A 56,980-nucleotide genomic window follows, 5' to 3' on the forward strand; every position below is an offset into this window, starting at 1 on the left:
GTGCTGACTTGTGGCTAATGATTGATGCACATATGGGTAATAGCCCTGATGTTACCTGGGGGTTGGAAACGGCAACTGCTGTCGCAAAAGTTCTTGAGCCTTTTAACCTGTTTTTTCTGGAAGAACCATTGCATTATACGAGGCCAGATCTTTACGGCGAATTGTGCAAGAATACAACAACTACAATAGCCGGAGGAGAATGCCTCACCGCAGTTTGTGAATGGCAATCTTTTATTGAACAGGATAGTTTTGAAATAGGTCAGCCCGATGCGTCATTCACCAGCGGACTGGACCAGTTTATGCAAGTGGCGGCAATGCTCGCTAAACGGGGTCGGCATATCGCAACTCATTCTTGGGGTGCTGGCGCCTCGCTTATGCAGAACGTCCATTGTGGTTTCGCCTGCCCAAATACCACAATGCTTGAAATTGCTCCTGCTTATGGACCACTTCATGATGAAATAATAGGAGATAGTCTTGAGATAAGAAATGGCTTTGTCTTACCACCACAAAAACCCGGATTGGGAATTACTTTGACAGAGGACACAATACGCCGTTTCCCATTTATTCCTGGAACGGGAGAATTTAACAGTGTTCCCGGCAAAATTTTACTTACTTAACAAGAACAATATGATTAATGTGTTAATTGATATGCCAGTTCATGATTCTCTATTAAACTCTTTGAATAGCTTGCCTGGAATAAGAACACAAATAATTAAAACACCAGCAGAAGAGCTACGTTCATTACCAGTGGAGCAAATTATGAACTGCGAAGTTTTATTTTGTACTACCCCACCTGTAAATCATGCATGTATGTTGAAGCTGAAAATGATTCAAATCAGTTCGGCTGGTTATACTCAGCTTGTAGGTCAGAATTTTGAGGAGCGAGGAATAAGGGCATGCAATGCACTTGGAGTCTTCGATGTACCTATTGCAGAATGGAACATTGCAATGATGATTAATTTAATGCGAAACATGCGCAGTTTGATGCATAATCAAGATTCACAAATATGGGATCGTTCACCATGTTTTCAGCGTGAATTAAGGGGGGCTGTAGTGGGGATTTGGGGATATGGAGGAATTGGCCGCGAAACTGCACGACTTGCGAAATCCTTAGGTATGAAGGTTCATGTTTTGTGTAGAAGTGAGATTAAGCAGCGTACAAACTTCTATTCTGTAGAAGGAACAGGTGATATAGAAGGAAAATTGCCAGACCGTATATTTTTGATGGATAAGAAAAAAGAGTTTTTGGAAGGACTGGATTTTCTTATCATGGCTATTCCCCATACAAACAGCACGGAAGGGATTGTAGGCGAAGCAGAACTTAGAATGCTACCTCCACAAGCTTTTCTGTTGAACCCTGCACGTGGTCTTTTAATTCAGGAACAACCTTTGCTAAACGCGTTACAAAAAGGATGGATTGCAGGAGCTGCATTGGATACCCATTATCATTACCCTATGCCGGCTAACCATCCTTTGTGGGCAATGCCGAATGTTATTATGACACCGCACATATCTGGCTCAAGTGCCGGTACAAGGTTTCTTGACAGGGTATGGGATATTTTTATCCAAAATGTAAAAAAGCTACAGAATAGTGAAACACTTTTAAATGAATTAACATTTGCTCAATTGAGTGGTAGAGCTTAACTCTAATGGGTCACCTTTTAAATGACTTCGTTTGCAAGATATCCGGGTATTCATCCATTAACCTTTATTGTTATATTCCTTCGGGTAGCACACATTCTTAAGCGTATACAGGGTTTACAGCTAAATGGAGAAGCCGTACATAGAGATGCCTACTGTTCGCTTATCATTTCAATATGAATAGTGGAACGTGACTATTGGTTAGAATTATTTTGCAGAGTTAATAAAAAAAATAAACAGGATTGGTAAGAAAACAATATGAAGTATATCAAAACATTAAGCGAAAAATGATATCCACATTTCAGAGTGCATGTTGAAAACATTTGTAACAGACGGAGTCTACGATATTTATACTCATTCTTATAATCCCGCATTTTCCTGAAGCTGAAAGGACCTTTTGGAAGAAGTAGATCTATTTGGTTGTGAAGAACACTGTAATGCATGGCTTTATTTTTTGGGATGTATGCAAAACAGCAGATCGCATTACAATCAATGCATGGGTGATAAATGAAATATGATAAAATAGCACAAACCTGAGCTGGTCGTTGATGGTGGTTTCGTTCGGAGATGATTCCGTTCAGATTGCGTGGCAGTTGAAACGTGGTTTGTTGTGCATACTTAAAGTATATAATTGCTACGCTTGCATATGAATGTCATTGGTAACAAAATAGTGTTTCGCAGCTTGGCGTTACCTATTTGCAGGTTGCAAAGAAAATTAAGAAAACATTTTTTTGAAAAATAGTATTAAGTATGTATATAAAAGTAGCAGAATTTAATATTTATTAAAATTAAATTTGAAAATTAAATTATTATTAACGATTCTGCTTGCGTGATGAGTGAAGAATATTTTAATGATCAATCTGTTTTTTTTTAAAAATTTCTCAAACATGTAAATCCATTTATTACCGGTAGTACATCCGGTAAGGTATTTTCACTGCTGTTGTTTGTATGCCGAATCTTGCCATCGCACATTCAAATATAAAAGCTACTGGGAAAGTAACGGAGGATGCAGGAGAAGGATTATCATGAGCTAATGTTAAAATCAATGGTAGTACTTCTGCTAAAAAAACAAAGGATGACGATAGTTGGGGTGATGACGGAACTACTGATATCGGGTATACCCGGTCGGTACAATTAGATAAAGATCGTTTGTTGATGGCATATTACTTTAATAATTAAAATGGACTGCGTTATATCGCCGGAACTATTCTTGAATTGAAAGCTAAATAATATTTTGTGAGTAGTTATTTCAGAAATGTGGTGTGTTACTTAAGTTTGGTATTGCCCGGTTTATTGGTGTTGGGCAATATCCATTTATCTGCGCAAGATTCCAAGCCATTACAAATTGGAAGTAACAGGGAGCTTTTTGTAGATCAGTATCTGATTGATAAACTGAATAATGTTACGCAGGAGCTTCATGCTCCCAGGAACGAAGCTGCTGTTTTAAAATTTGACAATTCATGGGAAGGGAATTTCAGTGGTTATAGTACAATTATTAAAGATGGTACGCAATACAAACTCTATTACAGGGGAGTAAGGGAGGCGAAAGCTGATGGCAACGAAAATGAAGTGACCTGTTATGCAGAGTCCGCTGATGGTATTAATTGGGTAAAACCCAATCTTGGAATTTATACAATTGATGGTACAAAGAACAATAATGTCGTATTAGCTCAAGCGGCACCGGCTACACATAATTTCACGCCTTTCCTTGATACAAATCCCAAAGCAAAAGCATCCGAACGATATAAGGCATTAGGCGGGGTAGACAAAACCGGCTTGTTCGCTTTTGTATCTCCCGATGGAATTCACTGGAAGAAAGTTCAGGATTCTGCTGTTTATAAAACAGGTGTTTTCGATTCTCAGAATGTAGCTTTTTGGTCTGAAAGCGAGCAACAATATGTTTGCTATTTCAGAACATGGAGCGATGGAGGTTTTACACAATACAAAGGATACAGGTCTGTAAGCAGAACCACTTCCAAAGATTTTATCAACTGGTCGGCACCTGTTAAAATGACTTTTGGTGATACACCGTTGGATCATTTGTACACCAATCAAACCAGCCCTTATTTCCGTGCCCCGCATATTTACCTTGCCATAGGCGCCAGGTTTATGCCTAAAAGACAAGTGCTGACGGACGAGCAGGCGAAAGCGTTGAATGTAAATCCTAATTATTTTAAAGATTGTTCTGATGCTATTTTAATGGCCACCCGCGGCGGAAATAATTATGACAGAACTTTTATGGAATCATTCATTCGGCCGGGTATAGGTTTAGAAAACTGGGTTTCACGGTCTAATTATCCCGTACTGAATGTAGTGCAAACCAGTCCAGCAGAAATATCGGTATATGTAAATGAAAGCTATGCACAGCCAACCGCGCACATTAAAAGGTATTCATTGCGCTTAGACGGTTTTGCATCGTTAAACGCCGGTTTGAAAGGAGGTGAAGTGATAACAAAACCTTTCAAATTTAAAGGAAAGGAACTGGAAATTAATTATTCAACATCCGCTGCAGGGTCCGTTCGCATAGAAATACTGGACGAAAAAAACAAACCTCTCCCGGGTTATACATTGAACGATTCGCAGGAAATTATTGGAAATGAAATTAAAAGAATAGTATCATGGAATGGGAAAGAAGATGTATCTGCGTTGTCCGGGAAAATAATCAGGCTGAAAATATATCTTAAAGATGCCGACCTGTATGCGCTTAAATTCAATTAAAGAATAAATAGAGGAAGTGGTAATTTCAGTAATCCGGGGAGGCTATTTAACAGAAATGGTTTTTGGTCTTATTTATATCAGGTTAAATCATTTAAAAATGATGAACAAATACAAATCATTTGGGTGTATTTCAAATCGTTGCATTGCTTTGCTTCATGTGGGCGGTGAAGACACCACCCGCGGCGGGCCGCCCTGGCTGGTGTCCCCACCAGCCGGCGACAATTTGGAATGCACCCAATCATTTAACCGGGAAAAAGTCAGCTCTTCTTTTATGATCTTAGCACTGGGGATGATCCTGATATTATCAGTGTCTGCATATAGTGGCATATCCCAGGTGTCGTCAAATGTAAAAGGTGTTCGTAAAATAAAAGATATTTTAATTTACAGCGATACCGCATTCTATTCTTCGTTTCCGTCAGTTGTAAAAAAAACTAACGGCGAATTGCTTGTTGCATTCCGGCGTGCACCCGACCGTAAAATATTTGGCGAAAAAGGAACGAATCATACAGACCCGAACAGCTATCTCGTAATACTGCGTTCAAAGAATGGTGAAACATGGACCAAAGGGCCCGAATTGATTTATGCGCATCCCTACGGTGGTTCACAGGATCCCTGTTTACTGCAGTTGCGCGATGGAACCCTGCTTTGTGCAAGCTATGGGTGGGCTTTTGTGCGTCCGGACGGAATACCCAATTTAAAGCAACCTTATTTTGAAACCAGCGGCGCTGTTTTTCTGGGCGGCTACCTGGTACGCTCAACCGATGGCGCTAAAACATGGCAGGATGCTGAGTATCCTATACATATAAAACCAGAAAGAAATTATACACCCTATGGTACACCTGTACCTGCTTATAACAGAGGCGCATTGTATGAAGCCAAAGATGGCCGGGTTTTATGGATTGTAGCGGCTCACGACAGCATAAATAAAACATCCAACCATTTAATTGTTTCAAAAGATAAAGGCCATACATGGGCGTATATCGCTCCTGTAGCAGTTGATGCTAAAATATCTTTTAATGAAGCATCTGTAATTGAAACGCCTGAAGGAGATATTGTTGGATTTTTAAGAACCGCTAATTACGGCGACCAGGCAGTGATTGCCCGCTCAACAGATGGAGGGAAAACCTTTAAATGGCAATCTATGGGTTTCCAGGGTCACCCTATGAATGCACTGCGTTTGCCGGATAACCGGGTACTGATCACTTATGGTTATCGCCATAAGCCCTTTGGAATCCGTGCACGTATTCTTAATGCCGAGTGTACAGATTTTACAACGGCGCCCGAAATAGTGCTTCGCGATGATGGTGGCAATGGCGATATCGGGTATACATGGCCAGTACAATTGGATAAAGATCGTGTACTGGTAGTTTATTATTTCAATAAGGATAATGAAACCCGCCATATTGCAGGTACTATTTTACAGATCAAATAAAACTGCTTTCAAATACAAACATCATGGAACCAGCAAATGCCGCATCACTCAAAAAATCTTTCAATGAGAACGGTTATGTTTTTATCCCTGGTTTTTTACCAGAAGTAGAGATTGATGCGCTCAACAGCAGGATAGAAAATTTTATCAGGGATACAGTGCCAGCTATGGCGCGGAATCATGTTTTTTATGAAGATCAAAACGATTCTTCCACGCTTAAACAAATGCAGGACATGGAAAAATATGATGCATATTTTAAAACACTTGCTGTGGGAAGTAAGTATGAGCAACTGGCAAAAGCGTTGCTTGGAGAAGATGTGATCTGCAAAACAGTTGAATATTTTAATAAACCTCCCCGAATAGGCAAACCTACACCGCCCCACCAGGATGGATATTATTTTATGCTGGACCCGCAACAGGCGGTTACCATGTGGCTGGCGCTGGAAAAGGTGGATGAAGAAAACGGGTGTGTGAAATATATAAAGGGGTCACATAAAAAAGGAATGCGCACACACGGTCGTACCACAACGCTTGGCTTTTCGCAGGGCATTGTTGATTTTGGAACCGAAGAAGATATAAAAAAAGAAATTGCTTTCCCTGCAAATCCGGGCGACCTGCTGGTGCATCATTCCCTTACCATTCACAGGGCAGGCGCCAATACAACTGCCAGCAGAACAAGAAAGGCAATGGGGCTGATTTATTGGGGAGAATCGGCAAAAGAAGATGTGGAAGCAAAGCAAAGATATATGAAGCAATTACAGGAAGAAAGAAGGGGGTGAGGATATGAGGTATCAGGTATGAGGTATAAGGTGTTGAGGGAAGGATGTAAATGAGAAGAACCAAATCACAAGAACCAAATAAAATTCAAACCTGTCCGCCGTGGCGGATATGAAATTCAAGCCGAGTTCCCATACGTGTGAGACCAAATTCGGAGGGAATACAGATCGAATATAAAGAATACCAAAAGACAAATAACAAGAAACAAATAAAGTGCGGATGGGTAATGCCTGCCAAAGACAAACTGTAGAAATGGAATTCGGATCTTGTACTACAGTTCAGCCACATACTATTGCTTGTCATGCTGACGCAGCTTGCCTACCGGCAAGGCAGCACCTATCTTCGCTATGATCAAACGATAAACAATAGATGGTTCGTGCTGCCAATGACAGATAAAATTAAATCCGAAACCGGGAATACGAAATCCGAATAGAATTCCCAACAAACTATAAATAGCAAATTTTAATCGAACATCTTAAACCACATATTCGTTGATCAGGCTATCTTTTCTAATCCTTTTTATATTTTACTTTATGACGGATTGTGATAATGCTTCAAAAAAAACATCAGTCGTAAACCCTGAACTTAAAGAAGAATCTATTGAAGCACTTCGAACGGTTATACGAACACAATCCGAATGGGTAAAAGTGCATGCTGCGGAATTTTTATTATGGAGCGGGTATCCCGAAGGGGTGCGTGAAATTTATATAGAAGAAGAAAAACAATTTGGGGGCAAATCTCCCTATCGTATTGGTATCTGGCGGGTGCTTGCACAGGAAACAGAAAAGCCGGAAGAGAAAAAAAAGTGGACGAACAAAATCATGTATGCATTCCTGGATACGAATGGTGCAGACAGGATTCATGCAGCAGAAACATTGGCGAAGCTTCATATCTCTACACTTAAAGAACATCCCGATGCAACAGCGCAGGCATTGAAAAGTCCGGTTAAAAGCTTATCGTTGTATACCCGGTGGAGTATTGCATTTACTTCAGCCGACTCTTTATTAAGTGTTCGAGATTCATTTTTGAGTATGGCTACCTCAGGTGAAGAAGAAGTCTCCTCAAGACGGCTGGCTGCCTATGTGGTACGTAATTCGGGAGAATTACCGGATGCGCAATGGGAGCCGTTTGCCAAAGCCGCTTTGGCCGAGTCCGGAACTTCCGGATTGAGCAGTAGCCTTTTAACTGCGGCTGTAATAACAGTACCCGGAAATATTACTTCATCAGGTTTGTACCGGCAGGTGTATGAAGCATTCCTGCATTATAAGGATGTGCCGGATAAGGGAACCCGCATGGATATAGCCGCAGGACTGGCCGAGAAAGGCAATGCTGGTGAGCTGCCGGTCTTGGTTGCTTTATTAAAAAATGAAAGCCCTTTAGGCATCGAAGCGGATGACGCAGATGTTCGCGCCTCCGCGGCCTATGCTATTTTAAAAATGGAAAAAAGATTATCGGCGAAATGAAGCTGAAGACACAGTAATAAAAAATAATCAAACCTATGTGTACCTATGTGCCTATGCCTCTATGTGTTAAAACAAACAAATACAGCACACACATAGACACATAGGAGCACAATAGAAGAATGAAAACCCATGTGCATCTATGTACCTATGATCCTATGGGTTTTTATAAAAATGAAAGAACCTCTGCTATGAAGTATATCAAAACATTAAGCGAAAATGATCTTCACCTTTCGGCATCCCTACTGAAAGCGTTCGTACCCGATGAAATCTATGATATGCATACCCACCCCTATCATCCGGCTCATTTTCCCGCAGGAGAATGGCCTTTTTTAGAAGGGGCGGGCATATTGGGTTGTGCGCAGCACCGCAATGCCCTGCAGCGCTACATGCCTGCCAGAAAAATTCATGGACTCTATTTTGGAATGCCCCGAAAAACCGCTGATCGCGATGCGATGAATGCATGGGTGGCAAAGGAAGTCCTGCAAAAAGGCACAGGACTTAGCCGGTCACTGATGGTGGTTTCGCCCGGAGATGACCCGGTTCAGGTTGCAGAGCAATTGCGAAGTGGTTTGTTTTGTGGCCTTAAAGTATATCATTGTTACGCTTCCCGCCAGGATACCATGAGTGCTTCCATAACCGAATACGCCCCGGAATGGATGTGGGAGATATTGCACGAAACGAAAGGAGTGATGTTGCTGCATATCGTTCGGGATGGAGCAATAGATGATAAGAACAACCAGGAAGAAATACGCAGGTTATGCCGTGCCTATCCCCGGGCGCAACTGGTGCTGGCCCATATTGCGCGAAGCTTCAATTACCGCAATGCCCGTAATGGTTTGCGTACGATTGCTGACCTGGATAATGTAGTAGTAGACACATCGGCCATTTGCGAAGCGGAATCTTTTAAAGCAGCCATCAAAGCATTAGGTCCAAAACGTATACTCTGGGGATCTGATTTTGCGGTAAGCGAAATGCGGGGAAGGTGTATTACGACCGGCAACCATTTCTTCTGGCTTCACCAGGAACTTATTCAAAAAAATTACCAGCCACCAACCGCCAATGATATGACGTTGATTGGAATAGAATCTCTCCTGTCGCTTCGCGAAGCCTGTGAAGACGAAGGCTTAACGAAAACGGATGTGGAAGATATTTTTCTGAACAATGCGCTACGCTTGCTCAGGCCTCATCTGCCGCAGCAATCAGCACCGGAAGATATATCCGGGCCGGGTTTATGGAAACAGGCACGTACTGTTATTTCCGGCGGAACAGGTTTGTTATCCAAGCGGGCCGAAATGTTTGATCCGCGGCAATGGCCATCTTATTTTTCCCGTTGTTCGGGTTGCGAAGTGTGGGATATGGCTGGCCGGCGTTATATTGATTTTGCAGGAGGGATTGGGGCTGTACTATTAGGTTATGCCGATGAGGATGTTAATGCCGCTGTACAGCGCCGGTTAGCATCAGGTACTTACTGCTCTCTTGTCAATCCGCAGGAAGTGGAATTAGCAGACAAGCTACTGCAACTGCATCCCTGGGCGGGTAAAGTACGTTATGCGCGTGGCGGCGGGGAAGCAATGGCAATGGCGGTGCGCATAGCCCGGGCCTCAACCGGTAAAAGCGGCATCGCCTTCTGCGGGTACCATGGCTGGCACGACTGGTATCTTGCTGCCAACCTGGGTGCTACCGGTGCATTGGACGGGCATTTGTTACCGGGCTTACAACCAAAAGGCGTACCACGGGAGCTGGCAGGAACCTCAGTACCTTTTCGATATAATGACTGGAATTCTTTTGAAGCGGCGATAGATGCATTGGGTGATAATTTTGCCGCAGTTGTGATGGAACCCATGCGATCGCAGTTTCCCCAGGATGATTTTTTGAAAAGGATCCGGGAAAAGTGTAAACAAAAAAATGCTGTGTTTGTGGTGGATGAAATTACCAGCGGATTGCGATATGGATTTCCGGGTGCACTGTCAAAAACAGGAGTGGAACCCGATATGGTTGTGTATGCAAAAGCCATGAGCAATGGTTTTCCTTTTGCGGCTATTATTGGCCGTAAGGAGGTGATGGATGAGGCCGATACCAGCTTTATTTCATCCAGCTACTGGACAGATGGCGTGGGCACCGCGGCGGCCTTGGCTGTGCTCAAAAAAATGCAGGACTTAAATGTGCAGCAGGTGGTGTGGGAGAAAGGTATAAAACTGCAAGCCGCATTAAAGGAACTTGCGGCCCAGTATCCTGCATGTAAACTTTTGGTGGGGGGCATGACTTCAACACCTACATTGGCGTTTCAGCTTGGAGAAAATGCTTCCGCGGCCAAAGCCCTGTATATTCGAAAAATGCTTGACAAAGGTTTTCTGGTTTCATCCATCTTTTATTTAATGTTTGCGCATGAAGAGCGGCATATCTCGCAGTTGCTTCAGGCATTAGAGATCACATTTAAAGAAATGCAACAAACTATCATTGCCGGGGGGCTTGCCAATGAAGCAGCCGGTGATGGAAGCCAGAATGGTTTCGCCCGCTTAGCCTGAATTTGAAGTTGAAAGTGTTGATGAAACTTAAAAAATAGTATTATATATGTGAATGAAAGTAACAGCGTCTTGATTACACTGCATGTATATTTGGAAAAGCTTTTCTTAAAAAGGCTGGCGGTTATAATTAATAAAATATAAACCAACTTATCTAACATGATGTTTACCCTCATCAGGATCCCCGATGTTGAAATACAACTTGCGCTGCTGGATTGGATTGTTCTTGTTGCTTATGGTTTGGGGATGCTATTTATCGGTTGGTTTTACTCCCGGAAAAATAAAACAAAAGAAGATTATCTGCTCGGAGGACGAAAAATGAACCCTACGGCGGTAGGTATCTCCCTGTTTGCTGCGCTCATTAGCACGTTGAGCTATTTAACCTATCCTGCCGAGATGATCCAGCATGGCCCGATAATTTTTGCGGGGGCGCTGGCTTTTCCTTTAGTATATTATGTGGCGGGGTGGTGGTTGATTCCCCGGATTATGCAAATGAAAGTAACAAGTGCTTATGAAATCCTGGAACAGAAGTTGGGACTGAGTGTACGCATGCTGGCTACTTTTATGTTTCTTTCGCTGCGGCTGTTATGGATGGCCACCATTGTGTATGTAACAGTTGATGTGGCGCTGCTTTCCGTAGTGCAATTTGATCGGGCATACGTGCCCTTTATTGGCGCACTGCTTATGGTTATTACTATCGTTTATACGTCAATGGGAGGATTGAAAGCGGTGGTGGTTACCGATGTGGTACAGTCATTTATTTTTTTGGGCGGGGCCTTGTTGAGCATTGTGGTGGTATGTTATCAACTGGGTTCATTTACCGCCATATTTCCAGCTAATTGGCCCACACACTGGGATAGCCTTCGTTTAGGTTTTGATCCGCAGGAGCGTACTACATTAGGCAACGCCATGCTGGTTCTTTTTGTTTGGTATATCTGCACCACAGGTTCCGATCAAATGGCGATACAACGTTATTTATCTACTAAAGATGTTAAAACCGCCCGCAAATCTTTTAGGGTGTCATTATCTACCGACATCATTGCTTATATCCTTCTGGCTTTGGTAGGACTGGCCATGTTAGCTTTTTTTACTAAAAATGAAGGTTTCCTTATTGCTGAAAAAACGCTTAATGAGCAGGCAGATACACTTTTCCCCCGGTTTATCATGATAGGGCTGCCACCCGGCGTATCAGGACTGGTAATAGCGGGCTTACTGGCGGCAGCCATGTCGAGCATGTCTTCCGGTCTGAATAGTGTTTCCTCGGTTATAGCGGAAGATATCGTTAAAAGATTCCGGAAAAAAACGGCTCCTGCTTCGGATCCGCTGAAGCAGGTAAAAAAACTTTCTTACCTCACGGGGCTTATTGTAATGGCCCTTAGTTTTTTCGTAGGCGAAGTGCCTGGTAATTTATTAGACGTGATTATGAAGGTGGTTAATCTTTTCGTTGCTCCTTTGTTTGTGCTTTTTTTCATGGCGCTTTTTGTACCTTTTGCAACCGGAAGAGCAACTTTTTGGGCGGGTATTATAGGGGTAGCCGTAGCTATTGCTGTTGCGTTCTGGGGCGTTTTTGGAATAACGGTATTATGGATCATGCCCGTATCGCTGGTAACCGGTATTGTTGCGGGTATTGTATTAAGTTATGCAGACCGGTTATTGCTTAAACCTGAACCGGAGCGTTCCTGAAAACAATTGTCAGATATTTGTTTTAGAGGAATATCTGGTGTAGAAATTGAAAATCACTATTGCCTATGAAAAAAGTTTGGAAATAGATGAAGGCCACTCCGTGAGAATACTATAGCCCCTCTCCGGGCGGAGAGGGGTTGGGGTGAGGCAGTGGCATAAAACATTATTCATTATGATGCAAATGAGAAAAAGCAGGGTACTAAAAAAACTTCGTGCAGGCGAAACAGTCAGTTGTATTAAAATCAATCTCACTGACCCTAAGGTTTGTGAAATAGCAGCCCTGGCGGGATTTGATTGCGTGTGGGTAGACCAGGAGCATATTGGCCAGGACTGGTCGGTACTTGCGGCTTCCGTTTGGGCTACCAAAGCGCATGATACGGATATACTTGTTCGTGTGCCACGTGGTGCGTATAACAACTATATAAAACCCTTAGAGTTAGATGCTACAGGCATTATGGTGCCGCATATTATGAGCCTGGCGGATGCTAAGGAAATTGTTCATCATACGCGTTTTCATCCCGTTGGCAGAAGAGCGATTGATGGTGGCAATGCCGATGGTGGTTATACAGGTGTTGATTTTAATGTGTATTTAAAAGAAGCCAACCAGCAAAGGTTTACCATTCTGCAAATAGAAGATCCGGAACCATTGGAAGAACTCGAAGCTATTGCCGCGTTGCCGGGGTATGATATGTTGTTTTTTGGTCCGGGCGATTTCAGCCAGGGCATCGGATCACCCGGTGTATGGGATCACCCCAGGTTAATAGAAACGAGAACACGGATTGCAAGCCTTGCAAAAAAACATGGAAAATTTGCAGGCACCGTAGGCGGCCCGGGTAATGTAAAAGAACTGAATGAAACTGGCTACCAGTTCGTAAGTATCGGAGCCGATGTGGTAGGGTTAAAAAATTATTACAACTCATTGATCCAGTCTTTTAACGGGTCAAATCAAACAAACAATAGTTCCTATTTAGAAAAACAATAGACGATGCAGCGTAGATTTTTAGGAAATACCGGCATAGCAGTTTCGGAGATAGCCTTTGGTGGGGTAGAAATTGGATTGCCCTATGGCATTGGAGTAAAGTGGGAAGAAGATATGCTGCCGGAAAAAGATGCAATGCAGCTATTACTAACGGCGTTGGATAGTGGCTTTAATTTTTTTGATACGGCAAGATTGTATGGTGTAAGTGAAAATATTATGGGAAAGGCATTTGCAGGGCGAAGAGATGAAATTGTACTATGTACCAAATGCCGGCATTTCAGGGATGACAAAGGAAATCTGCCGGACGATGAGACGTTAAGAAAAATCATTCATCAATCGCTTGAGGAAAGTTTAAAGGCGCTGCAAACGGATTATATTGATCTGTACATGTTGCACCAGGGTGATATGGAGATACTGGAGCGGGATGTGATTGCTGAGGAAATGCAAAAGCTGAAAGCAAAAGGTATAGTACGGTGTATTGGCGCATCCACATATGCAGCCGAAGAGTCAAAAAGAGTAATAGCGCATGGTGTATGGAATGTAGTGCAGTTGCCTTTTAACCTCATGGATCAACGGCAGCAATCCTTGTTTGACCTTGCAGAAGAGAAGGGGGTAGGCATAGTAGTAAGGTCGGTTTTATTAAAGGGTTTGTTGAGCAACAGGGGCACGGGTTTGCATCCCATGCTGGCGCCGGTGGAAAAACATATCCAACAATACCAGGGACTGTTAAATGGCAATTTTACGAACCTGCCTGAGCTGGCGGTAAAATTTGCGCTGTCTTTTCCACAGGTGTCATCGGTATTGGTTGGTATGGATAAGCTTGACTATTTAAAACAATCGCTTGCAGCGGCCAATGGCCGTTATCTTAAAAATGACCAACTGGCTGTTGCACAATCACTGGCTTATCCCGATCCGGCTTTTCTTAACCTGCCCTATTGGGATAAAATGGGGTGGTTGAGATAAGGAGATTTAAAATTTTAAATTTTAGATTTGAAATGATGGCGAGGGGTATTCTATAGCAAGTTTAGAATATGGCTAATGTTTTTCTAAATGGAAAAAAATCAGAAATCAGAAATAAAAAATCAGAAATAATAAACCACCCTGTGCATCTCCGTGTCCTCGTGCCTTGGTGGCTCAAATCTCGAATCTCAAATGATCAAAATCGGAATAATAGGAATGAGTGCCGGTAATGCGCACCCTTATTCCTGGGCTTCTATAATAAATGGAAAATATGATGGCGAAGAAATAAGCAGTCTGGGGTACCCCGCGGTTGCAGCCTATCTTAATGCCAACGAGGATACCCTGGGTATGCCGGATGCGCGGGTAACGCATGTGTGGACGCAGGATGACGGCATCTCTAAAAGCATTGCAGCTTCCTCTGGTGTTGATCATATAGCAGGAAGCGCAGCTGATATGACAGGACAGGTGGATGCGGTTATACTTGCCCGTGATGATGCGGAATTTCATCGGGAAATGGCAGAGCCTTTTATCGAAGCAGGTATCCCGATATTTATTGATAAGCCCTTAGCCATTACACAGGCAGACTTACACTGGTTTGAAGAACAGCATGAGGCAGGAAAATTTATCATGTCATGTTCTTCTATGCGGTATGCCAATGAGTGCCGGGCAGTGAAACAGGAATTATCGTCTATTGGTAAACTGGAACTAGTAACCGCTGTGGGCAAAAAGGATTGGTTAAAATATGGCGTTCATATGATTGAAGCTATGTTTGCTACGCTGGATGATCCCAAAGCAGCAACTGTTCAGCATGTAGGTGAAAAAGGTAAAGATGTTGTACATATTGTTTTTGAAAACGGATTGCCGGCAACCATCCACTTGTTTATGGACATCTCCGGCACATTCCAGCTAACATTTTTTGGACAACAGGCCTGGCGGATGGCAGATATCAAAAACTCCTATTCCATGTTCAGAGATAATATTATAGAATTCGTACGAAGCGTACAGGAAGGGAAACCAAGACTGGATTTCTATAGAACAAAAAATATCATTCAAACTGTAATCGCTGCAGAAGAAAGCAGGCTGGCAGGCGGGAAAATTATTCATCTAAAATAATGCGCATGAACGTAACGGAGTTGTTCAGTTTAAAGAACAAAGTGGCGTTGGTCACTGGAGGTGCAGGTAACTATGGCCGTTCCATAACAGAAGGATTGGGCGAAGCCGGCGCTACTGTTGTTATAGCCTCACGCAACCTGGATGCTATTGAAAAAACGGCCGCAGATTTCCGGACGAAAGGATTGGATGTACACGGTATGCAGGTAAACCAGGCAGATACAGCTTCTGTATTGTCCTTAAAAGAAGATATTCAAAAACAATTTGGTAAGCTTGATGTATTTGTCAATAACGCGGTAAGTCGCCCGATGAAGGGATATGCTGCTCCTATTGAACAGTTTGATGAATCAATGAAAGTGAATGCCACAGGAATGATGTTCATTTTGAGAGAGATGACGGATATGATCATCCGGTCAGGCGGTGGGAGTGTGATTAATATAAGTTCGATGATGGGTATGTATGCACCCATTTATGCTAATTATGAAGGCATACCAGGCATGGGAGATATCGCGCCGGACTATTGCTTTCATAATGCAGGATTGATAATGCTTACGCGATTTATGGCGAAAGCACATGCAGGCAAAAACATTCGCTTTAATTGCATCAGCCCCGGTGGATTGTTCAACAATCAACCCGAAAAATTTGTTGAGAATTATTGCAAAAAAGTGCCAATGGGCAGGATGGCCAATAATGATGATATAAAAGGATTGATCGTATTACTGTCTTCCGGGGCCGGGGCATATATCAATGGTGACAACATTTTAATTGACGGCGGATTGAATGCATAAGTGAGTGGTGAGTGGCAAGTAGTAAGTGGTGAGTAAGAGAGGTGAGTGGTGAGAGGTGAAAAAGTGAATGGTGAATAGTGAATATTACATCAATGAGTTATCTGCCCATCGTTAGTACGGTTGAGCTGAAAGCTGATAGCTGACAGCTCAAAGCTCACACCTCAATTATATTCAAAGCATATGAAAATAAAAGCTGCGGTATTATACGAGATGGGAAAATCCCGTCCGTATGATGAAAGCAATCCCTTGCAAATAGAAGCGGTTGATTTGAGCACTCCGGGGTATGACGAAGTGCTGGTAAAAATTCATGCAGCAGGATTGTGTCATTCCGATTTGTCTGTTATTGACGGAAGCCGTGCAAGACCATTGCCCATGGTGTTGGGACACGAAGCATCCGGGGAAGTTATGGAATGCGGGGCGGGAGTAAACGATTTAAAGCAGGGAGATCATGTTGTTTTTTCTTTCGTTCCCATGTGCGGTCATTGCATACCCTGTACAACGGGCCGGCCTGCACTATGCGAACCCGGAGCAGTGGCTAATACAAAAGGAACTTTATTAGAGGGTGGCATTAGGTTAAAGGATCATAGCCATCATGATCTTCGCCATCACCTGGGAGTTTCTGCTTTTGCCGAATACGTTGTTGCATCAAGACATTCGCTCGTGAAAATTAACACCGCGATTCCGTATGAAATATCGGCTCTCTTCGGCTGTGCTGTTTTAACCGGTGTTGGCGCAGTAATAAATACGGCAAGGCTTACTGCGGGGCGAACCATTGTAATTGCAGGGTTGGGAGGAGTAGGATTGGCAGCAGTGTTGGGGGCTTTATCAGGAGGAGCCGCATCGGTAATTGCTGCGGATATCAATCCATACAAAAGAACAATTGCATTACAGTTGGGTGCTCATCATGTAATAGATCCTGCAGATTCAAATGCTATACAGCAAGTAAAAGACCTTACCTGTGGCGGCGTGGATATTGCCGTTGAATTTGCTGGTGCTATTAAAGCGCTTGAGTTTGCGTATGCCGTTACCAAACGTGGAGGTACAACGGTTACCGCCGGGCTGCCGCATCCTTCTCACACTTTTTCTTTATCACCTGCTATATTAGTGGGAGAGGAGCGAACACTGAAAGGCTCGTACCTCGGCAGTTGTATTCCCTCACGCGATATACCGGCTTTTATTTCGTTATATCAAACAGGACGTTTACCCGTTAATAAGCTTTTGTCTCATACCATCGCCCTGGAACAAATAAATGAGGGCTTTGAGCGGTTGGCCAATGGCGATGCACTAAGACAGGTTGTTTCTTTTGCATAGCAATGCAGGAATAACGATCGTCACATTACATCATAAATCAAATCATATGAGTAAAGAAATTACCCCCATTTTTCATCTGCGCAATAAATTAATATGGGTGGTTGGAGGTGCGGGCTATCTTGGGCAGGCAACTGTGATTGTACTAAAGAATGCAGGCGCAAAAATAATTTGTATTGACCTGGAGGATCGTGCTGCTGCATTTGTAAAATCTTCAGATTTAGGTGCAACAGTTATTCCTGCCACATTAGATGTCAGGGATGGAGCCGCCATACAGCGGTTTGTAACGGAGCAAATTAAACAGCACGGAGTGCCCGATGGAATGGTAAACCTTACCTTTGGCTCTACCTCAAAAAAACTGGAAGAACTGAGTGAAAAAGAATTTGATGAGGTTAATCATACAGGTTTAACGGCTACCTTTTTATTAGCAAGGGAAGTGGGTACGCAAATGGCTGAACGCGGCAGAGGAAGCATCGTATTATTCTCCAGCATGTATGGTTCGGTGTCGCCATACCCGGAGGTATATGAAGTTCCCATGAACAAAAACCCCATTGAATATGGTGTGGGAAAAGCAGGCATTATACAAATGACAAAGTACCTGGCGGTTCACTGGGGAAAAAGGAATGTACGGTGTAATTGCATTTCACCCGGACCATTTCCAAACCTGTCTGTACAAAAGCATAATCCGGCCTTCGTGGAAAGGCTGGCGCAACGATCGCCCATGGGGCGCGTAGGGAAGGTGGAAGAAGTTGCAGGGTCAGTGGCATTTTTGTTGTCTGAATCCGCTTCTTATATCACAGGTCATAATTTATGCGTTGACGGCGGATGGACAAGCTGGTGAGTTGTACGCTGTGAGCGATCGGCCATCAGCGAAGCTCTTGAATAGCGATGGTTACAGAGACTGGTATGTGAAATCTGCTGTATGAAAGGCTGCTGTATATTGGGAGTTCTTTCATCTCTAATTGAAAAGGTATGTGAAATCTGCTGTATGAAAGGCTGCTGTATGAGGCGTTATCGCCTCATACTCATACACAATTTACTGTCGCCCCGGGCGACCATGAGTAATCATATATTTGATAATATCTTACACAAATTAAACCATTTCTCCTCATGCATTCCAGCGTAGTAATAATAACCGGGGCAGCGGGTGGTATTGGCCTGGCTATCGCAAAAACCTTTTTGTATGCCGGTTACACCGTAGTTATTTTGGATATTGAACAGGATAGTGTTGACGCTGCTGTAGCAGCATTAGGCGGCAGCCGGGTTACCGGTTATGCCTGTGATGTTACCCATGAAGAAAATATGCAAAAAATAATAGGTACTGTCTATGACCTGTATGGAAGCATTGATGTGCTGGTAAATAATGCCGGGCTGCAGTATGTAGCGCCTGTTGAGCATTTTCCTACAGAAAAGTTCAGGCAGATGCTGGATGTGATGTTAACCGCACCTTTCATTGCCATCAAACATGTGCTGCCCTATATGAAAAAAAAGGGTTTTGGAAGGATCATTAACATGGCTTCCATTAACGGGTTGGTTGGTTTTGCAGGAAAAGCAGCCTATAATAGCGCGAAGCACGGGCTGATCGGGTTAACAAAAGTTGCTGCATTGGAAAGCGCCGGTCATGGCATTACCGTTAATGCCGTATGTCCCGGTTATGTTGATACCGCGCTGGTCAGAAACCAGTTTACCGATATAGCCAGGATGCGGAACATACCGTTTGAAAAAGTATTGGAAGAAGTGATCTATCCCCTTGTTCCTCAAAAGCGGTTGCTTTCCGTAGAAGAAATAGCGCATTATGTACAATTCCTGGCGGGTGATAACGCGAAAGGTATAACCGGGCAGGCGGTTGTTATTGATGGCGGATATACCGTGCAGTAGCACTCCTCCGGCAGTAATGCCGGTGCATTCATACAATTGAATGTAGCCTGATATAATCGGAAGGCGTGATTCTTTTGATAGATTTGAATTGCCTGTTGAAATTAGATATATTATTAAACCCGGATTCGTAACAGGCTCCTGCAACATGACCGTCCCGGATCAATAGCTTACAGGCGCTGCCTACCCTTATTTCATTCAGAAACCGTGTGAAGGTTTTCCGGTGTAAGCTTGTAAAGTAACGGCTGAAGGAGGACGCGTTCATATTAGCCAGGGCAGCCACCTTATCGAGTGTAATATCATGCTTAAAGTTATTGATCACGTATTCATACACCGGCAGCAGCCTGTCTTTATCAATCCCGGTAACTGATTCTGTATACCCTAAACTGGAAAGTGTCTTAAATTTTTTGTGCGCGGATAATAGTTTTAACACTTCGATAAATGTTATGATCCGTTCGTAACCTGAGCAATCAATCAATGTTGAAATTTTTTCGGCGATCGCCGCGTTTCCCGCGCCACTGAATTTGATCCCTAACTTCGCCCGTTTTATCAGCTTATTAATTTCCGCCATTTCAGGAATATTGAATAAACCTCCCGCAAAATTATCCAGGAAATGGATAATGTGGGCTTTTGTTGTAAGGTTGGAATCCTTTTCAAAATATATTTCGTCATTTAACCACAGATGGGGCAGGTTTTTGCCAACCAGAACCACATCGCCCGGCTCAAATCGTTCAATGCTGTCTCCAACAAAAGCTGTGCCGGTGCTTTCATGAATTACGTTCAACTCCAGTTCGGGATGATAATGCCAGACCTTCAAAAAATAATCTGCGGAATAATTTTGTAATGCCAGGGAACTGGTAACGTCAGTAACCCTCTGAATCAACTGAGACTTCATTTGTAATACACGATTGAATTAAGGAAAAAAGTAAATAAGAAATAATGCCGGCTTTAACTGAATACCATTTACACCTGTTAATTGCGCATTCAAAATAGGTTTTTTAGCAGAATCTGCCATATATTTTTTTTGCAAAAAAAGTATCAGGTTCAGAAAAAAAATGGGTTGCCCGGTTCTGTAACTCCATCTACATTTACCGCCGCTACAGTATTTAAAACAGGAGAAGGGAATATACATGAACAGCAAGGAAAAAGCATTTCTGTCGCAAAGCGAAAAAATAGTTTTTGACCCGGATCACCGGAAGAAGATGAACTTTTCGCTTAAACAGGCAGATAATGCATATAAAAAGGGCAGGCTACAGTTTTCGGATATGGAAACCACAAAAAAAATAGCCAAGAATATAAAATGGAATGCTATTGAGCACCTGCACACTTATCTGGAGGAATTTGAAACCCGGTTTACACGAAACGGGGGGAAAGTGATATGGGCCGAAGATACCCGGCAGGCACTGGATGCTATTCTGAATATCTGCAAAAGAAACCAGGCAAAAACTATTATAAAGAGCAAGTCAATCGTTACTGAAGAAATTCACCTCAATTCGTTTCTTACAAAGCATAATATTGAAGTATTAGAAACAGATCTGGGGGAATATATTCAACAACTTGATGGCGAGGCTCCTTATCACATCGTTTCTCCATCACTTCATAAAAGCAAGGAAGATGTTGCAAAGTTGTTTCATGAGAAACTACAGGTTCCGCCTCATCTTACTCCTGAAGCGCTTACACTGGTAGTGAGGAACAAATTGAGAAAAAAATACCCGATCGCTGAAATCGGGATAACGGGTGTAAATTTTATATTGCCGGATATAGGGGGAATTGCCGTTACAGAGAATGAAGGGAACGCCTGGCTGTCGGCAAGTTTTCCCAAAATACATATTGCTATTACCGGGATAGAAAAAGTGTTACCTTCTGTGCACGACCTTAATTTGTTCTGGCCACTACTGGCCACGCATGGTTCAGGCCAACGCACAACTGTTTACAACAGCATTTATACAGGACCCAAAAATCAAAATGAAACTGATGGGCCGGAAGAGATGTATGTGATCCTTTTAGACAACCGCCGCACGCATCTTCTTTCCGATACCACCGCACGGGAAAGCCTGTATTGTATCCGCTGCGGCGCCTGTTTGAATGTTTGCCCTGTTTATAAAAATATTGGAGGACATGCGTATGAAGCAACGTACAGCGGTCCTATCGGGGCCGTTATATCGCCGTACTTAAACAGTGCAGAAGCGTATAAACATCTTAGTTTTGCATCTTCCCTTTGCGGTGCCTGCACCGAAGTATGCCCGGTAAATATTAGTATTCACAATCTCCTGTTAAATAACCGCCGTAATGCAGTTGAAAATAACTTCGTTTCTCCTTCAGAAAAAATAGGTTGGAGTATATGGACAAAAATTAGCCGGCACCGGGCCTTAATGAATTGGCCGGGTGGATGGGTGAAAAATATTTTTATAACAAAACTGTTCCGGAAATCCTGGGGCAAACGAAGATCCCTCCCATCGTTTGCACGCCAAACTTTTAACCAGCTAAGAAAAAAAATAAATAAATCCTGAAGTGTGTTTATACTTTAAGGGTTGGCTACCATAATATTTTTTAAACATGTCCTCAGCAAGGAAAAATATTTTAAACAGAATTGAATCTGCCCTGGATAAACGCGTAGATATTCCTTTTCCGGATTACCGGCAAACCAGGTTTGCATTTCAAAATAACGGGCTTAATCTTAAAGCAGCGTTCAGTGAAGCATTCACTGCGCTCGATGGGCATCTTATTTGTTGCCGGGGAAGAAAAGAACTCGCCGAAAATTTAGGTAAACTGGTTACTGCACAAGGGTGGGCAAATATACGTTGTCAAACCCCTGCTTTGCTGGAAGATATGGAACTGCGGTCGCTTCCCTATATAAATAGCAGTGCTGATAATGAAACTGAAGCAGGAGTAACTGATTGTGAGTGTCTGGTTGCGCGAACAGGAACCATTGTATTCAGCGCTTCGCAGGCATCCGGAAGGGTGCTGCCGGTGTATTCGCCGGCGCATCTTGTTATAGCGTCAGCAGATAGTATCGTATTCGATATAGATGATGCCATAATCCTGCTCGAAAGAAAATATAATGACCAGTTGCCTTCCGGCATCTTTTTCGCCTCGGGCCCGAGCCGGACCGCGGACATCGAAAAAAGACTGGTGCTGGGTGTGCATGGTCCAAAAGAAGTTTACCTGTTCCTGATGGAAAGCGAGTTAAAATAATACCAAAAAAAATACTATAATTTGTTATAGATGAAAGTGCAGCTTTTTATTCCTTGTTTTATTGACCAGCTTTTTCCGCAAACCGCTCTTAATACCATAAAAATATTAGAGAAAGCGGGATGTAGTGTATTGTATAATACCAGCCAAACCTGTTGCGGACAACCCGCCTATAATGCCGGATTTTGGGATGACAGTCGCGTAGTAGCGGAAAAATTTATTAAAGACTTTGATTCGCCGGAATACATTGTAGCTCCGGGGGGATCATGCGTAGGTTTTGTCCGCAACCATTATGAAAAACTTTTTGCCGGAAATGACCTGGCAAAAAGCAAGCTCCTTACGGGTATCTATGAACTTACGGCGTTCTTAACAGAGGTACTCAGCATGGATGATTTAGGCGCTGTCTTTAATGGAGTAGCAACCTATCACGATGCGTGTGGTGCCTTACGTGAATGTGGAATAAAAACAGCACCCCGGAAAATGTTATCCAAAGTAAAAGGATTGCAGATGGTAGAAACAGACGATTGTGAGGTTTGTTGTGGCTTTGGAGGTACATTCGCTGTTAAATTTGAAGCGATTTCAACCGGCATGGCAGAACAAAAAGTGCATCATGCTATCGAAAAGGGGGTGCAGTATATTATTTCTACAGACTCCTCCTGTCTTTTACATTTAGATGGGTATATCAAAAAGCATGGCCTGGCTATTAAAACAGTTCACATTGCCGATGTGCTGGCAAGTGGATGGTAATAATATGCTGATTATTTCTGTGAATCAAATACAGTGCAGTTAAATAAATTATATGACACGCCGAAAAAAAACCGTATTACAAATTGTTGAAGCTTCACCCCCATCTGAAGGAAATACAAAATATGTTTATTTTGTTTCAATTGTTGCCGCAGTAGGTGGATTGTTGTTTGGGTACGACACCGCAGTGATTGCAGGAGCGATTGGTTTTCTTCAGACAAAATTCGAGTTATCTCCTGCCATGACCGGGTGGGCAGCGTCCAGCGCCATCTGGGGATGTGTGTTCGGAGCTGTGTTTGCCGGTCATTTGAGCGACAGGTTCGGCAGAAAAAAAATATTGCTGCTAACCGCTGTGCTTTTTGCGGGATCATCAATTGCCTCGGCACTTCCTGAAAATCTCACACAGTTTGTACTGGCAAGATTTATTGGCGGGCTGGGCGTAGGCGCAGCTTCGATACTATCACCACTATACATTTCAGAAATCTCGCCCGCAAGGATCCGGGGTACACTGGTAACCCTTTACCAGGTGGCTATTGTGGTAGGTATAAATTTAATCTACATCATTAACTATTTCATAGCAGGTATGGGCGATGAAACATGGAACGTTAATACAGGCTGGCGGTATATGATGGGATCAGAGGTTGTTCCATCAGCAATATTCTTTTTCCTTTTATTAGTGGTACCCGAAAGCCCGCGCTGGCTGGCAAAAAAGGGCAAAGAAAAATCGGCAGCCGGTATCCTGAATAAAATAAACGGGGAAACAAGGGGAACAGAAATACTCCGGGAAATAAACGAAACCCTGCATGAAGAAAAGGGAACATTCGCCGAACTGTTCAAACCTGGTTTGAAAAAGGCAATGATCATCGGCATGATGCTGGCTGTTTTTTCACAGATCACAGGCATCAATTCTATCATATACTATGCCCCGGAAATATTCAAGAGCGCGGGTTTCGGCACTGAGTCCGCCTTTCTGCAGACAGTTATCATTGGGTTAATCATCACCTTATTTACTTTTGTTGCCGTTGTATTAATTGACAGGGTGGGCAGGCGTAAATTATTATTATGGGGTGTGTCGGGAATGGCGGTTTCCTTATTGTCCATAGGTTTGGTTTATCACTTTGAGTGGACAATCGGCCCCTGGCTGCTGATATCCATACTTGGGTTTATTGCCTGTTTCGGCGCTTCACTCGGTCCTATTCCCTGGGTAATTATGTCCGAAATATTCCCAAATAAAACGAGAGGGCTTGCCATGTCTGTTTCTGTATTGCTTTTATGGCTGTCTATTGTAGCCATTACCCAGTTCTTTCCCATGTTAATGGAAGCCATTGGAGGCGCATATACCTATTGGTTATTTATGGGTAATGCGATCCTGCTGCTTATTTTTATATGGAAAGAATTACCGGAAACAAAAGGTAAGTCGCTAGAGGCAATTGAAAAAAACTGGAAAAAGCAGCATCTTGTTTAATGAAACAGCGATCATTGCTGATAAAGTAAGCGCATAAATAGGTTAATCGGGGAAATGCCGATATTGTAAACGATCAACATCATCTGTATTATGAATGAAACCATTAAAATTTCTTTGTTTGCCAACGGACTGGATCACCCGGAATGCGTTGCTGTTCATAAGGATGGTTCTGTATGGGCTGGTGGGGAAGCCGGCCAGATATACCGGATAGCTGCTGATGGTACAGCGTGGGAAGAAGTGGCTGCTACAGGAGGATTTATTTTGGGAATTTCTTTTAGCCCGGGATGTGAATGGCTGGCAGTCTGCGATTCCGCGGCCAAATGTGTATGGAAGCTGGACCCTGAAACTTTTGTACTTGAACTTTTTAGCAAAGGCTGTAATGCGCATCAGTTTAATATACCCAACTATCCTGTTTTCGATTCTCAGGGAAATTTATATGTATCTGAAAGCGGCGCTTTCAATGAAGTTAAAGGAAAAATATTGAAATTTTCAACTGATGCCCGGGCTGAAGTGTGGCACGAAGGTCCATTCCGTTTTGCTAATGGAATGGCTCTGGACAAAGGGGAAAGGCATCTGTATGTTGTATGCTCCTGGTTACCCGGAGTTGAAAGAATAAGCATAGGGGAAGATGGTTCGGCCGGTGAAAGAGAAGTATATTGCACCCTGCCCCGTACTGTACCTGATGGTATCGCGTTCGATGATGAAGGAAATTTATATGTTACCTGCTACACACCCAATGCTATCTATAAGATATCCCCGAACAGGGTATGCACATTACTGGTTGATGACTGGGAAGCGCATACCCTGGCTAATCCTACCAACATCGCTTTTGGCGGCAAAAATATGGATCAGCTTTTTACAGCCAACCTCGGAAGATGGCATATCAATAAAATTGATCTTGGCATAAAGGGGTTGACATTGGTTTCACATCAAAATATATAAACGATGAGCTTCAAAAACAAAACAATTGTAGTTACCGGCGCAACAAGAGGTATTGGACGGGCATGTATTGAAGTATTTCACCGGGAAAGCGCGAATGTTGTTATACTTGATATTGATGAGCAGGGTGCTGCTTTTGCAAAAGAATTAGGTGAACGTGCCCTGTTTGTTAAAGCCGATGTGTCCAGTGAGCAGGAGGTGATTGGCGCAGTAGAAATCATAAAAGCACGTTTCGGCCATATTGATGTATTAGTGAATAACGCGGCAATACAATATTTTGCAACCGTAACGGAAAGTACCGTGGAAGAATGGGATAAAACCATTTCCATTAATTTAAGGGGAGGATTTCTTTGTGCAAAATACATGATACCATCCATGCAGGCTAAAGGTAAAGGGGTGATCATTAACATGTCCAGTGTGCAGGCGTTTGTTACCCAGCACCAGGTGGCTTCTTATGCCACTTCCAAGGCAGCCCAAATTGCCCTTACGCGAAGTATAGCTATAGATTATGCTCCGGCAATCCGGTGTGTGGCCGTTTGTCCGGGCAGCGTGGATACGCCCTTGTTAAAAGAGCTGATTAGCCAATCGCCCGATCCTGAGGCGGTTTTTAAGGAATGTGAGGAAATGCACCTGATGAAAAGGATAGCAGCTCCTTCGGAGATCGCAGATTTTGTTTCGTATCTCGCCAGCGACAAAGCCTCCTTTATAACCGGGCAGGCGTTTAGAATTGATGGCGGATTGGGCATTACTATTAAGGGGTCTAAAAGGTAAATATAAGCCCTTGTTTAAGAGCTCATACTGCGTATCCGCGGATAAGCGCGTTCCGTTTAACGATTGGACGATTCGGATAAAGCCATCTCATATGCCATCAGCGATCAATAGCTGATGGCATTGAAAAATCTTTGGCAAACTGCTGCCGGCATCAGAACCAGGTTATTAAAGCTCCTGCGTATTTCGTTTGTTGAGTTCCATTTTTGGGATCATTATCTCCTGTTTAATTCAACTCAATGATAGTAACTCCCATTGCCGGGATCTCTACCTCCATATAAAGTACTTTTTTTTCGAAGCGCCATTTTTTTGCTCCTTTGATTTTGCCTATTGTGGATGTAAGCCCCAGGTCTGAAAGCGAACAGCTAATGTGTTTAACGGTATCCGTTTTCTCCAGGTTAAAACAATTTATAACGCTGCTGTTATTTTCAGGCAGGGTGTGAACGTGTGTTAGCTCATCAATACCATAAAAAATTCCGCGAACAAAAAATGGCTTTAGTCTCATGTATACCTTCATTGCTTTCTTATGGCCTTCCCATATTTCCGGAGGTGGGCCGTTCTTTTCCCCAATTCCTAAATGTGCTAACTCAACCTCCACATTGGGAGGAGAAGACTTAACACCATTTTTTCCTCCTATGCCAAGATGCCGGCAGGTAGAAGCAGTCCACCAAAACACTAATGCATTCGCATTATCTGTCTTAAGATTGATATGATCATACAAAGGAATATTATAGGCCAGGTTATAATAATACAATGATCTGAACCTTCCGCTGGTAAGATCACTCATTGGATCCCACATGTATTCAAAAGCCCAGATCGTATCAAAAGTAGTGGCATTATGCGTATAGTACATAGGTACGTACCGGCCCGATTCCGGCCCTAAAACCTGGTCATGCATTTCTATAAGAACATCGGGGTATTTTTCGTGTATTTTTTTCGCTAACCTGGCATAATTGCGGATATGATCCTCGCGGGTATAAGGTATGGGATGATAATGTTCTTTTACTTCACAGGGTCCTGTATAATTAGTACCATCAAACATAAAAAAACAAATGCCATCGGAAGCCAGTTTCAGGAAACGATCCAGTTTAGTTTGCCACCAGGCGGGGGCGCCGCTACAGAGATGATTATTATTCACCGCAAAAGGCTTGCGGGCAGATTCGGGGTACGCAGTTTCTTCATTCCAAACAGCTAAAGGGGTATGAAGAGAAACTTTCAAATTATACTTCTCCTTCATGATCTCACAAAATTCTCTACACGACATTAAACGGTCATCTCCCCAAATAGTTGAGCCCATTATTGTATCCCAGCCCGGATCAAGGTATAATGCTTCGCAGCCTAATTCTGCTGCTTTGGCAGCCTCTACCTCCATATCCTGCAGGCGATAGTATTGCGCCCTTTTTTCAGGAGTATCCGGGGCATTCCACCAGTGTGGGTTGTCGTAAATTTCATTCCAGTGTACAGGCGGATTAAAATCTTTTGGGAATTGGTGGCCCTTTGAATCCATAAAATTTCGAAACAGGGTAAATCCCTTCATTTCATTACCGGTAAAGGGGGCGTATCGGTTAAGTCCAAACTTCAACGTTTGATTGGGAGAAAAGTTCAACGCTGACTCTGGATCATTATGATGTATTCCCGAACCTCCCCATAACAGGTTTGACCCTATTCCTGTATTGGTGGACTCTGAAGCAGGCAGATGATTGTTTACTATAGCATATTCCATTTGTGCCTGGCAATATTTAATAATTAAAACACCACCTTTCGCATGAGCCATTATCCATCCCTCAGAACCCATTTGATGCGGTTTAGCCGCCATGAAATCTTTGATCACATATTCCTGTCTTACGCCGCTAGCAGTATGAATCAGAAACGGAACAGCTAAAAACCGCCAGTTTTGAGACAGGGTATTATTGTTATCTGTATTACTGATAACGCTGTTAAACCCATGTCTCAGGTTGATTTGGCTTTCATTAAGATTTAAACTTTTGCTGCCAATATTCTCCAGCATTACATATTCTTCAACCCATTCCTGATCTTTAGGAAATATAAAGCTGTGTACAACTTTTAGATTATCAGTAAACCCAGTAAAAGAAACCTCCCTGGCAGCATCCGGCAAGTCCGTTATCTTCACCTCCACTTTTTGAGGTCGTCCAAAACCATAATAATAATCCCCGTTTGCCAGGGTAACATTATTTTTTTTATCGAATAGCATGTTGGGGTTGAGTGCGTTTTTCGTCTCTACTTTTAATCGAAATGCACGGTTTTCTATTTCCACATTACCCGGTTGCTCAAAACCATTAGTGCCGCTAAAAGTAACTTTTACATCTTCAGCAGCTCCTGTATTCTGTTGCGAAGAAGCTACTACACCTTTTTGCCCCAGGGAAGAAATTGGTGCAAAAACCGCGCTACCTGTTATTAAAGCGGTTGTGCCGCCAAGCTGATGAATGAACTTTCTACGGGAGGAATGTTGCTTGCTCATTATATAGTTTTTATTTACGAATACAATTTTTAAAATAACCCGAACCAGTTTTAAAGAAACGAATTGATGCGTTCTATTCAGAAATGAAGAGTACTAACCCTTTTGAAGCAGGGATTATCAATTGGTTAAGATTAATAGGCTGTGCATTTTGCAGCCCTTCTACCTGCGGTATTTCAATCTTCGCGATAGCAGAAATCATTCCCATCTTTTTCCAATCTATAGCTAAACTAATCGTCTGTGCTGAATCTGTCCAGTTACCCAGAACAATCATTGCTTTTCCTTTATTAAGATAAACGCTTGCCAAAATATCAGGGTTACCTGTTTTTATTGGATTGGCACTATCCCAGTACCCGGTATAGGTTGATCCGGAGATACCAAACTGATCCCATAATTTCCAGATAACTGAAGGATCACAATGATGGTAGTAACGGGTAGACATTCCGTATACCATTCCCCTGTACGCATTACCACAACCCTCTAACATTTCTCCGTAAAGTCCAAACGGTATTCCTGATATTTCTACTAACCAATAATCCGGGTCTGAATTATAATCATACATCTCGCCAAGCCATAAGCTATTCACATAAGGAAACAGTTCGAGGTAATTATTTGCCGGACTATTTAATCCGTATTCTTTTTGAAATGCGTTGCCGGAGTGAAAATCCATTAAACAGCTATCGGCAGCCCTGTCCAGGGTTTTGCGTACCCGTTTCATTATTTCCCTGTCATAACCTACACCATCAAGATATATACCCCTGATCCCCATTTTTTTAACCAGGTAGTTCAGACCTTCAATGTAATAGTTGTGCCAGCGGGAAACACCCTGGGTGCGTATTGACATATCCCAGTCTAATCCTGCTGCAGCATCGGGAGGGCAATGCCATGCAGGATCGTAGTTAGATCTGAGGTGTTCAAACAACCAGGAATGCCCTGTCGCTCCATACACTGTTTTATCAATGCCGCCTTCATGTGTATCTGCAAGCATTATCGTTTTGCTGCGGGTAAAAATTTCATCATCCAGATGGCGCAGTGCCCATAGCTCGGGAAGATAGGTAGACAATTCCCTGACTGTATAATATAACTTCGTTCTTATGTTAACTTTATTAGCCCTTGTAACCAAAGAAGTTAATTTGTCATCCGTTAAAAACGGATAATTAATAAACGGGTTATATGGATTGGCATGATGTACGTTCATTACCGTTGCGCCAAGTTCTGCGGCTTTCTCCGGGTTAATATCCCTGTGGTAGTAACGTTCGCTCCAATGCTGGTTATCTAAAGGATGGAATGGCGTAATGAGCAGTCCAAAATTTAGTATCATCTCTTTACCGCCGGTAATATTTTTGGAACCTGTATACGCTGTTACAACGGCAGCATTGTTTGTATGATACATGGTACATCCACCTTTTCCTTCATTACTCCAGTCTTTGTATGGTCCCGTATTCTCAAAGCCATATATCTTCCAGTCCGGAACAATATGCTTTAACTTTAATTGCATACCCGCATTCACATCACCTACCCAAAGCATATTATTTGCATATTCCTGTTGCCATTTCCATTCCAGTTTATCCGGTATTTTGCCCCCCCGCTTACCCATACCCATGAGGTATTTGGCAGTGGTTCGCTTATAAGGCACTACTAATTGTACATCGTCTAAGCTGATATTATTTTTTGCTTTTATCCTGGTTTCATAATTAATATAACCATCACATTCCATTTTAGCCTGTACTATAATTTCAATGTCGGCATTATTTAATACGGTGTGCCATACAACGGCTCCACTGGATTGTGAAGTAATAACAGGCGCTTTTGCTTTTAGTTTTATTTCTTTTCCATTTTTTAAAAGCCGTAATTGAATCGCTCCGGAAAGAATATCTTTGTCGGGGCCATTAACCTGGTGATTACTACCGGTAAATGAGCTGGTTATTTGAGCGGGAAACCCGGATTTATCAATACTTACTTTACGCCCAAGAATAGCAAAGCGGTTTCCTTCGATTGTTATGGGGGTATAAGGCGCTACTACTTCATCGTCAATACCCCTGGTAGCGTCAAGCCAGTTTAACCGCGACATATTTGCAGGGGTGTCATAACCCATATTTTCAATAAGCTGATCTTTTATCCGGATGCTTACGTCTACGGAATATGTTTTAGTGTCGTTCCCAAGCACATTAACCTTTCCTTTATATATGCCCGCGGGTTGATTTTTATCTACGTCAATAAGAATCCACATGGCGCGAACTTCTCCCTTTGGCACTGTTACCTTTTTATAAAATTTACGGCCCAGGTAATCGTTCCCACCGGCGTTAATACACTTTAATGCGCCGGCTGGTATAGCCGCTCCTGTTTCTGTTTTGAGGGCTGAAAATACCAGCTTCACATTATCCAATGTTCTAAATGGAGAAAAAATGCCTATTTGCCATGCATAATATTCACCTTTATATGCGCTTCCCGAAAAGGTTGTGTTTACACCTTTTTTATACCACCTGTGGGGAATGGTTTCTGTCATGCGAATGGGAAAACTTCTATCTTCCGGGAATAAAAAAAAATCCTGGCTGTTGTTTTTTTTCAGAAATGCTTTTAACTCGTTTTTTGTTACAGGAACTTCCATCGGATAAAAACTATGAAAATTGTTCTGGCTTTCTATCGAAATTGTTTTGGGCTTTTGAACTGTAGTTTTGTTAACCGCATTCTTTTTCCACTCAGGGTCATAATCTTCCAAAGGCTTTTCATACTTTACATCGGGAAACCAGGAAGATCCCCCGATTTTGCCCGGCATATAATACAGGAAATACCTGCTTTGCCCCGAAACAGGTTCAAATAATATGGTGCCGGAATCCTTGTCCTTTTGCACACAATACATATTCTTAACTTTTTGACCGGTTAATGCATCAACCAGTATCAAACCCTTATCATCTACATTATCCAATCTCCGCCATGGAATTTCTGCCTTAACAACATCCGAAGGATGTTCAACATAAATAACAGCGCGATGATTACCCAGCGTTTCATGATCCCAATTTCCCGTGCCATAAGGAATATCCTGACTATAGGAAAGCGGCGTAATAACTGAAAGCATCAGATACATTATAAAACTGGCGTAACGCTTTCTGTGGCTCTTTTTATAATCCATTTGCTGTTTTTTAACTGATAATTTTATTCTCTGACAGTAATGTTCTCTACCGGTAAGTATTCCATGCACTTATCTCAATTTCCTGCGTATTAAAATCACGGCTAAGGCCAGGCGCTACCAAAACCTCTACGCTCGTTTCTTCTCCCGGTAAAAGCATAAAATAATTGTCTTTGAAATAAACCTCGTCAGGCTTCCGGTTACATTTCAACTGTACAAATAAGGCGGGAACCGCGGAAGTGTTTTTTACCTTTGCGATGTAACAATTCATTTCATCACTTCCCCATCGCGTTTTATTATGGTACTTAACATCAAGTTGCAATTTGGTTTTGGGAGCTTCCAGCATTGAATGCATGTAGCCTTTCCGGTTTTCTTTGGCAGTTGCTTTCTGAATGGCAAAAGTGTAGGTTTCGGAAGAAATGCTGTTATTGTTTTGCCCAAGCAAATCAAACCGGACTAATAACACTTTATTGTTCCATTCTTTGCTGGTAACGAAATCAATTTGGTTTACCTGCGATGAAGACAAAGGAGCGATCTGGAGTTTTTGATTATCCTGGTAATGGATATTTCCGTCCAGGTCCATGATCACCATCCTTAGTTTGCCTGAAATTTTTAACTTCCTGGCGTTGGTGGCAAATACGGGTAGTTTTAATGTATCGCCCGCGGTAAGGAGCATGGAATTATAGCTTGTACTGATGTCTGCCTGGGCATAAGAATTACGGGTATAATACAAAGCCTGTTTAGGCAACCCGTAGTATTCTACAATAGATCCGTGAGCCGCATTGGGCCAGGGCTCATTAAACGTCCACATAAAACTGCCGCTCCGGTGCCATTTTGCCCTGCGATGCGATTGATTGGCATAACGCAATCCTTCAGCCTGCGAAAACTGGCTTACTTTTACCTCGGTTTCCAGGTTGATGGGTTTACCAAATAAAGGATGATAAATTTCAGGTTTAAGCCAGTCGGATCCGGTATACGCTTCAAACCCGTTATGCCATTTCCATACAGAATCATTTGATGAAATAGGCCAAAGATTTTCTTTCGGTATAATGCGCTTTAAGGTTTCCACAGACGATGCTCCTGATGCGCCATATTCAGTCCACTCCACCGGGTTATCGGCCCCTACGGTTAAAGGATACCCGGTATTATATACAGCATACTCATTATTAAAATCAAACCAGTGAGGGCCATGTCTTTGATATTCGCATACCGGATCTGAGCCGATTACATGGCGTGAAGGATCAAGCTCCTTGCAAATGTCTTCAAACTGTTTTACCTGCAAACTGGTTTGCCGCATAATATATAACTCATTCCCAAACCCATACCGGAAAACAGACGGGTGATTGATCAAGAGTGGTATTACCTGCCGCTGTTCTGTTGCCGTATTTGCAAGTATTTCAGGCGTTTCTAAAGGCAGTGCACCGGCATGGGGCATTTCCTGGAATACCAATATCCCATATTCATCACATAAATCATAAAATTCCTGCTTTTCAATTAAACCACCACCCCATACCCGGAAGGCGTTGAAATTAGCCAATGCAGCCATCCGGATGAGATGTGTATATTTTTGTTTATCTGCACGTCCATACAACAAATCTGCCGGTAACCAATTGCCCCCATGCAGAAAAACAGGCATGTCGTTTACTTTCACTAGATAGCCCGACAAAGAATCTTTAGGAATATCTTTTTTTCCCGAGCCCACCGGTGGGGCATGTGAGTACCAGATCATTTCTTTATAATTATCGGCATCAGGGTTTGCTACAATCTTTATGTCGCGAACGCCAAATTTGGCAGAGACCTGGTCTAATAATTTCCCTGTGTTTTTGTCCTTGGCCATTACCGTTAGTTCGTACATGTTTTGCGGTCCATACCCGTTTGGCCACCAGAGCCGGGGATTTTTAAGGTTGAGGGAGAAGGCTATCTGTTCATTGATGCCATCTGTTTTAGTTGTTTGTAAAACAGTGCGCTTTGGTAATCCGTGCTGAAGCGCATGAACAGTATAAACAAGCGTTACATCTTTCGGGTGTTTTGTATGAACATCAACAGTAGTATGAAGTTTTGCGCTGGTATAAGGCTTTTGGGTTTCTGGTTGTATAAGTAACCTGTCAAGAAAAAGCTGGTCGGTGGCTATAAGGGTCACGTCCTGCCATATCCCCATAGTCCACAGCGGCGTGCCCCAGTCCCACCCGCTCATCGTACGGCATTTCCAGTATTTCAGTGTGGCAGACACTTCATCCATCGCATATTGCCGGTTAATTTGAGAACGTGGAGAGAATAATTTTTTAATAACATTTTCGGGTGCCGGTTCAATTAAAATGGTGAGTTCATTCGGTTCTCCTGTTTTTACTTTATCTGTTACATCAAACGCAAAAGGAGTGAACTGACCTTCATGCCTTCCAAGGTATTTTCCATTGATCCATACTTTTGCAGCATAATCAACAGCGGCAAAATGCAATCTTATTTGTTTATGCTTCCAGGAATCCCCAATAACAAAACTTTTGCGATACCACCATTCCTGCAGGGGAACATCATAAGCTTTCTTTGCATTCATCGCTATAAATAAATCCGGTAATTTTCCCGACCGTTCCAGGTCCCAGTGAATATCTCCCGGAACCTTTGCAGGTATTACGCCTTTTTGGGGATAGCCACTTTGATAAAATGCCCGTGCCTCGCCTGTGCCGGGAGGAGCAGCAACGAGTTGCCAGTCTTCTCCATTCAATGTGTGTATTTGTCTTCCTTTTTTTGAAAGCGGTTGTTGACTTTCCTGGGATTGCAGGAAAAAACCCTCCATAAGTGCGAATGTTACTAAATATAATTTGTACATCATGATCCTGCTATTACCTTTTTACTCCCGGGTCTTTATGCCTAAGTTTATATTGAGATAAGCTGTATATACTTCTGGCAGGAATTTGAATGCTAAGTACACCACTTTCCTGTAACACCATCTTCTGTCCTTCCATTTTATAATCCGGCTGCGTAACTTCAGCCTCACTCGCCTTGTACAGATATAGAGGAAGTGCTGGTTTTCCTAAAAGTTCGTATTCAATACTTTCAGGTTGATCTGATAAATTCAGAATATACGTTGTTATTTTCCCTGTGGGACTTTTGATGCTTTGTGATAAAATTTTTGGACTGCCCGTTTTTGTAGTTTTAACGACATCAGAATTTTTAGCACAAAAACGGGTGATGATTCCAAATCCGTAAAAAGCCGCTGGTTCAATTGTTACTTCTTTAAGGTATTGCTTATTCTGCCTGTCCCATGTATGAATTAACTGCCACTGACCGTCAAGGTCACCCCGGTTTGTATAGCTCCAGCGACTGAACCCGGAAACGCCTGCCTCAAGCCCTTTAAGGATAGTTTCCACATTTGATATAGCGGCGTTAAATGATTTAGGTCCGGGGTTTTCATCCTGCCAGCCAAGTGCCATATTGCCCATTTCAGAAAGGAAGAGCGGCTTTTGATGGGTATTTGCCCACTTTACCCAATCCGACAGGATGATCTCCCTGGCACTGTCTAACGCTCCATAGATGTGAATATCATAAGCGCCTATGTATTCGTTAAAATCAATTCTTCCGGCATCAAATCGTGGAAGCTCTGTCCAGTCCGGGCCTGATATCTGTAATGAAACAGACCTTTGATCCAAAGCTGCTCTTACCGCTTTTAATGCCGGTGTTATGGATACTTCTTCATCGCCTTTGTTCCACCAGGCAGGAGGTTCATTGCTGATACAAAGCCATTTAATACAGGTATATTTTTTTACGTTTAACAGATGATCAATGAGGGTGGCAAGGCCATTGGCAAAATCATCTACAGATTTTGGAGCGCTCATTAATGGCTGCACTCCAGGGTAGGAGTTCCATTTAACGTTTGCCCACATTTGTCTTAGAAAAACAGTAGCATTATTTTTTTGCGCCCAATCCAGTATTTTATATAGCGCCAGCATTTCCTCATTTTCCCAATCAAACATGCCTTTTTCAGGTTCATACATTCTTGCACTTAACTCAACAGATACCCAACTCATCCCCAGCCAGCTTGCATAATCCGACACTTTTTTCCAGCCGGCTTCATGAGTTACAGGAGGATTCCCACCCCATGCGCTTCCCCTGGAATTTTTATACCGGTATGCCCATTTGTATTCCGGCGATTCATCAATTTTATCCAGACTTTCGGAATGCCATGAAGCCCCAATACCTTCCAGGCGCGACTGAACATACAGCGGATTCACCTGTATTTTTGTTTTAGCTGAAACTGCCTGCCCGTGAGTAGCCGAAATGCTTATGCCCATAACAAAACCGAATGCAAACAACAATTTTTTCATCTCCTGCATTATTTTAATTGCAACAAATTATTTAATAACCAACCAGGTAAATCCACCCTCTTTTACATCCACTTCAATTTCTATTTCGCCTTTGTAATTGAGCGCGTATTCTTTGAATTCGCCTTCGCGTTCACTAATATGAGCCACCGTGTTAAGCCCTGTATAATACAAGGGGATGGTTAACTTTTTTTTGATATTTTCATCTGTAGGGTTAAAAACAATAAGCATCCCTTTCGTATCCAGTTCAGGGTCTACATGCAACAATGCATCCAACCCCCTTCCGGTTGGCCTTGCTATATGAATGATATCAGCCGTTAATATCGCTCTGTGCTTTTTATACCAGCTTATCCATTTCTGCAGCATCGCTTTTGTTTCGGGTCCATCGTATAGCCGGTTTCCTCTTATGGTTAACTGGCAGCCACTTGCCAGGTATTGAAATAAAGCTGCCTCATACCGGTCAATGTTCTTTGCTAATGGTTCCAGTCCAATAGCCGGATCGCCTGAATAAAATCCTACCAGTTGCAGGGTCATCCAACCCATAGTTGGTGTTTTATACCAGGTTCCGTCATAAATATACTGCCTGCCAAGTAAAAGCTGCTGCTGTGGAGTAAGGTTTGCACTTGCTTCGCGGTAGCCCATTCCGGTAGTAGTAGCGCCATTTAAAAAATACCAGTCTGGCATGGGAACATACATATGGCGACGTTGAAATTCATGGATTGTTTTTACCTGGTATTTCCACTGCTCCCACTGAGAATCATAATAATTGCGATGATAGGGATGTGACAGCGATGCGCAAACATCGCCGTGGTAGGGGCCATCTACATTTACAGACATTATCCCGGTGGAATCTATAAACTTCCACATTTTAGGGTAATAAATATCCTGCCACTTGCTTGCTATGCAAACGCTCTGTCCAAAAAAACTTCCGGGCTTATGAGTGGCCGGATCAATACAATCATATGCTGCTCCGCGACCTCTTGACGCCACCTGTAATTCATAGCCGCCTACTATGATGTTTTTGTTTTTTGCATGTGCAGTAACAGATTTCCAGATGCCCAGATAAGACGGATCCAGGTTGTCATGACTGATCCCCGGCCAGGCCATAACATCCAGGCGTTCGAACCCGAATTCCCCCATTTGATCAATAAATCCGTTAAGTACATCAGCATTATTAGAGGTTATACCTGCGGTAAGTAAACTCTCTGTAACCTGGGGCGCCAGTTTTCTATAAAACTTCCTGTGCGCCAGGGACTGGCGTTCTTTATCATCGCTGTCATGTAACAATTCAAAACTCGTAAAGGATTGAAATGTGGTTTTGTCTTTAACCACAGCTTCCGGTCCAAAAGAAAGTGTACTCAATAAGAGGGAATAATGGATGTTTCCCAGGAGAATATCTTCATATGTATTTTGTGTTGCCCAGGTGTCATATTCCTGATCTACTTTCCATTGAGTAGTACTGCTTCCAAAACGTGCAGGATTATCATTATCCTTTACAGGATAAAGCGTAGGACCGCTAGCCTCAGGTGTAGCATTTACATTGTTGAATGAATAGTCGCTTTCCACGGAAATTCTCTCTTTCTGATCGGGATTGATAGCTAATACTTCACATTCCATTTTATTTATTACAACCTCTCCCCCGGATTCATTTTGTACTGTAAACCATTTTGCCATAACTGGTGCGCCTTCATACATTTCATAGTGCACCGCTACCTGTATCTTTTTTACAGTATCATTTGCACGAAACGGAGCTTCGTAATGCATAACAATGTGCAGCCCTTTAGCCGGCCAGTCCGCTTTTGCTGCATTGTATTTTTGCGTCCATGGGTATCGCTCCTCCGGTGTCTTAACCTCTATTCCTGAAAAGCGATAATCATTAGTGCCTCCTTTTAATGTTGGATGCCAATTGTTTAAAAGATACGCTTTCTCCGGCTGTCCATACAGCCCACCTATATTGTACCAAATACTATCTATCATGATCCTTGCCTCTGGCTTAATAGCCCTAAGATATTCAGCATCGTTATAAAGGTTTTTTAAACTAACGCAGACGAGGTTGTCTCCAATAAAAAACTCCCGGGAAATTAACCCGTTTGTTACTAATAATTTTCCTGAGGAACTACCATCCGCTCTTTCCAGATAAATTTTTACCGGATGATTAATTTTGCTGATCAGCCAGTCTTTTTTATTGGAATAAGCAGGAAGCCTGGTAACGGGAACAACGGCTTTATTCGTTGCAATGCTGTTCAATATACCGGCTATATCGGTATTAAGCCCGGCTGGCATTGGTGTTTTGCCCTTTTGGGTATACAGCATATCCTTTTCAATATTCAATTTTCCGGTCAATTCACTAAGCCTCACCTCGTACACAAGCCCATCAAATGCCTTCATCTCATATGCACTGCCTACAACAAACTCCCTAAGCGTCTTCTGTGAAGCCTTTACGCGTTTTAGTTTTTTCCCATTTACGTATATGGCTACCTTATCATTTCCCTCACTTACCAACGCTACATGCATCCAGGCTTCCTTTAACAGAGAACCAATGTAATAGCTTGTTCCTCCATCAACCGTCAAATTCAAATCAGTTCCCTTCCTTACTATGCTGTATCCTGAATTTTTATCACCGTATACTAACACACTTTTTATGTTGTCTTCATCACCTTGGTTATCCTGAGCCCCTTCAGCCCTTATGGTTAATTCAAGTACGAAACGTTGAAGGTGTTTTACCCTGCCTTCTTCTATATGATAAGAAGCATCTTTTTTAAAAAGTATGGAGCCATCTCCTTTCAGGCGGTAATATTCCGGGGCATCTGCAAAAAACAAAGGACTGCCCGCTCTTTTCAAATGGTTACCATTTCCGGATAAATCTTTTAATGAATCCGGCGTTAGCACAAATGAAATATTTCCGGACTTACCCATGTTATAATGCGCTATTACCTGTAACTGGCTGTTCGCGCACATAACCATGCAGCATGTGGCGATCCACAAAAGCAAAACACTTTTCATTGATTTGTAGTTCATCTGAGCGCTAAATATTAATATTTAATTTTATTGTGGATAAGTGTCTTGTTTTTAAAATACAATTTGCCCCGATTCTGATCATGTTCTGTACGTCTTAATCTAAAGGATCAAATGTACCTCCGGGCCAGCCTTTAGTTTGAGCTAAATTTGGATTGGCGTCAATATGTACTTTGGGAATTGCGTAAAAATAATATTCGGGTTTTACATTGAAATCTAACACATCCGTAGCTACTTTAACAAGATCAAAGCTGGAAATATAATCATTGATATCATCCATTCCTGTAGGTGCGGGTGCGCCTTCTTTGAGGTATACCTGGAAGCCATGCCTGCGTTTTAGTTCGTTAAACCTGGTGTCAAATTTCCGCAACCTTCTTAAATAATCCCATCTTTTTCCTTCAAATGCAAATTCTACAAACGCTTCATCCTGGTAGGCTGATCTTATTGTCTCTTGTGTAGTGGCGGTAATACCATACTTATTATCTGTGCCCGGCAATATGCCTGCTCTTTTGCGTAAATCATACAAAACCTGCAACGCCTCAGCAGTGTTACCAATTTCATTGGCCGCTTCACCAAACATCATCAGCAATTCTGCGAACCGTATCTCAGGCCAGGGAGTACTTGTAAGTGAAACAGTTGCCTGCGTAATTTTTCTATCCATCATCTTCACCCTGTAAAAACTGGATAAAGTGTTACAACAGGTTCCGTCCATCCTTTCTCCGTCAGGCTTTATGTAAGTCCATAAATTTTCATTAAGTGTAAACATATCCGCCAGGTATGGGGCTGCACCGTTATAACCTATGGTAGCATAGAATCGTTCATCACGATGCCTGAACAATGTATCATGATTCATCGTCAGCGTATTCCATTTGCTGCCATCAATCATTGGAAAAGCATCTACCAGTTCTAATGATGGACCATCATCCTGAGCGGCGCCATTAGAATATTTATAAGGACGAAGTCCTCCCGTAAAATAAGTAGCGCCCGGATTAGCGTATACTCTCACCATTATACCTTCCTTATTAGGCTGCTGGTCCCATATATCTGCGAAATTATCCATCAACCCTTTTCCCTGACTTTCACAATATTCTTTTGCAGCTAATGCCGCATTATACGCGTCCTGCCACCTTGATGCCAGGCCCGATGGATTAAACAGGGGAGATGCATAGAATAATAAAATACGCGCCTTGAATGCCATAGCCGCGGATTTATCCACCCGTCCATAATTATTATTATCCCAGGATGGCGGAAGTTTTGCAATAGCAGAATCTACATCTTTTACGATCTGCGCGAAGCATTCTGAAGTGGAATTTCTTTTTACTTTAAGGGAATCCATGCTCATGGACGACTCCTGCACGTCTAAAATCAGCGGTACACCGCCATAGCCTTTCACCATTGAAAAATAAGCCCATGCCCTCCAGAAAAAAGCCTGTCCTTTCAGGGGTTCTTTTTTATCGGCAGCGATGCTTCCTTTATCTATGCTGGATAGTAATGTATTAATGGTTCTGATGGTGGCGTAGGGCCAGTTATTATACGAATCAATGGTGGCTGTGCCATACAGAAATACATTGAAATTATTATTTGCTACCGCCTCGTCAGTGTTATTTCCTGTACCTGCAGGCATCCCGGGCATAAGCGCATTATGAAATCCATTAACATACGCTGTTGCCAATCCGGCATCGTTCCATACGTCTTCCGGGTTAATTGCAGTTAGATTTTTTTGATCAAGCACTTTCTCGCAACCTGCTGTAAGCAGTATTATTGTAAAGGAAAGTAATGTATAATACAGTTTCTTTATCATGATGATGGTTTGAAATATTGATGAATGAGAACCCAGTTTGCAGGCGTTCAGCACCTGCAATGACATGATGCTTTATTTTCTATGATGAATTAAAGGGTAATGTGTAATCCGAAATTGAAGGTTTTCATATTGGGATAAGCCGCAAGGTTGCCAATTTCAGGATCATAGGCTTTAAACTTCGACAGGTAAAACAAATTGGTTCCCGTAAAGCTCAGGTCTATATGCTGTACGCTTATTTTTTGAAGCCATACTGCTGGCAGGCTATACGCAACCGTTAGTGCTTTCAGTCTTACATAACCACCATCTGAATACCAGAAAGAAGAGCTCATTGCGCTGTTGGACTCACCCGGTCCCTGGAACTTTGGAAACGTACCATTAGTATTATCTGTGGTCCACATATCGCCCCACATTTTTGTTACAGAAGCGTCAAAAGGAAAAGCTCTGCCCCAATTGTCGGTATATAATTTTTTGTACCCAAATGTGGATTGAAAGAAAGCGCTGACACGCACACCTTTCCACGCAATACCCAGGTTAGCGCCAGCGGTATATGGGGCTGTAGACTGGCTGAACCTGGAAATTACCTGCCTGTCGTACTGGTCAATCTTTCCGTCAGGTACACCATCAATGCCCGATATGTCCATATAGTTGAGGGTTCCCAAAACTGGTTTAGCCCCGTATATGGTATAATTTTCCGGTAAATCATCTAATTCTTTCTGCGTGCGAATTACTCCTGTAGATACCAGCTCCGCTACATAACCTAATGGTTTACCATTGGGGTTATCCACATCCAAAGCTCCTGCTGCAACATCTCTTTGAATTACTTTTGTTGAAGCGTAACCAAAATTACCACGAAGCGAATAGGCAATATTTCCAATATTGTTCTCATACCCCAGTTCAATTTCATACCCGTTAGACCTTACTTTTCCATAGTTAACAGAAGGCAATACACCGCCAAAAGTTGTAGGGATGCTTACTATTCTTGATCCCAGGATGTCGTAGGTGTTCCGGTTCCAGTAATTGACAGACATCGTTAGATTAAATGTTGTGGCAAGATCAATACCGATATTGGTAGATCTGGATTTTTCCCAGGTCAGGTTTGGATTAACTACGCCTCCGTAACTAATTACCGGTTGTAAACTATTCCCGAGGTATGCACTTCCGGCTGGTACGAATTTGTCCTGCCATTGCCAGGCTGCTACGCCATCATTTCCTGTGTATCCCAATGAAGCGCGTAGTTTAAACTGTTTGAATGTTCTGCTTAAATGTTTCCTGAAAAACTCCTCTTCCGATACCTTCCATCCCGCCGACACAGACGGGAAATAACCCCAGCGATGACCCGGTGCAAAAATCATAGAGCCATCCGCCCTCAAAGACGCGGATAATAAATATTTCTGCTGATAATCGTAATTCAATCTGCCTACATATGATGTTCTGCCAACAGTTGATTCACTACCTCCACCCCAGGAATCCGCATTATTACTACTGGTTGCAAAATATTGATCGGTAGTTATTATTGGGAAATGCTGGCGTGTTAAATTATTGGCGCTGAATGTTTGCTCATATATTTCAGATACAAACATTAAATCCAGAAAATGCTTTCCAAATCCCCTGGCGTAAGAAACCTGGGTGTTAAACTGGTACGACCCTGTATTGGAATTACTGGTACTCAGCGTAGGCACTGAAGGATAGGGAGCTTTTACAATGTTCAACAAGGTATCAGTGAATATTTTCTGGGTAGTTCCCGTGCGTTTATAATTATATAAGGTGGGTTGTATCTGGTATACTTTTCCTTCACCCATCGTATTATTTTTACTATACGATACTTTCACAGACAAACCCTTTACAAACGGAATCTTATATTGTAATGTCATTAGCGCATCCAGCCCCCTGCTTCCGGAGTTGTTATACCCGGATTCATTAAATAAACCGATTGGGTTTCCAATCCATCCCGGATTTACTAAGTTCCCATTGATATAAGGAGGTACATAGAAAAAAAACTGGCTCAACTTTCCATACATGGCAGAAAGGTCATCTCCGCCACCAAAATTAGGTTGCTGGCGCGTGTTATAATTCGTACTAAGCTGCATGCTTGCGGTAAGCCCTTCCACAATTTCGGCTTCAAGGCTTGCCCTTACATTGTATCGTTTAAATTTTAATTTCTCCAAAAAACCATTCTGGCTCATGAAACTTCCTCCCATATAATATCTTAGCTTTTCATTACCCCCTGAAACGTTTAATGCATGGTCAGTAGAAGAAGGCGTAACATAGGCGTAATCAAGATAATTATAACCACCTGTCCTTTTCAACTCATCTAATTCATCTTCGCCAAACCATGTATATCCAAGGTTTGCATTAGACCACATGTTATTCATCTCTCCACTTTTCCTGCCTTCAAGCAGTTCAGGCCTGGAAGTTGGTTTTTCAAACATATATGTTGCATTATATGTTATTGTTGGCTTTCCGATCTTTCCTTTTTTAGTGGTTATCAGAATAACGCCGTTTGATGCCCTGGCTCCATATATAGAAGAGCTGGCTCCGTCTTTAAGTACCGTAATATCTTCTATATCGTTAGCGTTGAGCGCATCAAAACTTACTTTATCTCTAACAACTCCATCTATAACAAATAGCGGTGGACTGTAATTCCATGAGGCATCTGACCTGACGCGAACGCTTGATGATACACCGGGTACCCCCGTTCCCTGTGCTACGAAAACGCCCGCTAAACGGCCTGCAAGAACATTTGAAAGATTAGATGCAGGAACCTGTGTAAGCTCCTGCCCCCTGATACTGGTTACGGCTCCGGTCAGGTTTTCTCTTTTCTGTGACCCGTAACCGATCACCACTACTTCCCCAAGTGAAGCATCATTTAACTTCAGCACCACATTCACTCTTGCCTGGCTATTTACAGCAATGCTTTCAGTAACATAGTTAATGGAAGTAAATACTAAAACAGCATTGGGTGCGGTCAAAATACGGTAATTACCTTCAGCATCCGTTTTGGTACCTGAAGCGGAACCTTTTACGGTAACAGAAACACCAGGTAATGGCGCGTTACCGTCTGAGACAGTACCTGATACGGAAGTGGTTTGCGCAACTATCCTGATACTAACCATCTGGAATAATATAAATCCGGCAACAGCAATCATTTTAACAGGGATTGCGCGATCAATAATGGATAAAATAGAAAAACAGCGTTTTGGCGTCATATGTTTTTTTTACGGGTTTTAAAATTCAGTTTAGTGTGATAATAAAACGGTATTTATACGTGTATCATTCAAATAATACTGTTGATAAACAACCTGACATATCTGGTTTGTAAAAAATAACTGATCAGAAATTTATTTGAATCTTTATAAGCATTTCAATATTTGCCAAACATTGTAAATGGTTTGAAAGTGAATGTAATGCTGCTTAAAAAATTAAAATTATTTGATTCAATAGCCGTTACCAACCAAAAAATTGCTTAATATTGATACTTTTTTTGCATGAAGGATTATTCCGGTTATTTATTCAAATACACCGGTAAACATAGCCTGTATCATAACAGATATAAACTGCGGAAAAAGGCATTCGCCGAAAATGGAAAGTATTATTTCAGTTGATCTTCCGGAACGCAGTTAAAGGACAGGCAACCGTGGTAAGGTATATTGGATTTTGCTTGTAAGTAGATGTATTAAAACACTCATAAGGCGCTCCAAAATCGCCACCTTTTCTGAAGTCATTCGCTTTCAGGTCTTCAATAAATTCAGTGGCCAATGCTTTTGCCAGTTGCGGGTCAACCTGGTTCATCGCATAGCAAACCCATCCGGTGGGCGTTCCCCAATAGGCGCCATTCTGATACAAGTTCTTGCCGGACAGGGAAATCTCCCAGGCAGTTGTTTCATTATAGTCATCAGTGGTAAGGATATGCCTGATGTTGCCCTTATAACTTAAAGTGCCATCCTTATAAGCCTTCGCAAGTATATAGGATGCTTTCTTCATGTCTTCACCTTCAAGTATGCCAAAATAAACAGCCAGGGCGGTTGACCAAACATCAGCCTGCCTGCTTTTACCTGTAGAAGCACGCAGCATGCCTCTTCCATCCATAAACATTCCAGGCAAAGATTTTTTGATAGCAGCGGCTATCTCCAGGTATTTTTTTGAATCGTTACTTTTAATCAATTGCAGCAATTCGGCAATTTCATTAGCGGCACGGTATTTTAAAATGGAAGGAAAGCAAAGATCTCCTGTAATGACCTGCGCATCTCTGAAACCGAAATCAACTCCCCTCATTACATCAGTAGCGTATACAATATGATTGTTTTCATTCGATGGTGGAGTATGAAAGGCTGCCTTTAAGCGGTCAATTAATCTTATACCATTCACTTCCTTCAATAATATTTTACGATCACCGGTATGTTTCACATAATAATAAGCCATATGAATAAAATAAAACTGATCACAATACGGCGGCAAGGTTCCCCACTCCGGCGTTCCCTGGTTTTCATAACTGTATGTTCCCGGAAAGTAAATCGGCTTGCTATCGTCAATCCTTATATGATCCGCAACAGAACCTAAGGGAACCAGGCTACCACCTTTTGTTATCCGGGTTTGATCGCACTGGGTAGAAGCTGTTAGTAATAACATGTGTAGCTGCTCCTTTTTTGAAACCATTCCTGTTTCAAGCGACATCGCATAGTCGCGGATCCAGAAGGAAGGATAGGCATTTCTTCCCCCGGGCCTGATCAGTACGCCCCCGGTGTTATTGGAACCAAAATCCTTTGAAATAAATTGTCCCGGATAAATACGTGAAGCCTCAAGAACGTCTTTTGTCATGCCTTCCAGGAAAGAAAGATTTTCGGAGCTAACAAACGATCCCTGTTGAGCATTCTGAGCATACCCCACAGAAAAAACAAATAACAGGCAAACCAGTAACAATTTAATACACTTCATCATATGGCATTTTAGAAAAACGGAATATCCACTCTTAACAGCTCAGAAAAATGAACTGTTATAAAGGCGGTATAAAGCTAATAATACAGGATGTAAATGTAGAAGACACCCGAAAAAGAAACAACTCATTTTTTTGCTGAAGCAGGTACTTTTTTTGTATGACGGATTATCCGTATTAGGGGCTGTCAGCAGGAGAGCGGAGAGGGGAAAGAAGAGAAGCGAAAGGTGAAAGAAGGAGTATCCGCCCCATCGTTAGGAGTTACTTACCTGATTGCTGATTGCCCCAAATCCGAAGCGAAACCCAGAAACCCGGAACGGATTCCATCTTAAATCTCAAATCTCCCCCGCTACGCATAAATAATCCTCCTGTATTCTGTTGGGGTCATTTGCTTGTATTTTTTAAACTGCCTGTTAAAATTGGCTAAGCTGTTGAATCCGCATTCATAGGCCACATCAACAATGTTCTGGTCTTTTTCCGAAAGTTTTTTGCAGGCATAGCCGATCCGCAGTGTATTTAAATATTCTACAAAAGTTACCCTGTAGTTTTCCTTGAAGAAATTGCTGAAGGTGGTAACAGCCATATTGGCGATGGAAGCCACTTTTGATAATGTGATGTCCTGGTCGAAGTTTTGAATCAGGTACTCAGTTATTTTGTTCAGCCTGTCGGAGCTTTTTACATTTACGGTTTTAACAAAGCCGGGACTTGCCAACAATTCATATTCTGGCGTACGGGACAAAGTGTCAAAAATGAGCAAAAGAGAAGATAGGCGCTGAAGCCCGTTCATATCGGGCATTTTTTCCATTAAAGCGGTAATTTCAGTTTTGGCTTTGCCGTTAATTACCATGCCGCGGTTAGATGATTTCAAAAAATGTTTAAAGGCTTCCATCTCAGGAATATTAAGAAAGTTTTCGCCCAGGAAATCATCTTTAAAATGAATTACGATGGCTTCAGCCTGGTAATCAACCTGCCCGTTAATGAATTTAGGATCGTTTACCCATACATGGGGCAGGAAGGGACCCATGCACACCAGGTCGCCTTCATCAAACTTTCCGATGTTATCGCCCACCATGCGGCGTCCGTTACTTTTTAAAACCAGCACAATTTCATATTCAGGATGGTAGTGCCAGGGGCAGGGAAATGATTTTCCAACTTCTTTAAATACAGTAAATGATTTGTCAAAATCCTTCGGTAGCCGCAATTCAATAGATTTCATCGTTCACCTGGTTTAAAGTTTAAAAAATATCACCCTAATATATTGAATTATAGTGTAAGCTTTCAATTTTATGAAAAATAGTATAAGAATTATAAGAAATAGTAGGAGGGAAACGGTAAAAGCAGGCGCGCAGTAAATGCACGCTCTTAATAGTCACGCTTTAGTATTAGCGTATGAAAAATAAAGTTAACATCCTGTTTGTTTACATACAAAATATCACTGTTCATATACATCTCCGGTAACAACTCCGGTGTATAGCCGCGGTTTGGCAGCCTATTAACAGGCTGTAAATTAGTATTAACCGTTGCTAATCTTAAAAATATTGGGTATTTAGGTTATGAACCCATATTTTTAGGATTCAAAACCGCACAATTGAAATGACAAACCCTTGCACAAAAAGTACCGGAACCCTTGTAATTTTATTCGGATTAATGATCGCTGTGTTTACAGCCTGCCGCTCTGATCGCGCTGAACCGCTCAAAATTCAAAAGCACACCAGTATCGCCCTTGTGGGTAATAACCTGGGATCAAGAATGATGAACTACGGTTATTTTGAAACAGAAATGCAGGTACGCTACCCCGATAGTATGCTCTATATCCGTAATTTTTGTGATGGGGGCAATACACCCGGCTTCCGGCCCCATGCGGCAAGAAACGACCCCTGGGCTTTTCCCGGGGCGGAAAAATTTCAAACCGAACTTGCTACTCCTTCGGGAAGTGAAGGGCATTTTGAATCTCCCGATGAATGGCTTACCCGTCATAAGGCAGATGTGATCATCGCTTTTTTCGGGTATAATGAATCTTTCCAGGGAAAGGAAGGGTTAAACAATTATAAAGCAGAACTGGATGCTTTTATTAAACACACATTAAGCCAGCATTACAACGGCGGCTCCGCTCCGCAGGTGGCTATCGTGTCACCCATTGCTTTTGAAGACCTGTCTGCTAAATATGATCTTCCCAACGGGAAAAAAGAAAATGAAAATCTTTTGTTGTATACCCAGGGCATGAAGGCGGTTGCCGATTCCAACAATGTGCTTTTTATAGATGCTTTTGCACCTTCCCAAAAATGGTTTGGTTCCGCTAAAGAAGCTTTAACCATTGACGGATCGCAATTGAATGACGAGGGCTATAAAAAATTATCCGTTTTGCTGGCGGATGAAATTTTTGGAAAGGTTTCACCTAAAGCGGAAGCCAACAGGGCACTGGTACTGGCGGCTGTAAAAGAAAAAAACTGGATGTGGCATGATGATTACAAAATCCCCAACGGAGTGCATGTGTATGGTCGCCGCTATAATCCTTTTGGTCCCGCTAACTACCCTGCAGAAATAGAAAAAATCCGGCAAATGACCGCTATCCGCGACACCGCCGTATGGCTGGCGGCAAGCAAAGGAGAACAAATGGATATTGCCGCCGCCGATAAAACTACCCGGCAGTTGCCGCCTGTTGAAACCAATTATAATCCTAAAGCAAATGGTAGCTTAACTTATTTATATGGCCAGGAAGCCCTTAGTAAATTGAAAGTACCCGATGGATATAAAATTGAGCTTTTTGCTTCTGAGGAAGAATTTCCTGAGCTGGCAAAACCCATGCAAATGTCGTTCGATAATAAAGGACGCTTATGGGTAGCCACCATGCCCAGTTACCCGCACTATAAGCCGGGTGATCCCAAACCAAATGATAAGATCATCATCCTGGAAGATACCAATGGGGATGGAAAAGCCGACAAGCTAACCGTATTTGCAGATAAATTGCACCTGCCTGTTGGTTTTGAAATAGCTCCAGAAGGCGTTTATGTGTCGCAGGGTACCAATTTAAAATTATTTACCGATACGGATGGCGATGATAAAGCGGATAAAGCAGAGATTTTGCTGAGCGGGTTTGATGATCATGATACGCATCACAATAGCCATGCTTTTACCGCCGACCCTTCAGGCGCTATTTACAGTGGAGAAGGTGTTTTTTTGCATACCAATGTAGAAACGTCTTACGGCCCTGTACGCGCCACCAATGGCGGGTTTTACCGCTATGCTCCGCAGCTTCACAAGCTGGAGCGTACGGCACAACTTTCCATTCCAAATCCGTGGGGCATAGCATTTGATGAATGGGGACAGCCCTTTTTTGCCGAAACTTCCGGCCCCGATGTAAGGTGGATGATGCCCGGTACCGTGTTGCCAAGATATGGGGAGGCTACGCACAAATCTTTTAACTTAATAGAAGAAGCGCATAAAGTGCGGCCAACTTCCGGACTGGAGTTTATTTCCAGCCGTCATTTTCCCGATGAAGTACAGGGCGATATGCTCATCAACAATACCATTGGCTTTTTGGGAACGAAGGAACATGTTATAGAAGACAGTGGCACCGGCTATAAAAGTCATCATAGGGTAGACTTAGTTGTTAGTGAAGACCGTAACTTTCGCCCCGTAGATATGGAGTTTGCGCCCGATGGATCGCTTTACCTGATTGACTGGCATAATATACTGATCGGGCATATGCAGCACAATGCAAGAGATCCGCTGCGCGATCACATGCACGGAAGGGTTTACCGGATTACGTATCCTTCAAGGCCGTTAGTAACGCCCGCTAAAATAGACGGCGCTACTGTTGAAGTGCTGCTCGATAATCTTAAACTGCCGGAATACCGTACGCGGTACAGAACGCGCCGTGAGCTGAGGGGCAGAGACGCTAATGAAGTGCTGCCCAAACTAAAAAAATGGGTAAGCGCGTTAGATAAAAATGATCCGCGGTACGAACACCATAAGCTGGAAGCATTGTGGGTAAGCTGGGGACTGGATAAGGTTGACCAGGATTTACTAAAGGAAATGCTCCAGGCAAAAGATTACCGGGCAAGGGCTGCTGCGGTTAATGTAGTCCGTTATACCGGTCACCAGGTAGCCAACCAGGCAGAGCTGCTGATGCAGGCCGCCCGCGATGAACATGGAAGAGTGCGCCTGGAGGCCATTGTTGCCGCATCGTGGATCGGAAAGGAAAAAGGGATGCCTGTCCTGGAAGAAGCCGCAAAAATGCCGTTAGACGAGTGGATGGTGCATGCGCATGAGGCAGCCGTAGCGCATCTTAACGGGAAGCTGGTAAAAGAACATAAAGAAGAACAGATCATTTCCTCATTAAAGGGCAATGACCTTGCGCTTTTCAAAAAGGGTAAGGAAATATATGCCAGGGATGGATATTGCAACACCTGCCACCAGCCCGATGGTAAAGGTCTTTCAGCCTCCGAATATCCGCCATTGGCGAATACCAAATGGGTATTGGGCAATGAAGAACGTTTAATAAAGATTGTTTTAAAAGGACTCATGGGGCCAATAGAAGTGAACGGGAAACAATATCCCGGACAGGTGCCTATGACGCCGTTTGAGGGATTGCTTAATGATGAGGAAGTTGCGGCGGTATTAACCTATGTACGGAATTCATTTGGCAACCAGGCGCCGGCTGTACAACCCGAAAAAGTGAAGCAGGTAAGAGCGGCTGTAGAAAGTAAAAAAGATTTTTATTCACCAGATAAATTACTTTCAGAGCACCCGCTGGAGAAATAACTGAAAACAAACTTATGTGAACCTGTAAGGGATGCTCCCGGTTAGCAACCCTTACAGGTTTTTTGTTTCTCCCGCTGTACGCAGTTTCCGACTGTGTACTCCATATGTTCTTCCGGTACTCTGTCCCGCAAATTTGAAGTCGCTTCGGGGGTATCAAACCCGTTGCGGGCGGGCTGTGACACCCTGGTGCTGAACCATATGCCGGCGTCAGGCAAAATAACTATGCAGGCATTGCAGAAGCAATAAAAAATAGTAAACCAATCTCCACCTTTCAACGAACAGCCTTTGCTTCAGCGGCTGAAATTATCTTTGAGAACCTTCTACCTGTATGTCATCTTTTGTCATGCACATAAAAAAATTTGTGTTTTTTGTAACCAAATTGTATCTCCTTAACTCTAATCTCATGGGATACTTAACCTGAATTGAATTTCCCATCTGGAGAAAAACAGTATTAATTCAAAAAATAAAAATAAAAAATCATGAAAAAAAAATTTATGATTCCGGCTCTGGGACTGATTGCCGCACTTACCCTTTTTAGTTGCAGTAAAACGGATAGGGGCCACCTTCCTCCGGGTGAGGGCGAGTTAAATTTACCTCCGTTAGATCCCAAATTAGTTCAACAGGGTCAACAAGTATTTCGATATGAAACTTTTGGTGATGAAACATTCTGGACAGACGTGTTACAAATGAACAAAGTGATAGAAACCGCTGTAGACCCTACTACCGCATTAAGTGTGGGGTTAAAGGTTGATGCCTCTGCTATTCCCGCCGCTGTTGTTGCCGGTATTCAAAACGGAACGGTTAGTCTTACTGATCCTCAGACTACCCTTGCCCTGATATCATTAAATGCTGTTGTTGGTGTACAGGGAACAGTAAGCACGGGGTCTGATGGTAAACTGAAGTTGGATAGGATGGGTATTACATGTGCGTTGTGCCATTCAACCGTTGATAACTCCTTTGCGGCTGGTATAGGAAACCGGTTGGATGGTTGGCCTAACAGAGATTTGAATCCCGGTTTGATCATCTCATTGTCTCCCGCATTAGATGAAGCCACGAGAGCAGTTTACGCTTCCTGGGCACCAGGCATATACGATCCGAGGTTTAATCATGACGGCCTGAATAACCCTGTTGTTATCCCTCCTGCCTACGGTTTATACGGTATTCCTAAAGCTATTTTTACCGGTGACGGAGATGTACAACATGAGCCTGCAGGGCCTGTAGCTTATTGGAATAGATATGTGGCAGTTACCCAAATGCACGGTCATGGATATTTTGCTGATTCACGTCTAAACTGGGTTGTTGATCATAGAGAAGGTGATGATTTAGTAACGGATAAACTTCCGGCATTACAGGCTTACCAATATTCTATTGCAGCTCCAAAACCCCCCGCTGGTTCTTTTGATGCTACTGCTGCTGCCAGGGGAAAAGCTCTTTTTGCCGCGAAAGCGCAGTGTGTAAGTTGCCACTCCGGGCCTTTATTTACTGATGTTATCCAAGGTGGAAAATTGCATCCTCAAAGCGCATCTGTAGCTATAGATAAGGACTATGTTAACCGGTCTGCTACAAAGCAATGGAGAGTTACACCATTGAAAGGTATTTGGCAACACCCTCCCTATTTTCACGATGGCTCCGCAAAGACACTCGATGATGTGGTAACCATGTACAACGATCAGAGAAATCTTCAATTAACGCCGGACGAAAAAAAGGATCTTACTGAATATCTGAAATCTCTTTAAGGATTTTCCGGCCGGAATACTTCTTGCAGCAGTCAGTCGTTTTTTTTCGGGAATCAGATTGATTGTTCACCCACTGTTTGATGCATCTCTTTAGGCTAACCTTTCCTAAAGAAAGGAACTCCTAAAGAGATGTTTTTTCAGATACGTGGGCTACAACTATATAAAATATTTTTTCCGGAAAAAAACCTGGTAGGTAAAAACCATTTTGAATGATTTGAAGCAATATGAAGCGATTAAAAAAAATACTCTTCTCCACTCGTACCATGACGGTTCTTTTAGTGTTATATGGTATCTCCATGGCTGTTGCCACTTTTGTGGAAAATGATTATGATACCGCTACTGCAAAAACACTGGTTTACAATTCCACCTGGTTTGAAATTCTCATGCTTTGGCTGGTAGTTCTGTTTGTTGCAAATATCAAAACCTATAGACTTACCAGAAGAGAAAAATGGCCGCTACTTGTATTTCACTTAGCGTTTATTTTTATGTTTATTGGAGGCGCAATCACACGCTACATAAGTTTTGAAGGACAAATGCCGATTAAGGAAAAGCAGACCACCAATGAAATTATCAGCGATCTCACTTATTTCAAACTGAATGTAAGCAATGGAAAGCAATCACTCAGCTATGACAAGTACCCGTACAGGATGTCTTACTTTAATGCCAAAGAAACTAAATGGCCGTTCAAAAGAACCTATCAACAAGATTATCAGTTTGACGATAAAATTATTTCTTTAAAATCCCTTGACTATATTCCGTTGGCTAAAGACTCTGTTCAAATAACGCAATCAGGTAAAAAATTGCTCAAGATCGTTTCTGTTGGAGAAGGAGGTAGAGAGAATAATTATATTCCCGATGGTGACATCAAAAACATTGGCGGAACAATGTTTAGTTTTAATAACCCTGCACTGGGTGCGGTTCAAATAATGGAAAAGGAGGGTGTCATGATGATTGCCTCTCCGACTGGTGGAAAATATATGTCAATGGAAGGTCAGCAAAAGGGCGTAGTAACTGATTCTGCATTATTGGCCCAACAATCCGGTAAAGTGAAAGCGAATGTGCCTGCTACTGTGAATCACAGGGCGCTTTACAGTATTGAGAATACCAATTTTATCATTCCTGAAAACGCTTTCAATGGAAAAATAGTTTATTACAGGGGGGATAAAAATAATCCGATGGATAAGAATCTTCTGGAAGCCATTCAGTTAGAATTAAGCTCAGGGAATGAAAGAGATACGCTGTTGATCAAAGGGGGGAAAGGCGTTACAGGATTCAATAAAACCGTACAAATCAACGGGCTGAATGTCTCTATAGGATTTGGTTCCAAAATACTTTACACAGATTTTTCTTTACGTTGCGATGATTTTCTGCTTGACCGTTATCCGGGGTCAAATAATCCATCATCTTATGAAAGTAAGATAACCGTTATTGATAAAGGAACGGAGAAACAACATCATATTTATATGAATAATGTGATGGATTACCGGGGATACCGGTTCTTCCAGGCAAGTTATTTTCCGGATGAAAGCGGAACTATTCTTTCTGTAAACGCCGACAGGTGGGGTACCAACATTACCTATTTAGGATATTTTCTATTGTTTACCGGAATGTTTTTCACGCTGTTCTGGAAAGGTACGCACTTCTGGAAATTGAATGAATCATTAAAAGAAATGCACAGGAGAAGTTTTCTTCTTCCTTTTTTATTTTTTTTGGGGATGGGAATCGGAATAAGTTCCAGTTTTGCTCAGAATAACACAGTCATTTTTTCGCAGCAGGGGCCCGGGCCGAACGCCCGGTTTGCAAGAACTGGTGAGCTTGAATCCAACAGGATCATTGACCCGGTTCACGCTAAAAAATTCGGGCATCTCTTAGTTCAGGATTTTCAAGGCCGTATTGAGCCAATGGATACGCACGTGTTAGAGCTGCTTAGAAAAATTTACAAAAAAGATAAATATCAAAAGGGAAACGTTACCATATCTGCGGAACAATGGTTTATTTCCATGCAGGTTGATCCCGGTTATTGGGCCAATGAACCAATAATTAAAGTAGGCCAAAAGGGAGGTGACCAACTGACAAATGAAACCGGAGCCAATGCGGAAGGCTATACTTCTTATGCCAGTTTGGTTGATCCCAATACAGGAATTTTTAAACTGGAGAAACAGGTTAATAAATCTTTCAGCAAACGAAAAGCCGATCAGTCTAATTATGACAAAGCAGTTATAGAGGTGACGGAGCGGTTTAATATTTTCAGCAATATCGCTTTCGGGTATTATACCCAAATCATTCCGGTAAAAAATGATCCGGCACAAACATGGAGAAGCTGGATTTATAGCTCTGAAGAAAACGCTGTGAAGATTGACACGACAGCTTATGCGCTTCTAACCCCTTACTTTAATGGAGTAAAAGAAGGTTTGAATACCGGCAACTGGAACAATGCGGGTAAGAGTATTAAAGACATCAGTGAATATCAGCAGATTTGGGGTAAAGAGATTGTTCCATCAGCCTCAAAAGTAAACCTGGAAATTCTCTATAATCATCTGAATATTTTCTTTTGGCTGATGATAGCTTACAGCCTTTTGGGTATGAGTATGATTATGCTTGGTTTTGCAGAAGTGTTTTCGTCAGGGTCAAAATATAATCGCATGATTCGTATTCTGACCAGAACAATGTTGGGAATAATGGTTGCAGCGCTGGCCATTCAAGGGATGGCCTTAGGCGTTCGCTGGTATCTTTCCGGACATGCGCCCTGGAGCAACGGATATGAGGCAATTGTATTTATTTCAGGAATCGGTGTACTCTCAGGGCTGCTTCTTTACAGAAACCGGAATGCTTTTATTCCCGCAGCCGGAGCTTTGGTGGCAATGATTATGATGGGATTTGCACACGGAGGATCCATGCTTGATCCGCAGATTACGCCTTTGGAGCCGGTTCTAAAATCTTATTGGTTGATGGTACATGTGGGTATCATCACTTCCAGTTACGGATTCTTCGGATTGTCGGCAGTATTGAGTGTAATTTCATTAATATTGTTTAGCACAAAACCTACCAATAAAATAGAGCATTCCATCAGGGAATTGACTATAGTAAATGAAATGGCTTTAACCGTTGGGCTCTTTGCCCTTGGCGTAGGTACTTTTCTGGGAGGAATGTGGGCCAACGAGAGTTGGGGAAGGTACTGGAGCTGGGATCCAAAAGAAACCTGGGCATTTATATCGGTTATATTTTATGCCGTGGTACTTCACCTGAGACTGGTTCCGAAACTCAGGGGAAAACTTACTTTTAATATTGTGAGCCTGTGGGCGATATGGTCCATTATATTTACTTATTTCGGGGTGAATTACTACCTGTCCGGATTACATTCTTATGCTGCTGGCGACCCCATGCCGGTTCCCGCCTGGATTTATATTACTGCAGCAGGAATGCTCATTTTATCTTTGGTAGCGTATTTTAGAAACAAAGGAAGGAAGAAACAAAAATCAATATCGGTAGAAGCCAACTGAACAATAAATTCTGACCTGGTTAATTCCTAATTTGGTTTTCAGTTTGTATGTCCACCAAAAAATATTCTTTAACTTTAAATCAAAAATGCCGCATCCAATTACTATATCTCCAAATATTCAAAGTGGTGAACCGGTCTTCACCAATACAAGGGTTCCTATAAAAAATCTTTTTGATTAGTTAAAAGCCGGACACCCATTGAATGATTTTTAGAAGATTTTCCCTCTGTTACAAAAGAGCAGGCGATACAGGTTTTAAACCATTTTGAGAATCTATTAAATTTTCATTTGCCGGAATATGTTTAAAGTCTTACTTGACGAAAACCTGCCGGTTAAAATTAAGTACCGCTTACAGGATGTATGTGAAATATATACTGTATCAGATAAGAATTGGAATTCATTAGAATGGAATTGAAGCGTTAAAAAATAGAGAATTTTACAACAATATCGTTGCCCACAGAGAAAAATTTAACGCAATCAGAAGACTTGATTACGCAAATCATACACCTGGTAAAATCGGTATCATCCCACCCGACACAATTATAAAAGAATGGGAACAGGACTATCAGCAATGACACAGTATATGATTTACGGCAGCCTTTTGACAAATTGATAACCCGAATTTCTGAATTACAAAAAAGAATATCCTAAAAACAAACACATTTGCAATTCGCACAAACCAATGCAATGAATTTAAATAACTTACTCATTCTGCTATCTTAATTAAAATTTTTGTAACATTTTCCAATACTTAGTAATCATATAAGTACACACAAACTATTTTATATGAACCCTATATTTTATTTCATTCTTCAAATTTGTTTTTTACTCTGTTTGTTTTTTGCATGGTTTTTCTATAATAAATCAAAGCATGAAGAACGCAAACTATTGATTCAGCAAGGAATTAGCTTAAATGACCCTTTGCTTAATAAGGGAAAATGGCAGAAAACTTTCTGG

General features: G+C 42.3%; 35 protein-coding genes (1 of these 35 running past the window's edge). 25 read left to right on the top strand and 10 right to left on the bottom strand.

Going from position 1 to position 56,980, the window contains the following annotated elements:
* The 15 genes from VL121_RS05540 to VL121_RS05610 all read left to right on the top strand — a co-directional run.
* Positions 1–617, top strand: the 3' portion of a protein-coding gene (locus VL121_RS05540) for a mandelate racemase/muconate lactonizing enzyme family protein (protein ID WP_325403007.1). Its footprint begins 646 nt before the window's first position; only the last 617 of its 1,263 coding nucleotides appear in the window; the start codon falls outside the window, past its left edge; its stop codon occupies positions 615–617.
* Between the two features lie 10 nt (positions 618–627).
* A complete protein-coding gene (locus VL121_RS05545) occupies positions 628–1,644 on the top strand; it encodes a D-2-hydroxyacid dehydrogenase (RefSeq protein WP_325403009.1) in 1,017 nt (338 codons plus the stop codon).
* Between the two features lie 1,233 nt (positions 1,645–2,877).
* Complete coding sequence (locus tag VL121_RS05550; RefSeq protein ID WP_325403011.1) at positions 2,878–4,359, top strand: glycoside hydrolase family protein; 1,482 nt, start codon at positions 2,878–2,880, stop codon at positions 4,357–4,359.
* 97 nt (positions 4,360–4,456) lie between these two features.
* A complete protein-coding gene (locus tag VL121_RS05555) occupies positions 4,457–5,791 on the top strand; it encodes a sialidase family protein (RefSeq protein WP_325403013.1) in 1,335 nt (444 codons plus the stop codon).
* A gap of 23 nt (positions 5,792–5,814) precedes the next feature.
* Positions 5,815–6,567 carry a phytanoyl-CoA dioxygenase family protein gene (locus VL121_RS05560; RefSeq protein ID WP_325403015.1) on the top strand — a complete coding sequence of 251 codons (753 nt, stop codon included), beginning with the start codon at positions 5,815–5,817 and terminating at the stop codon, positions 6,565–6,567.
* A gap of 531 nt (positions 6,568–7,098) precedes the next feature.
* Entirely contained in the window at positions 7,099–8,028 is a 930-nt protein-coding gene (locus VL121_RS05565; RefSeq protein ID WP_325403017.1) for a hypothetical protein, read from the top strand.
* A gap of 188 nt (positions 8,029–8,216) precedes the next feature.
* Positions 8,217–10,553 (top strand): aminotransferase class III-fold pyridoxal phosphate-dependent enzyme, encoded by a 2,337-nt coding sequence (locus VL121_RS05570; RefSeq protein ID WP_325403019.1) that lies wholly within the window; start codon positions 8,217–8,219, stop codon positions 10,551–10,553.
* Positions 10,554–10,709: 156 nt separating this feature from the next.
* Positions 10,710–12,233: a sodium:solute symporter family transporter gene (locus VL121_RS05575; protein ID WP_325403021.1), complete on the top strand. Its 1,524-nt coding sequence runs from the start codon at positions 10,710–10,712 to the stop codon at positions 12,231–12,233.
* Positions 12,234–12,405: 172 nt separating this feature from the next.
* Complete coding sequence (locus VL121_RS05580) at positions 12,406–13,215, top strand: HpcH/HpaI aldolase family protein (protein ID WP_325403023.1); 810 nt, start codon at positions 12,406–12,408, stop codon at positions 13,213–13,215.
* A gap of 3 nt (positions 13,216–13,218) precedes the next feature.
* Positions 13,219–14,175 carry an aldo/keto reductase gene (locus tag VL121_RS05585; protein ID WP_325403025.1) on the top strand — a complete coding sequence of 319 codons (957 nt, stop codon included), beginning with the start codon at positions 13,219–13,221 and terminating at the stop codon, positions 14,173–14,175.
* A gap of 189 nt (positions 14,176–14,364) precedes the next feature.
* Complete coding sequence (locus VL121_RS05590) at positions 14,365–15,285, top strand: Gfo/Idh/MocA family protein (protein WP_325403027.1); 921 nt, start codon at positions 14,365–14,367, stop codon at positions 15,283–15,285.
* A 5-nt stretch (positions 15,286–15,290) separates the two neighbouring features.
* Positions 15,291–16,070 (top strand): SDR family NAD(P)-dependent oxidoreductase, encoded by a 780-nt coding sequence (locus VL121_RS05595; RefSeq protein ID WP_325403029.1) that lies wholly within the window; start codon positions 15,291–15,293, stop codon positions 16,068–16,070.
* A 180-nt stretch (positions 16,071–16,250) separates the two neighbouring features.
* On the top strand, positions 16,251–17,381 hold the full coding sequence (locus tag VL121_RS05600; protein WP_325403031.1) for a zinc-dependent alcohol dehydrogenase family protein: 1,131 nt from the start codon (positions 16,251–16,253) through the stop codon (positions 17,379–17,381).
* A 46-nt stretch (positions 17,382–17,427) separates the two neighbouring features.
* A complete protein-coding gene (locus VL121_RS05605) occupies positions 17,428–18,219 on the top strand; it encodes an SDR family oxidoreductase (protein ID WP_325403033.1) in 792 nt (263 codons plus the stop codon).
* 269 nt (positions 18,220–18,488) lie between these two features.
* The gene (locus VL121_RS05610) at positions 18,489–19,256 is read left to right on the top strand and encodes a 3-hydroxybutyrate dehydrogenase (RefSeq protein ID WP_325403035.1); all 768 of its coding nucleotides are present in this window, start codon (positions 18,489–18,491) and stop codon (positions 19,254–19,256) included.
* Positions 19,257–19,284: 28 nt separating this feature from the next.
* Here the strand turns inward: VL121_RS05610 and VL121_RS05615 are convergent, their stop codons facing one another.
* Positions 19,285–20,148 carry an AraC family transcriptional regulator gene (locus tag VL121_RS05615; protein ID WP_325403037.1) on the bottom strand — a complete coding sequence of 288 codons (864 nt, stop codon included), beginning with the start codon at positions 20,146–20,148 and terminating at the stop codon, positions 19,285–19,287.
* A gap of 235 nt (positions 20,149–20,383) precedes the next feature.
* On the opposite strand from VL121_RS05615, the gene VL121_RS05620 reads away from it, so the two are divergent.
* From VL121_RS05620 to VL121_RS05645, 6 genes are all read left to right on the top strand, one after another.
* Entirely contained in the window at positions 20,384–21,763 is a 1,380-nt protein-coding gene (locus VL121_RS05620; protein WP_325403039.1) for a lactate utilization protein B, read from the top strand.
* 46 nt (positions 21,764–21,809) lie between these two features.
* Entirely contained in the window at positions 21,810–22,448 is a 639-nt protein-coding gene (locus tag VL121_RS05625; RefSeq protein ID WP_325403041.1) for a LutC/YkgG family protein, read from the top strand.
* A gap of 30 nt (positions 22,449–22,478) precedes the next feature.
* On the top strand, positions 22,479–23,192 hold the full coding sequence (locus VL121_RS05630; RefSeq protein WP_325403043.1) for a (Fe-S)-binding protein: 714 nt from the start codon (positions 22,479–22,481) through the stop codon (positions 23,190–23,192).
* 52 nt (positions 23,193–23,244) lie between these two features.
* Positions 23,245–24,654 (top strand): sugar porter family MFS transporter, encoded by a 1,410-nt coding sequence (locus VL121_RS05635; RefSeq protein WP_325403045.1) that lies wholly within the window; start codon positions 23,245–23,247, stop codon positions 24,652–24,654.
* Positions 24,655–24,744: 90 nt separating this feature from the next.
* Positions 24,745–25,596 (top strand): SMP-30/gluconolactonase/LRE family protein, encoded by an 852-nt coding sequence (locus tag VL121_RS05640; RefSeq protein ID WP_325403047.1) that lies wholly within the window; start codon positions 24,745–24,747, stop codon positions 25,594–25,596.
* Positions 25,597–25,599: 3 nt separating this feature from the next.
* Complete coding sequence (locus tag VL121_RS05645; protein WP_325403049.1) at positions 25,600–26,364, top strand: SDR family NAD(P)-dependent oxidoreductase; 765 nt, start codon at positions 25,600–25,602, stop codon at positions 26,362–26,364.
* Positions 26,365–26,587: 223 nt separating this feature from the next.
* Here VL121_RS05645 and VL121_RS05650 read toward each other — a convergent pair whose 3' ends face one another.
* From VL121_RS05650 to VL121_RS05690, 9 genes are all read right to left on the bottom strand, one after another.
* Positions 26,588–28,840 carry an alpha-amylase family protein gene (locus VL121_RS05650; protein ID WP_325403051.1) on the bottom strand — a complete coding sequence of 751 codons (2,253 nt, stop codon included), beginning with the start codon at positions 28,838–28,840 and terminating at the stop codon, positions 26,588–26,590.
* Positions 28,841–28,913: 73 nt separating this feature from the next.
* Positions 28,914–31,913: a glycoside hydrolase domain-containing protein gene (locus tag VL121_RS05655; RefSeq protein ID WP_325403053.1), complete on the bottom strand. Its 3,000-nt coding sequence runs from the start codon at positions 31,911–31,913 to the stop codon at positions 28,914–28,916.
* A 100-nt stretch (positions 31,914–32,013) separates the two neighbouring features.
* Positions 32,014–34,791 carry a glycoside hydrolase family 2 protein gene (locus tag VL121_RS05660; RefSeq protein ID WP_325403055.1) on the bottom strand — a complete coding sequence of 926 codons (2,778 nt, stop codon included), beginning with the start codon at positions 34,789–34,791 and terminating at the stop codon, positions 32,014–32,016.
* A 10-nt stretch (positions 34,792–34,801) separates the two neighbouring features.
* Positions 34,802–36,283, bottom strand: a complete 1,482-nt coding sequence (locus tag VL121_RS05665; RefSeq protein ID WP_325403057.1) for a hypothetical protein — start codon at positions 36,281–36,283, stop codon at positions 34,802–34,804.
* 27 nt (positions 36,284–36,310) lie between these two features.
* A complete protein-coding gene (locus VL121_RS05670; protein ID WP_325403059.1) occupies positions 36,311–39,283 on the bottom strand; it encodes a hypothetical protein in 2,973 nt (990 codons plus the stop codon).
* 109 nt (positions 39,284–39,392) lie between these two features.
* A complete protein-coding gene (locus tag VL121_RS05675; RefSeq protein ID WP_325403061.1) occupies positions 39,393–41,096 on the bottom strand; it encodes a RagB/SusD family nutrient uptake outer membrane protein in 1,704 nt (567 codons plus the stop codon).
* An 89-nt stretch (positions 41,097–41,185) separates the two neighbouring features.
* Positions 41,186–44,302, bottom strand: coding sequence for a SusC/RagA family TonB-linked outer membrane protein (locus VL121_RS05680; RefSeq protein WP_325403063.1), 3,117 nt, complete (start codon positions 44,300–44,302; stop codon positions 41,186–41,188).
* A 388-nt stretch (positions 44,303–44,690) separates the two neighbouring features.
* Complete coding sequence (locus VL121_RS05685) at positions 44,691–46,031, bottom strand: glucosidase family protein (protein ID WP_325403065.1); 1,341 nt, start codon at positions 46,029–46,031, stop codon at positions 44,691–44,693.
* Positions 46,032–46,375: 344 nt separating this feature from the next.
* Positions 46,376–47,242, bottom strand: a complete 867-nt coding sequence (locus tag VL121_RS05690) for an AraC family transcriptional regulator (protein WP_325403068.1) — start codon at positions 47,240–47,242, stop codon at positions 46,376–46,378.
* Positions 47,243–47,619: 377 nt separating this feature from the next.
* On the opposite strand from VL121_RS05690, the gene VL121_RS05695 reads away from it, so the two are divergent.
* From VL121_RS05695 to VL121_RS21655, 4 genes are all read left to right on the top strand, one after another.
* A complete protein-coding gene (locus VL121_RS05695; protein WP_325403070.1) occupies positions 47,620–50,790 on the top strand; it encodes a PVC-type heme-binding CxxCH protein in 3,171 nt (1,056 codons plus the stop codon).
* A 479-nt stretch (positions 50,791–51,269) separates the two neighbouring features.
* Positions 51,270–52,526, top strand: coding sequence for a c-type cytochrome (locus tag VL121_RS05700; RefSeq protein WP_325403072.1), 1,257 nt, complete (start codon positions 51,270–51,272; stop codon positions 52,524–52,526).
* A 224-nt stretch (positions 52,527–52,750) separates the two neighbouring features.
* Complete coding sequence (locus tag VL121_RS05705) at positions 52,751–56,026, top strand: cytochrome c biogenesis protein (RefSeq protein WP_325403074.1); 3,276 nt, start codon at positions 52,751–52,753, stop codon at positions 56,024–56,026.
* A gap of 85 nt (positions 56,027–56,111) precedes the next feature.
* A complete protein-coding gene (locus tag VL121_RS21655; RefSeq protein ID WP_414635401.1) occupies positions 56,112–56,204 on the top strand; it encodes a DUF433 domain-containing protein in 93 nt (30 codons plus the stop codon).
* The last annotated feature ends 776 nt before the right edge of the window (positions 56,205–56,980 follow it).

Source organism: Agriterribacter sp. (genome assembly GCF_035497235.1).
In the GTDB taxonomy this organism is placed as follows: Bacteria; Bacteroidota; Bacteroidia; order Chitinophagales; family Chitinophagaceae; genus Agriterribacter.

Coding starts and splice junctions, on each gene's coding strand:
- VL121_RS05545 (WP_325403009.1), top strand. CDS start 628: ATGATTAATGTGTTAATTGATATGCCAGTTCATGATTCTCTATTAAAC.
- VL121_RS05555 (WP_325403013.1), top strand. CDS start 4,457: ATGATGAACAAATACAAATCATTTGGGTGTATTTCAAATCGTTGCATT.
- VL121_RS05560 (WP_325403015.1), top strand. CDS start 5,815: ATGGAACCAGCAAATGCCGCATCACTCAAAAAATCTTTCAATGAGAAC.
- VL121_RS05565 (WP_325403017.1), top strand. CDS start 7,099: ATGACGGATTGTGATAATGCTTCAAAAAAAACATCAGTCGTAAACCCT.
- VL121_RS05570 (WP_325403019.1), top strand. CDS start 8,217: ATGAAGTATATCAAAACATTAAGCGAAAATGATCTTCACCTTTCGGCA.
- VL121_RS05575 (WP_325403021.1), top strand. CDS start 10,710: ATGATGTTTACCCTCATCAGGATCCCCGATGTTGAAATACAACTTGCG.
- VL121_RS05580 (WP_325403023.1), top strand. CDS start 12,406: ATGATGCAAATGAGAAAAAGCAGGGTACTAAAAAAACTTCGTGCAGGC.
- VL121_RS05585 (WP_325403025.1), top strand. CDS start 13,219: ATGCAGCGTAGATTTTTAGGAAATACCGGCATAGCAGTTTCGGAGATA.
- VL121_RS05590 (WP_325403027.1), top strand. CDS start 14,365: ATGATCAAAATCGGAATAATAGGAATGAGTGCCGGTAATGCGCACCCT.
- VL121_RS05595 (WP_325403029.1), top strand. CDS start 15,291: ATGAACGTAACGGAGTTGTTCAGTTTAAAGAACAAAGTGGCGTTGGTC.
- VL121_RS05600 (WP_325403031.1), top strand. CDS start 16,251: ATGAAAATAAAAGCTGCGGTATTATACGAGATGGGAAAATCCCGTCCG.
- VL121_RS05605 (WP_325403033.1), top strand. CDS start 17,428: ATGAGTAAAGAAATTACCCCCATTTTTCATCTGCGCAATAAATTAATA.
- VL121_RS05610 (WP_325403035.1), top strand. CDS start 18,489: ATGCATTCCAGCGTAGTAATAATAACCGGGGCAGCGGGTGGTATTGGC.
- VL121_RS05615 (WP_325403037.1), bottom strand. CDS start 20,148: ATGAAGTCTCAGTTGATTCAGAGGGTTACTGACGTTACCAGTTCCCTG.
- VL121_RS05620 (WP_325403039.1), top strand. CDS start 20,384: ATGAACAGCAAGGAAAAAGCATTTCTGTCGCAAAGCGAAAAAATAGTT.
- VL121_RS05625 (WP_325403041.1), top strand. CDS start 21,810: ATGTCCTCAGCAAGGAAAAATATTTTAAACAGAATTGAATCTGCCCTG.
- VL121_RS05630 (WP_325403043.1), top strand. CDS start 22,479: ATGAAAGTGCAGCTTTTTATTCCTTGTTTTATTGACCAGCTTTTTCCG.
- VL121_RS05635 (WP_325403045.1), top strand. CDS start 23,245: ATGACACGCCGAAAAAAAACCGTATTACAAATTGTTGAAGCTTCACCC.
- VL121_RS05640 (WP_325403047.1), top strand. CDS start 24,745: ATGAATGAAACCATTAAAATTTCTTTGTTTGCCAACGGACTGGATCAC.
- VL121_RS05645 (WP_325403049.1), top strand. CDS start 25,600: ATGAGCTTCAAAAACAAAACAATTGTAGTTACCGGCGCAACAAGAGGT.
- VL121_RS05650 (WP_325403051.1), bottom strand. CDS start 28,840: ATGAGCAAGCAACATTCCTCCCGTAGAAAGTTCATTCATCAGCTTGGC.
- VL121_RS05655 (WP_325403053.1), bottom strand. CDS start 31,913: ATGCTTTCAGTTATTACGCCGCTTTCCTATAGTCAGGATATTCCTTAT.
- VL121_RS05660 (WP_325403055.1), bottom strand. CDS start 34,791: ATGATGTACAAATTATATTTAGTAACATTCGCACTTATGGAGGGTTTT.
- VL121_RS05665 (WP_325403057.1), bottom strand. CDS start 36,283: ATGAAAAAATTGTTGTTTGCATTCGGTTTTGTTATGGGCATAAGCATT.
- VL121_RS05670 (WP_325403059.1), bottom strand. CDS start 39,283: ATGAAAAGTGTTTTGCTTTTGTGGATCGCCACATGCTGCATGGTTATG.
- VL121_RS05675 (WP_325403061.1), bottom strand. CDS start 41,096: ATGATAAAGAAACTGTATTATACATTACTTTCCTTTACAATAATACTG.
- VL121_RS05680 (WP_325403063.1), bottom strand. CDS start 44,302: ATGACGCCAAAACGCTGTTTTTCTATTTTATCCATTATTGATCGCGCA.
- VL121_RS05685 (WP_325403065.1), bottom strand. CDS start 46,031: ATGATGAAGTGTATTAAATTGTTACTGGTTTGCCTGTTATTTGTTTTT.
- VL121_RS05690 (WP_325403068.1), bottom strand. CDS start 47,242: ATGAAATCTATTGAATTGCGGCTACCGAAGGATTTTGACAAATCATTT.
- VL121_RS05695 (WP_325403070.1), top strand. CDS start 47,620: ATGACAAACCCTTGCACAAAAAGTACCGGAACCCTTGTAATTTTATTC.
- VL121_RS05700 (WP_325403072.1), top strand. CDS start 51,270: ATGAAAAAAAAATTTATGATTCCGGCTCTGGGACTGATTGCCGCACTT.
- VL121_RS05705 (WP_325403074.1), top strand. CDS start 52,751: ATGAAGCGATTAAAAAAAATACTCTTCTCCACTCGTACCATGACGGTT.
- VL121_RS21655 (WP_414635401.1), top strand. CDS start 56,112: ATGCCGCATCCAATTACTATATCTCCAAATATTCAAAGTGGTGAACCG.